This window comes from Pseudomonas sp. PS02288 (genome assembly GCF_029959715.1).
In the GTDB taxonomy this organism is placed as follows: Bacteria; Pseudomonadota; Gammaproteobacteria; order Pseudomonadales; family Pseudomonadaceae; genus Pseudomonas_O; species Pseudomonas_O kuykendallii.
Genome location: NZ_JASCPA010000011.1, coordinates 51,986 through 98,128 on the forward strand (window position 1 = coordinate 51,986; position 46,143 = coordinate 98,128).

Consider the following 46,143-nt stretch of genomic DNA (forward strand, 5'->3'; position numbering starts at 1 on the left):
AAAGCTCTCCCGCATGATGCGGATGGCTTCCCAGATGAATTGCCGCACCGCCTTGCCGCTCACCACGGCGCTGGTGCTGGTGACTTTGCGGAGCATCAATAGACCCTCCGAGCCGGCGCCTCACCCGTAAACCAGCCGCGCTGCCCCCAGATTGCGAGGTCTACGCGGTCGACCATCATGGCCTCAGCTTCGGACTTGACCTTGTAGAGGTTCACGGCTACGCGGCGCAGGCAGCCTTTGGTCGCCTTGCTCAGGTCGGCCAGAAGGTCGTCGCCGAACACGATGCCGGGATAGCTCTGCTCTGCCAGCTTGCGCACGTCGTCCAGTGTGGCGGGTTGGGCAGGCACCCATTCCAGCACGCGGTTGTGCAAGCGCTCCAGGCGTTGGAGGCTGGAGGGCACCCGTTCCTCACCGATCAGCACGATGGTGCCTTCGCTGGCGTTGTAGATATCGGTCAGGATGTTAGCCAGCGCTTTGTCGAGCAGGTATTGCACGTCGTCGACGATCAACGGACGCCCCGACGTAGAAAGCTGGACGGCGATCTGGTCGATCATTTCCGACATGGTGCGGGCCGGTAGGATGCTCAGCTCGCGAAGCACCGCCAGCAGGAAGGCCTTCTTGCTCCAGGTGTCTCGGCATTCCACGTAATAGGCGCGGTGCAAGTTGGCGGCAAAGGCGGCGGCGGCCGACTTGCCGTAGCCGCTCGGGCCGTACATGGCAATCAAACCGGGCAACCCAGCCGGGCGTGCTTGGGCGCGCCCTAGCGCACCAGCCAGCAGGCCTACGTTAGTCAGTGGAACAATCTTCGATACAGACATTGCGTTTCTCCTTGTTGGCCACTCCCCAGCAGCCGTGAACTCAAGCGCGGGCTTGTTCGCTCGCGCCTTCAAAAACCTGTTTCATCACCGCGTATTCCGGGCGACTCGGATAAAGCTCCCACCACGTTTTTTCATCCCCGCTCAGCGTCTCTCCGGCCTTGACGCGTGCACTGATCGAGTTCCAAAGCCGGTAGCGAGCCACGTCGTCCCCCGGCACCTGGAACACCTTCTCGTGCGTCATCAGGGCGGCGGCATATTGCTGGGCGGCGCTGAGCTGTTCCGGTGCCAGTACGGCCGAGGCGGCGGTGGTCGGCGCGATCATCTCGACGCGCTGCCCGGTAAGCGTTTCCAGCTTGTCCACCGCGCGCCTCATTTGGCCCTGCATGCGTTTTTCGCGGCCCATCTCCAGCATGGTTTTCGGCATGTAGTCGGTGCTGTTGCCATCGAGCAGCGCCTCGCCGATCAGCTCGCCGTCTAACGTGTGTGCCCAGACCCTCGCAGCATCTCTAACGTCGTACGCCAAGCGAATTTCTTGTCCATGAAAGTCGCGTAGGGCATCGAGGAAATAGGTGTTCCCAGCCCATGCAATTTCGCCCCGGCGGGTCTGGCGGACCACTTGCGGGCGCATCAGTGAATCGACCAGGGCGGCGGGCGCCGCAAGCGGTTCCCAGCCGGCACCAATAGCGGCCTGCCAGGCTTCGTTCGGCGTCATGTGCCGAAGGGCGCCTGTTGTGTCACGGGTTTTGCCGAGGGCACGATGCGGCGTGTTGTTGTAGTTCTCGATTTCCGCTTCGAGCCCGGCCATGAACTCGCCGAAGGTCGGGATCAGCTTGGTGGTGCCAGCCTCGCGCAGTTGCTTGCGGCTGATTCGATGCACCTTGGTGCCCGCGTGCTTGTCCATGTCGGCGCCGATGTAGCTGGGCAACTTCTTGGCGGCGCGCACCCAGATGGTCTGGTGGCTGCGCTCGGACAGGCCGCGCGCCTGGCTGTTGTAGGGCAGCGAATGGGTCATGCTGCCACCGAGCCGATCCACTACTTCGCGCACGGTGTCATTGGCGAAGCCCGAACCGTTGTCGACGTAGAAGATGGCGAACATGCACTTGCGCACCGCATCGCGCAGAGCGTCGAGCACGCCGATGGTGGACTCGGCTTCACCGACCGATACGCCCACCGCGCGGCGGGTGGCGACATCGAGCACGGTGGTGATCTCTGGCCGGTACGGCTTGCCGGTCAAGGGGTTGAGCACTTCCGCATCGAACTTGTGACCGTCCGCCGTGTACACGTCGCCGGGGTACAAATTTTTGGTCGAGCGGCGGCGGAACGGTTGCAGGGCTTTGAGTTCCTGCGGCGTCATCCGTCCCGTGTTCAGCGCCTCCGGCGACAGCTTCTTCAGGAAGCGCTGCACGGCGTGGATGCTGGGCAACGCGCCATCGTAACGGGCCGCGAATTCGGCATAACTGGCGGCGACGCTCGGTTTGGTCGGGCGCTGGAAGCAGCGCATGAATGCCGGCAACCAGGCAGGCACGTCCAGACTCGGACGCTGGCGAAGGGGCGCGAGGCCGGCTTCGCCTTCGGCGCGGAAGGCAGCGAGCCAGCGCTTGAGCGTGCGTTCTGACAGCGAGCGGTCGCCGCACTTACGGTCGTTCGCGCTCTCGACCCTTTCCATCAGGTAGGGGCTCAAGCCGTTATCGCGGGCCAACGCTACCAGCATGCTGATGGCGCGCTTCTGCGACCAAACGTTGCTCATGCGCTCGATCTCACGCACAAACGCCAGCCTTGCGGCCATGACCCGACGTTGCTTTTCATTGAGGCGTGACGCCGATTTGGCGTCACGCTCGCCCGAAAGCTGCGCCCCCACTGGCGCCGCTTCGGGCGCCGCAGCCACCGATACCGATTGAGCCAACAGCGCTGCCTGCGTCTCCTCCGGAAGCTCGGTTAATGGATACTCGGTGGCTTTGGAACCAGGGCGCTTGCGCCCATTCCAAGCAGCCTTACCGCGCATTTGAATGGCGCGCTCAGAACTCGGCATCCCAGGCAACCCGGCAAGCTCTTTAGCCGTAAACCAACCTTCGTTGTTCATCGATCTGAACCCGTTATGTGTTCTTGGTAATAAGCGTTAGACTTCTAGCCATTTTCCGAAGGGCTTTCGGTACGGCTTGGCCTTTGTCTATGCGGGGTGCCATTGGAGTCCCAGCGCTCGGGCCAGATATGGAACGGCTCAAGCTCAAGTGTCTTAGCTATCTCTAGCTCCATGCGTGGATACGGCAGGCGCTTCACGTTGTGCATAGCGTTGCGTTCAACCCCAAGTTTTCTGGCTAAGTCAGAGAGGGAAGAGCCATGGGCACGGAGTTGGAACTTGATCCATTCCCAACGTAGCGCTGGGTCCTTCGGAATTTCGTTACTTGCCTTCATTTTTTGACTTCCTGTTGCCACTTTCAGAGTGGTTTTTTAAGGGCTTCTAACGTTCCCTTGTGAATAGGCTAGTCATTTACCGAAGGACAGGCAACCGAAAACGGCAGGTTCTTTTGCTGATTTCTGGATTTGCCTTGCCGATTTCGGCTAAGTAGATGTTTTTTAAACAGATTTCTGGAAAGCGAAAATCCGTTCAGGCGATGAACGGCGCTTCGCTTTCCCAACTGCGGAAAACGAAATGGCCGAAAGCGAGAGCCTTGATAAATTTGCCCAAAGCCTGGGAGAGAGAATCCGCGAGTGCGCGGCGCTGGCAGGCAGCGGTGAAGAGCTGTCACGGCGAACTGGGATTCCCCGAAGCACTCTTGAGTCGTACCTCAATGGGGAAAGCGAACCGAAGGTGTCGCGTCTAGTGGCGATTGCTCACTCGGTCAATGCTGACCTGGAGTGGCTGGCGACTGGAGTGATGCGGGTCGCGCCGCCGCCCGAGGACTCGGACACCTACGCCTATATCCCGCTGTATGACGCTCGCGTGAGCGCTGGGCATGGCGCCTGGAATGAAAGCGCTCGGGTGCTTACCAAGCTGGCCTTCACGCGCTACAGCCTACGGAAGAAGGGCTTGGAGGTGGCGCAACTTGCGGCGTTCAGGGTAGATGGGGACTCCAACGAACCGATCCTCAGCGACGGCGATACCGTGATGGTCGACCTGCGTAGGAATGACATGAGGGGGGACGCGATGTACGTCATCAACCTGGGCGGTCACCTCTTCGCCAAGCGGCTCCAGTTGCAGTTCGAAGGCGGCCTGCAGGTGATTAGCGCAAACCCTGCGTACCCTCCGGTTCACGTACCGAAAGAACGCCTGAATGAGCTGATACTGATCGGCCGCGTGGTCTGGGCCGGCGGCTGGATGATTTAGGAAGCCCGAGTGCCAAAAAGCCCGCTATATGCGGGCTTTTTCGTATCTGCTGCCTATCACCGCGCCCTGCACCTGTTTGGCACCATTTGGCACCGGCATCGCCCAGCAAGCCCGCGTCGTTCCTGGCTTGTTCGGTTTCTTCCGGTTTCTTCCGCCTCGTTTTCCCTTAGTGCCAAAGAGAACACCCCCTCACACATCGGCCCATCGTCAGCCGAGAGGCATCGTGGCGCGCGCCTCCACTCGGGAATTCCCAATCACCCCACCGCACCCGTAGAATTGCGACACGTTCTTATTTGCGATCTTTTCCAGGAGGCGGGATGTCCACGGTATTTCCCGAACCGGCGTCCCATGCGCAGCTCGGTGCGCTCTATCAGGACCACCATGGCTGGCTGCAAGCCTGGTTGCGGCGGCGGCTGGGCGATCGCGAACGGGCGGCGGATATCGTCCAGGACACTTTCCTGCGCCTGCTGGTGACGCGGCGCCTGCCCGGCGTCGGCGAAGGCCGCAGCTACCTGGCGCAGATCGCGCGCAACCTGGTCATCGACCAGTGGCGGCGCCAGCGCATCGAACAGGCCTACCTGGAAAGCCTGGCGGCGCTGCCGGAGCCCGAAACGCCCAGCCTTGAAACACGTGCCATCGTCATCGAGACCCTGCTGCGCATCGACACCATGCTCGACGGCATGCCGCCCAGGGTTCGCGAGGCCTTCCTGCTCTCGCAGTTCGAGGGGCTGACCTACCCGCAGATCGCCGAACGCCTGCAGGTCAGCGTCAGCTCGGTGCAGAAGTACATGATCCGCGCGATCCAGGCCTGCTATCAGGTGCTCTACGCCGAATGAAACCCGCCACCGATCGTCCCATCGCTCCCGCCATCGTCGAGCAGGCCAGCCACTGGCTGATGGTGCATTGGGGCGGCGAACTGGATGGCGCCGCGCAGCGCCGTTTCGCCGCCTGGCAGGCCGCCGACCCCGAACACCAGCGCGCCTGGCAGCGCCTGCAGCGGCTACAGGGCACCCTGGCCGGCGTGCCCGCCGAGATGGCCTGCACGGTGCTGCGCGAGATGCCCGACGCGCGGCGCCGGCAAACCCTGAAGCTGCTCGGCATGCTGCTGGTGGCCGGCGGCAGCGGCTACTTCGCCCAGGCGCAGTTGCCGTGGCGCGAGACGCTAGCCGATCTGCGCAGCGGCACCGGCGAACGCCTGCATCGCGAGCTCTCCGACGGCAGCCGCCTGGACCTGAACAGCGGCAGCGCGGTGGACATCCTGTTCAGCGCGCGCGAGCGACGCATCCGCCTGCTGGCCGGCGAGATCCTCCTCAGCAGCGGCCATGAGGCCATCGCGCCGTATCGCCCGCTGATCGTGGAAACCCCCAGCGGCGACGTGCAGGCGCTGGGCACGCGCTTCTCGGTGCAGGAAGTCGACGGCGGCACGCGTGTCGGCCTCTACCAGGGCGAACTGGAAATCCGCCCACGCCACGGGGCGGTGCTGCGCCTGCAAGCTGGCCAGGCGCTGTGGTTTGGCGCCGATGGAGCGGGCGCGGTACAAGCCGCGGACCGCAACGCCATCGCCTGGAGCGAAGGCCGGCTGGTCGCCGAACGGATGCCGCTGGGCCGGTTCATCGCCGAACTCTCGCGTCACCGCCCCGGCGTGCTGCGCTGCGATCCGGCAATCGCCGGGCTGGAGCTGACCGGCGTTTTCCCGCTGGCCGACACCGAGCGCGTGCTCGCTGCGCTGCAACAGTCCCTGCCCGTGGAGGTGCACAGCCTGACGCGCTACTGGGTCACCGTCCGCCCCCGCGTCTGAGACGGGGCGACGGAGGTTGGCGCGGCGGCCTGTCACAAAAAATGTCCCGCCGATTGACGCTTTTCCCGGCTCGTTCGGGATACCTCTTGAATTCAATCAAGAAGCATTCTCAAGAGGATCAACAGGAATGCCGCATCGCCCCTTACAACGCTCGCAACTGAGCCGTTCGATCACCCCTGCCCTGTTCGCCAGCCTGCTGGCCGCCACCCCGCTGCTGGCATCGCCCAGCGCCCTGGCGCAATCCGCCGCCAGCGAACAGGCGCGCGGCTACGCCATTCCGGCCGGCAATCTGGACCAGGCGCTCAACCGCTTCGCCAGCGAAGCCGGCATCCTGCTCTCGGTGGACTCGCGCCTGACCGCCGGCAAGAGCAGCCCGGGACTCAGCGGCAGCTACACGGTGAACGACGGCCTCGCCCATTTGCTGGCCGGCACCGGTCTGCGGGCGACCCGCGCGCAGGGTAACTACGCGCTGGAGCTGGCGCCCGAAAGGAGCAGCGCGCTGGAGTTGGACGGGATCAACGTCAGCAGCAGCGGTCTCTCCGACACCACCGAAGGCAGCGGCTCCTACACCACCGGGCAGATGCAGACGGCGACCAAGCTGCCGCTGTCGCTGCGCGAGACGCCGCAATCGGTGACGGTGATCACCCGCCAGCGGATGGACGACGAAGGCATGACCACCATCGAAGACGCGGTGCGCAGCACGCCGGGACTGTTCGTCGATAACTCCGGCGGCGTCGCCAGGACGTCCTTCACGTCGCGTGGCTTCGCCGTCAGCACCCTCATGTACGACGGCTTCCCGACCAGTGTCCTGACCTACATGCCCAACGCGACGGCCAACCTGGCGATGTACGACAGGGTCGAGGTCGTGCGCGGAGCGACCGGCCTCACGCAGGGCGCGGGCAATCCCTCCGCGGCGATCAACCTGGTCTACAAGCGCCCCACCCCGGTGTTCCAGGGTACTGTCAGCGCCAGCGCCGGCAGTTGGGACGACTACGGCATCACCGCCGATGTCGGCGGACCGCTGAACGACGACGGTACCCTGCGGGGGCGCGTGGTCACCACCTATCAGGATGCCCAGAATTTCCGTGATGCCGTGGAGGAGGACCACAACCTGTTCTATGCCACTGGCGAGGCGGACCTGAGCGCGAACACCACGCTGACCCTGCGCGCCTATCGGCAGAAGAATCACACCAACTTCTTCTGGGGCGGCCTGCCCCTGGCCGCCGACGGCGGCCACCTGCACGTCCCGCGCGACACCTTCCTCGGTAACGACTGGGAGTACCTGGACGACCGCACCGTCGGCGTGTCCGGCAACCTAGAACACCGCTTCGACAACGGCTGGACGCTGCGCGTGGCGGCCCTGCATGCGGATACGGACGACGACGCGCTGGCCAGCTCGATCTGGAACTCGCGGCGCTATCTGTGGGCGCAGACCATGGAGCAGGAAGAAAACGGCCTGGACGTGTTCGCCAGCGGACCCTTCCAGCTGCTGGGGCGCGAGCACGAACTGGTGGTGGGCGCCAGCAAGCGCCGCCTCGAATACACCCTTGGCGACTTCGGCGGCGGTTACCTGCCGGGCACTGTCGACCCGTACAACTGGAATCCCCGCGGCAACCCGAAACCAGCGCTGGCCGTAAGCTCGGCCTCCAGTACCGATGTCACCACCCAGGACAGTGCCTACGTGACCACGCGCCTGAACCTGGCGGACCCGCTCAAACTGATCCTCGGCGGTCGCCTGGACTGGTACGACTACGACGAAGATGATGGCGACGCCGGCGACTACAAGGTGGTGCGCAATGTCACCCGGTATGCCGGGCTGATCTACGAACTGGACCAGCACCACTCCGTGTACGCCAGCTACACGGATATCTTCCAACCACAGACCGCCAAGGACATAAACCGGCAGGTGATCGAGCCCATCGTGGGCGAAAACTACGAGATCGGCCTGAAGGGCGAGTATTTCGACGGTGCCCTGAATGCCAGCATCGCACTGTTCCAGATCGACCAGACCAACCGCGCGGTCGCCCTGGACGACCAGTCGGGATGCCCCACCTACCCCTCGGAATCCTGCTCCGAGGCCTCCGGTCTGGTGCGCAGCAAAGGCATCGAACTCGAAGTGCAAGGAGCGCTCACGCCCAACTGGCAGATGGGCGCCGGCTACACCTTCGTCGATGCCACGTACAAGAAGGATGCCGACCCGACTGTGGAAGGCACGCGCTTCGACACCTATTCGCCCAAGCAGATGTTCAAGCTGTCGACCCTGTACACCTTGCCCGGCGAGCTCAACCGCTGGCGCGTCGGTGGCAACGTCTACCAGCAAAGTCGCATCTACAACGAGGCCAAGACCAACGAACAGCGCGCTTATGCCATCGCGGATCTGGTGCTGGGCTACCAGGCCACCCGCCAGCTCGACCTGCAGCTGAACGTCAACAACCTGTTCGACAAGACCTACTACCGCAGCATCGCCACCAGCACCTGGGGCCCGTACGACATCTACGGCGACCCACGAAACGTCAAGCTGACGGCCAGGTACTCGTTCTGACCGCGAAAGCGCTCGCCGGATCGGGCCGCCGCACCTCGTAGGGTGCGCCATGCGCACCTTCCGTGGCCCCAGGTCGTAGGGTGGGCTTCAGCCCACCATTGCCAACCCGCCTCGGCGGGCTGAAGCCCACCCTACGCTTGCTCCTGGCGAACTGGCCCCTGCAACTCCCCGCGCAACCACTCGGCGAGGCGTTCGGCGCGGCGGTCGTTGCGCCGGGTGGGCACCCAGAGCGCCAGCCGCGCCGGCGTTTCGACGAAGCCCCAGGGCGCGGCCAGGCGCCCGGCGGCGAGATCGTCGGCCACCAGTTGCTGCGGCGCGATGGCTACGCCGAGGCCGGCCACCGCCGCTTCCAGCAGGTAATAGAGATGCTCGAAACCCTGCCCCAGGCGCAATGACTGCTCGTCCAGCCCCTGCGCGCGCGCCCATTCCGGCCAGGCCTGCGGACGCGAGGCCGTGTGCAGCAACGGCTCGCCCAACAGGCGCCCCGCAGCAGCCGCCTGCAGGTCGGCGAAGCGCGCATAGCGCGGGCTGAGCACCGGGCCGATGCATTCGCGGGCCAGTTCGTGCACCTGCATGTCCGCCGGCCAGGGTGGCTCGGCGAACAACAGCGTGGCGTCGACGTTGGGGCTGCGCGGGTCCAGCTCACCCTGGCTGGTGGACAGCTGCAGCCGCAGCTCCGGCAGCTCGCGGTTGAGCCGGTCGAGGCGCGGAATGAACCAGCGCACCAGCAGGCTGCCCGGACAGCCGAGCACGAACGGCCGGTCCACCGCCGCCTGCCGCAGTTCGGTGCAGACACCGCGCAGGCGCTCGAAGGCGTCGGAGGCGGCATCGCGCAGACGAACGCCCGCTTCGGTGAGTTTTACGCCGCGCCCTTCACGCACGAACAGCGCCAGCTCCAGGTGTTCCTCGAGCGCGCGGATTTGCCGGCTGACCGCCCCATGGGTGACGTGCAGCTCTTCCGCTGCCTGGCTTACGCTCTCCAGGCGGCCAGCGGCCTCGAAGGCGCGCAGGGCATTCAGCGGCGGAAGGTCTCTGCTCATATTCGTGATTTTTCCTGACAGGTTGAGGCGATCTTATCGCTTTTCATCCTGGCTCACAGCGGTAGCATGTGAGTCACCCTCTCCCCCAGCCCCTTTCTCGCACGAGAGAGGGGCGCCAAACAGGAGCTCCCCATGACCTCATTCCGCAACGGCCCCGATGCCAAAGGCCTGTTCGGTTCGTTCGGCGGGCAGTACGTCGCCGAGACGCTGATGCCGCTGATCCACGACCTGGCCGCCGAATACGAGAAGGCCAAGCAGGACCCGGCCTTCGCCAAGGAGCTGGCCTACTTCCAGCGCGACTACGTGGGCCGGCCGAGCCCGCTGTATTTCGCCGAACGCCTGACCGAGCACTGCGGCGGCGCGAAGATCTACCTCAAGCGCGAGGAGCTGAACCACACCGGCGCGCACAAGATCAACAACTGCATCGGGCAGATCCTCCTGGCCCGGCGCATGGGCAAGAAACGCATCATCGCCGAGACCGGCGCCGGCATGCACGGCGTGGCCACCGCCACCGTGGCCGCGCGTTTCGGCCTGCAGTGCGTGATCTACATGGGCACCACCGACATCGATCGGCAGCAGGCCAACGTGTTCCGCATGAAGCTGCTGGGCGCCGAAGTGATCCCGGTCACTGCCGGCACCGGCACGCTGAAGGATGCGATGAACGAAGCCCTGCGCGACTGGGTGACCAACGTCGACTCCACCTTCTACCTGATCGGCACCGTGGCCGGTCCGCACCCGTATCCGGCGATGGTCCGCGACTTCCAGGCGGTGATCGGCAGCGAAACCCGTGACCAGATGCAGGCCCAGGAAGGCCGCCTGCCGGACTCGCTGGTCGCCTGCATCGGCGGCGGCTCCAACGCCATGGGCCTGTTCCACCCGTTCCTCGACGACCAATCGGTGCAGATCATCGGCGTCGAAGCGGCCGGCCACGGCATCGCGACCGGCCAGCACGCGGCCAGCCTGAACGGCGGCGTGCCCGGCGTGCTGCACGGCAACCGCACCTTCCTGCTGCAGAACGACGACGGCCAGATCATCGACGCGCACTCGATTTCCGCCGGCCTCGACTACCCCGGCATCGGCCCCGAGCACGCCTGGCTGCACGACATCGGGCGCGTCGAGTACACCTCGATCACCGACAAGGAAGCGCTCGCCGCCTTCCACAAGTGCTGCCGCCTGGAAGGCATCATCCCGGCCCTGGAAAGTGCCCACGCGCTGGCCGAAGTGTTCAAGCGCGCCCCCGGCCTGCCGAAGGACCATCTGATGGTGGTCAACCTCTCCGGCCGTGGCGACAAGGACATGCAAACCGTCATGCACCACTACGACGAACAGGAAGAACATATATGAGCCGCCTGCAGACGCGCTTCGCCGAGCTGAAGCAACAGAATCGCGCCGCCCTGGTCACCTTCGTCACCGCCGGCGACCCGGACTACGCCACCTCGCTGGCGATCCTCAAGGGGTTGCCCAAGGCCGGCGCCGACGTGATCGAGCTGGGCATGCCCTTCACCGACCCGATGGCCGACGGCCCGGCGATCCAGCTGGCCAACATCCGCGCCCTGGCAGCGAAGCAGGACCTGGCGAAGACGCTGCAGATGGTCCGCGAATTCCGCGTCGAGGACTCGACCACGCCGCTGGTGCTGATGGGCTACTTCAACCCGATCCACAAGATGGGCGTCGAGCGCTTTATCGGCGAGGCACTGGAAGCCGGCGTCGACGGCCTGATCGTCGTCGACCTGCCGCCGGAACATAACGAAGACCTCTGCGACCCTGCGCAGGCCGCGGGCATCGACTTCATCCGCCTTACCACCCCGACCACCGACGACAAGCGCCTGCCGACCGTGCTCAACGGCAGCTCCGGGTTCGTCTACTACGTCTCGGTGGCCGGCGTCACCGGTGCCGGCTCGGCGACCCTGGAACACGTCGAGCAGGCCGTCGCCCGCCTGCGCCGCCACACCGACCTGCCGATCAGTATTGGCTTCGGCATCCGCACCCCGGACCAGGCGGCGGCCATCGCCCGCCTGGCCGACGGCGTGGTGGTCGGCTCGGCGCTTATCGACCGGATCGCCAAGGCAGAAACCCCGCAACAGGCTGTGGACGGCGTGCTCGGCCTCTGCGCCGAACTGGCGCAAGGTGTGCGCGGCGCGCGGGACTGAAGTCATAGTGAATCAGCCGCTGGCGGAGCGATTCGCCAGCGGCTTTCTTGTGCCTGCGGACAGACAGGACGGGGTGCCGGGCGCATTTCCATCCAGGCCCGCAGAATGGAGCTCGGTGACACTGGGACCGCCAGGGAATCTCCCTCGACTGAAGGGGTCAGCCCTATAAGGCCCTTGATCCGGAGTCTCCCCATGCCTGATACGAAACTGGCACGCCTCTACCGCATGGTCATGCCCGAACACACCTGCCCGTTCGGCCTGAAGTCGCGCAGCCTGCTGCGGCGCAAAGGCTTCGAGGTGGACGATCATTGGCTGACCACCCGCGAGCAGACCGATGCCTTCAAGGCCGAACACGGCGTGGAGACCACCCCGCAGACCTTCATCGACGGCGAGCGTATTGGCGGTTACGACGAGTTGCGCCGGTATTTCGGTCAGCACGTGCCCGAGCCGGGCGAGACCAGCTACACGCCGGTGATCGCCACCTTCGCGATGACCGCGCTGATGGCGCTGGCGCTGAGCCAGGCGGTGTTCGGCACGCCCTTCACGCCGCGCGCGCTGCAATGGTTCATCGCCCTTTCCATGGGCGTGCTGGCGCTGCTCAAGCTACGTGACCTGGAGAGCTTCACCACCATGTTCCTCGGCTACGACCTGCTCGCTCGGCGCTCTGTGCCTTACGCCTATTTCTACCCGTTCGCCGAAGCCGGTGCAGCGGTGCTGATGCTCGCTGGCGCGCTGATCTGGCTCGCGGCGCCAGTGGCGGTGTTCATCGGTGCGGTGGGCGCCTGGTCGGTGTTCAAGGCGGTCTACCTGGACAAGCGTGAACTCAAGTGCGCCTGCATGGGGGGTGACAGCAACGTGCCGCTGGGCTTCGTCTCGCTCACCGAGAACCTGATGATGGTTCTGATGGGCCTGTGGATGCTGCTGGGCTAAGCGCCATTCAGACGTGCGGCAGCAGTTGCATCAGACGCTCGCTGAAGAACCCTGCTTGCTTGCGTAGGCTGAACAGCTTGGGGTCGGCCAGCCAGGTCTGGGTGATGCCCATCAGGGCGCTGTAGAGCAGCGCAGCGCAGTCCTCCGCCGGTTGTTCGCCGCCCAGTTCGCCGCGCTCGCGGGCGAGGCTGATGTGGCTGGCCAGGCAGTGGACGATGGCGCGCGTCAGCTTGCGCTCGCGGCGCATAGTGCCGGCGACTTCGGAGGTCAGCTCGGTCTTGTTCAGCAGGATCTCGAAGGACTGGCGGTGCCAGCGGTTCTCGATCAGCAGGCTGAACCAGTGGGCGATCAGGTAGCGGATGGCTTCCAGCGGCGTGTCGGCCAGCGCCGTGCTCTGCGCCACCAGGTGCTCCAGCGGTTCCTGGGAGTAGTGCAGGACGGCCTCGTAGAGTTCGTCCTTGTTCTTGAAATGCCAGTAGATGGGACCGCGGCTGAAGCCGGCGGCGTCGGCGATCATCGCCAGAGTGGTGCGCGAGTAGCCGGTCTTGCTGAACTGTTCGAGTGCCGCCTCGATGACCTTCAGGCGGGTTTTCTCGGCGTCTTCTTTGGTGCGGCGCATAGCGGATTCGTAGGTGGTGGAAGGCCCCGGAAAGGGGCCTCCTTGGTTCAGGCGTCAGGCCGTCCAGCCCCCCATGCGTGAGGCGGATGCGCCCTCGGAACCGGTCAACGGTCTGGCGCGCCGGAGGGCCGGTGCGCAGGTCGCAGACAGGTTCTCAGAGTTTGCCATCGGCGGCCATCTGCATGTAGGTGGTGTCGAAACGCAGCTTGGTGTTGCCGGCATCGCCGAGCAGCTTGCCGTTGGGCATGCTGATGCCGATGAAGTCGACGCTGGAGGCGCCCTCGCCCAGCAGGCCGTGGTCGAAGGAGAAGTGGCGCACGCTGTCCATCGCCTTGTAGGCCTCTTCGCTCTTGATGAAGCTCAGCGAGTCAGTCGGTTTCCAGAACATCTTCATGCCCTTGAGCTGCGACTCGTAGCCTGCCTGGTCGGTGCCCGAGGCCTTGCCGAGGAACGCGCGGGCATCGGCGCCTTCCTTGGTGTCGCTGGCGATGATGCCCATCACTTCGTACCAGGCACCGACCACGGCTTTGCCGAAGGCCGGGTTGTCCGCCAGGGTCTTGGTGTTCGCCAGAGTCAGGTCCTTGATGTGGCCGGGGATCTTGCTCGAGTCGAAGACCAGTTTGGCGCCGGGGGTTTTCTCGACCTCATCGAGCAGCGGGTTCCAGGTCACCACGTTGCGCACGTCCTTGCTGGCGAAGGCGCCGACGATGTCCGCGTCCGAGGTGTTGACCACCTGCACGTCGCGCTCGCTCATTCCGACGCTTTCCAGCGCATGGGCCAGCAGGTAATGCGAGACCGACAGTTCGACCAGGTTGACCTTCTGCCCCTTGATGCTCTTCAGGTCGCCGTCCTTCATGACCATGCCGTCGTTGCCGTTGGAGTAGTCGCCGACGATCAGCGCGGTGCTGTCGACGCCACCGGCGGCGGGAATCGACAGGGCGTCCATGCTGGTCAGCACCACGGCGTCGAACTGGCCGGCGGTGAACTGGTTGATCGATTCGACGTAGTCGTTGATCTGGGTGATCTTCACCTCGATCCCGTACTTGTCCGCCCATTTCTTCATTATCCCGGACTCTTCCGCGTACTTCCACGGCATCCAGCCGGCGTAGATGGTCCAGGCGAGGTTGAACTGTTGCTTCTGTTCGGCGTGCGCGGCCATCGGCAGCAGGCTGGCGCAGGCCAGGCCGGTGGCGCAGAGCAGGGTTTTCAGTGTCTTGAACGACATGTGCAGCTCCTTGTTCGGTCGAAGAGTGGTCAGAAGAATTTCAGGTAACGCTGGATTTCCCAGTCGGATACGTGGGTGTGATAGGCATTCCATTCGTCACGCTTGAAGTCGACGAAGGCTTGGAAAAGGCTGTCGCCGAAGACTTCACGGCTCAGCGGGTCCTTCTCGAAGGCATCGATGGCCTCGCTCAAGGTCCGCGGCAGGCACTCGATGTCCATCTCGGCGACCTGCTTCTCGGTGTAGTTGTACATGTTTTCGCGGTGCGGCAAACCCGGTTCGAGCTGTTCGCGAACACCTTCCAGGCCGGCGGCGAGGATCATCGCGGCGCCCAGGTACGGGTTGCACGAGATGTCCGCCGCGCGGCACTCGACGCGGCTGCCCTGCGAGGGGATACGCAGCATGTTGGTGCGGTTGTTGTTGCCGTAGCAGACGAACACCGGCGCCCAGGTGGAGCCGGACATGCTGCCCTTGCGCACCAGGCGCTTGTAGCTGTTCACGGTCGGCGCGATCACCGCGCAGATGGCCTGGGCATGCTTGAGCACGCCGGCGATGAAGTGGTAGCCGAGCTTGCTCACGCCGCAGTCGTGAAGGTCGTCGCCGTCGGGCTCGAACAGGTTGCGCCCGGTCTCGCGGTCGGCCAGCGACATGTTGTAGTGCGCGCCGCTGCCGGTGCGCTTGGCCGAGGGCTTGGGCATGAAGCTGGCGAAGGCGCCGTGCTTGCGCGCGATCTCGTTGGCGAGCATGCGGAAGAACACGAAACGGTCGGCCATGGTCATGGCGTCGGCGTACTTGAAGTCGGTCTCGAACTGGCCGTTGGCGTCTTCGTGGTCGAAGGAGTAGACGTCCATACCGATGTCGTTCAGCGCCTCGACCAACTCGCCGATGATGTGCATGTTGTCCATCAGCCCGCGCGGGTCGTAGCAGGGCTTGGCCAGGTCGTCGCGCACGCTGATCGGCTCGAAGCCGCCGTCAGCGCTGTCCTTGTAGATGAAGAATTCGGTCTCGATGCCCAGGTTGAAGGTGTAACCCATGGCCGCGGCGGCATCGGTCTGGCGCTTCAGCGCGCCGCGCGAGCAGGCGGCGAAGGGCTTGCCGTCCAGGTACAGGTCGCTGGCGAACCAGGCGAGATCCTTGTTCCAGGCGCACTGGATGGCGCTGGCCGGATCGGGCATCGCCGCCACTTCGTTGTCGCTGATGTCCTGTGGGACGCCATCCAGCGCGGCGCCGGTGTACAGCTCGGAACCGCCGAGCATCTGGCCGAGGTGGGACAGCGGGACGAACTTGCCCTTGATCACGCCGTGGATGTCCACGTAGCTGGCCATGGCGTACTTCACGCCCTTGGCTTGCAGGCTGCTCTTCAGGTTTTCCGCTTCGGGATGACGACTCATTGCAGTGCTCCAACAGGAAAAGGGTTCAGCGCCCGGCGGGCGGTGGCACGATTCCTTCATTCAACATACATGCCATCGTGTATATATAACGACGATAGCGGAGGCTCGCGAGCACCTCGCCCAGCCGCCGATTCGATCCGGGAGCGAACCGCAATTGACTGATATGAAAAGAGAAAAGTACTTCTTCGAGCTGGGTGAACTGGCCCTGGAAAGCGGCGCCGCGCTGCGTCAGGCGCGCCTTTGCTACCAGGTCGTCGGCCGGCCGAACGCCGCGCGCGACAACATCGTGCTGATTCCCAGCTACTACGGCGGCTCACATTGGGGCAGCCTGCCCTTGCTTGGCGCAGGCAGCCCGCTGAGCGGCGGCGACTACTGCGTGGTGCTGACCAACCTGCTCGGCTCGGGCTGGTCGACATCGCCGAGCAATGCCGCCGAGGGCCAGCGCGGCGCCGACTTTCCGCGCGTGTCGCTGGGCGACAACGTCGAGGCGCAGCGGCGCCTGCTCGATGCGCTGTTCGGCGACTGGCAGCTGGCACTGGTGTGCGGGTGGTCGATGGGCGGCATGCAGGCCTTCGCCTGGGCCATGCGTCACCCGGAAAAGGTCGAACGCATCCTGCCGTTCTGCGCCACCGCGCGCTGCTGGCCGCACAACCGGGTGTTCCTCGACGGCGTGGCGGCCGCGTTGCGTGCCGACTGCGCCTGGCAGGAGGGTCGCTACGAGGCGCCGCCGGAACGCGGCTTGCGCGCCTTCGGCCGGGTCTACGCCGGCTGGGCCTATTCGCAGGCTTTCTATAGAGAGGCGCTGTATCGCCAACTGGGCTTCGCCGACGTCGAGGCGCTACTGGCGTTCTGGGAAGAGGATCACCTGGAACAGGACGCCAACGATCTGCTCTGCGTGCTCGACAGCTGGCAAAGCAGCCAGCCCTCGGAGCCCGCGCTGGCGGCCATCCGCGCCCGCACGATCGTCATGCCGAGCAGCAGCGACCTGTACTTCACCGTGACCGATGCGCGGCACGAGACCAGCCTGATCCCCTGCGCCGAACTGCGCGTGCTGGAATCGGACTGGGGACATTGTGCCGGCGGGCCGGGCCGCGAGGTGCAGGCGATGCGGCAGGTGTTCGCCGCGATGGACGAGCTGCTGCGCCGTTGAACAGGAGAACCGGGGCTCGACGCCCCGGCAGGACCGCTACTTGGAGGCCTGCATCTTCGCTGCAGGCTGCGCGGCCTTCTCCCGCGCGGCGAGGTTCTTCTGCTGCTTGTAGCTCTTCGCCGCCAGCGGAATCGCGGTGACCTTGCCGGTTTCCAGCCAGTTGCGCAGGCGGGTGGCGTCGGCCATGTGGGTGTACTTGCCGAACGCATCGAGCACCACGAAGGCCACCGGCTTGCCGGCCATGGTGGTGCGCATCACCAGGCAGTGCCCCGCCTCGTCGGTGAAGCCGGTCTTGGTCAGCTGGATGTTCCAGTTGGCCTTGTAGATCAGGTGGTTGGTGTTGCGGAAACCCAGGGTGTAGTTGGGTTTGCGGAACGCCACGGTGCGCTCCTTGGTGGTGCTCATCTCGCCGAGCAGCGGGTACTGGCGGCTGGCCTTGAGCAGCAGCACCAGGTCACGGGCGGTGGAGACGTTGTCCAGCGACAGCCCGGTGGGCTCGACGTAACGCGTGTGGCTCATGCCCAGCGCGCGCGCCTTGGCGTTCATTGCCGCAATGAAGGCCTTCTGCCCGCCCGGATAGTGGTGCGCCAGGCTGGCCGCAGCACGGTTTTCCGAGGACATCAGCGCCAGCTGCAGCATCTCGCGGCGGCTGATTTGGCTGCCGATGCGCACGCGGGAGAACACGCCCTTCATTTCCTTGGTGTCGGCGATGTCGATCGGCAGCACCTCGTCCAGCGGCAGCTTGGCGTCGAGGGTGACCATCGCCGTCATCAGCTTGGTCACCGAGGCGATCGGCACGACCACGTCGGGGTTGCTGGAATAGAGCACCTTGTCGCTGTTCAGATCGACCAGCAGGGCGCTGCCGGAGGCGAGCTCCTGCACCGGCGGAAGGACCGCAGCGCCCTTGTCGGCCGCATGGAGGGAAGCACTGAGAGCACTGCCGCACAGCAGCAGGAGCAACGGGCGAAATATCTTCACGGGGCACGTCATGGGCAGGTGGACTGAGGCCTGGCGGGAGCCTGGCCGCGGCAGTATAAGAAAATTTCGGCACGGCGCGAGGGGCTTTCGGCACGACACCCTACCCACCTCGCCGCCAGCGAAGCGGCGATCGCTGGCAAAACGCAGTGCACCTCTGCGCGAAGCGGCGGTCCAACGCAGCACATTCCCCAGAAGGAGCATTCGCCATGAGCCTCTTTTCCCGCACTCCGACCACCAAAGAGCAGATCCAGGACGAAATCGACAACCTGATGAACGCCCTGCACGACCTGCAACAGAGCGCCAGCCGCGACTCGCGGCGCAGCATCCACGACCTCAGCGACCGTGCCGAACGCCTGTGGCATGCCTCCCGCGAAACCTTTGGCGACACCTACGGCGACCTCTCGCGCAAGACCCTCAAGGCCAGCCGCGCCGCCGGCGAATGCGCACGCCAGCATCCGCTGTCCACTGCCCTGGTGGGCGTTGGCGCCCTGGCGCTGATCGGCTGGCTGATCTCGCGCCGCTAACGCCATGCGCAATGCCGAAACGCCGGTCCTGAAGTTCGCCCTGTACGGCGCGCACTCGAGCCTCGGCAGCGCGCTGCTCAGCGAACTGCTGAGCCGCCAGCATGAAACGGTGGCGGTGGTCGGCGACCTCAACGCCGTCGACGTACACCCCGGCCTGCGCGCCAAGCTGGGCGATCTGTACGATGCCACGAGCGTTGGCGAAAGCGTCGCCGGGATGGACTCGGTGATCGTGTTCGCCAGTGCACCGCGCTTGCCCGTGGGGGCCGACGATCTGCCGCCGGGCCGGCAGGGCGACCTGCTGGAGGCGCTGGGCGCGCTGGACGCCGGCATGCCAAAAGCGAAGGTGCAGCGGCTTCTGTTGATCGTCGACCCGGCCTGGCTGGACGACGCCTGCAGCGCGCTGCTGCTGGACGGCACGCTGGACTGGACGCTGGTAGCCGCGCCGGAAATCACCGGCGACTTCGTCCTCGACGACTTTCGCCGCGCGGATGAGAACGACGGCAATGCCCCGCTGCAGTCGCTGCGCCGAATCGCCGCGGGCCTGGTGGACGAACTGGAAAATCCGCAGCATCGCCGCGAGATGATGAACTTCGTGCTCTAAGCCGGCGCTCTTCGCAGCGCCATACCGCCCGTCCAATCACGCCCCCCACGCCAGGGAGCGACCCGCAGGCCGCTCCGGCGTCTCCTGCCTCAGCTCTCCAGCGTGGCGCTCAGGCTGATCTTCGCATTCAGCACTTTCGATACCGGGCAGCCTTCCTTCGCCTTGTTGGCGATTTCTTGGAAGGTGGCGTCGTCGGCGCCCGGGATGCGCGCCTTCAGGGTCAAGGCGATGGCGGTGATCTCGAAGCCCTCGCCGACCTTGTCCAGGGTCACTTCGGCGGTGGTGTCGGTCCGCTCGGGCGTCAGTCCTGACTGACCGAGCATCATCGACAGCGCCATCGAGAAACAGCCCGCGTGCGCGGCGCCGATCAACTCTTCGGGGTTGGTCCCCGGCGCGCCTTCGAAGCGGGTGTTGAAGCCGTACGGGTTTTCCTTCAGCGCGCCGCTTTGGGTGCTGATGGTGCCTTTGCCTTCCTTGAGGTTGCCCTGCCAGACGGCGGATGCGGTCTTCTTCATGACGAATACTCCGATGGATGAGTCTTCATCAGAGGCGGTGGGCGGGAAACAGTTCGTTCGAGCGTACTGATCGGCCCCGGGCGGAGCGAGAAGCGGACCGCCGCCCCACCCAGCCGCGATCTCGTAGGGGGGCCTCAGCCCACCAAGTCCACCGTCAGCCCCATCGCCTCAGGGCAGCTTCAGCCCGCCAGCCTGCTGGTGCAACGCGCGCAGGTGCTCGCCGACCTGCTTCAGGTTCGCCTCGCTGTCCTCCAGTTCGCGCCGCCGCTCGGGCAGCAGCAGCTCGCGCAGGTCCTTGTCGAGGTCGTCGCTGAGGTTGCGCAGGGTCTGCTGGCGATCGGCGGTCTGGTGTTCCAGGCGCGCCCACTCGCTCGGCTGCGGCAGGCCATAACCGCCCTCGAGCAGCTCGGCGGGACGACTGAGGAATCCGCTGTTGAGCAGCATCCGGCCGATGGTATCGCCGGCCTTGTTCAGCGTCGGGTCGCTGGCGGCGTTGGCGCCCATGTAGCGTTGCTTGAGCTCATCCTGGGCCAGCAGCAGCTGCTGGCGGAACGCGGCCTGCTCGAGCAACAGCAGCGCGGCACTGGCCTGCAGGTCGGCGCGCTGCAACCACGGCCGGCGTTGCGCGGCCGGCTGTCTCAGCCAGTCATCCACCTTCGCCTGCGGCACCGCCAGGCGCTGCTTGATCACCGCGAACATCGCCTGATAGCGGTCGCGGAACGAGTCGAAGCGATAACCCAGGCGCAGCGCTTCCTTCGGATCGGCCAGCACGCGGCGGTCGGCCAGGCCGCGCCCGGCCAGCGAGTCGAGCAGCCCGTTGGGCATGATGCTGTCGAGGCCTTCCAACTCGGCGCGCCCGGTTCCGCTGCGCAGCAGCTTGAGGGTTTCCACCGCGCAGTTGTTGGAGAGGAAGTAGTAGTTGCCGTCGTAGCTCCAGTGCAGTTCGGCGGCGCGGCGCACCAGCGCGTCCTGCTGTTCGCGCGGCAGGCGCAATGGGATCGAGGCCAGGCTGCGCAGCTCGACCTTGGTGTATTCGTCGATCACCTGCGCCAGCGGCAGGATGAAAAGCCGCGACGGATACACACCGGTCAGGCCGTCCCAGCTGGACAGCTGGATGTCGCCGACGAAGGCGCGGAAGGACAGCACCAGGTGCTGGTCCAGGTCCAGCCGGCAGGCCGGACCGCGCGGCCGACCGGGCGCGCAGACCACCAGGCGCAGCATGCTGTGGCCCCAGCGGCTGACCCAGTTGTCGTTGGCTTCGGCGAATAGGTAGTCGACCTCGTAGACGCGCGCAGGATCAAGCTTGCCCAGCGGCGCCTTCTGGTAGTCGCTGCTGGCGTTGAGGTAGGCGAACTCGGCCGGGCAGGCGCGGGCGCGCGCCGGCGCCCAGCCGAAATGCTCGCTGAAATAGCGCTGCAGCGAGGGACGTCGGCAGGCGTATTCCGGATCGAGCAGGAAGTACTCCATGTTCACCGCGACGAACTCGCGCGGATTGCTCAGCTCGTAGCCGTCCGCGCTGCGCGCGACCATGCCGTTGCGCCCTTCACGTGCGCCGCGCTGGCCGACCGCCTGCTGCCAGCCGGCCAGGTCGAGCAGGCGCGGATCATCGGAAAGGGTGAAGCGGCGCTGCACGTCGCCGCGGCAGGCATCGCGCTGGCCGACCAGGCCCTGGCTCTGCGCTTCGCGCCGGCAGCGCTGCAAGCGCGAGCGCTCCGCGGGCGACCACAGGCGGGCACGATCGTAGAGGTGGGTGAGTTCGTGGAGCACGGTGGCAAGCAGCTCGGCGCGCACGGTGCCGTGGGGCCGCCCGGTCTGCTCGCGGGCGGCGCTGCCGTCCACCAGGCCGTGCAGCAGCCGGGCGTTCAGCGACAGCGCGTCGAGGCGGGTGATGCGCCCGTAACCGTTATCCGGCAGGTCGTGCGACCAGTGCACGGTGACCTGCCGGTCGAGCGCCTGAATAAAGCGCGGCGGCAGCTTGGCGAAGGCCTCGTCGATCAGGGCCTGGCTGGCTTGAATCTGCGCCGCATCCAGGCCCTTCTCGTCCAGTCGCAGCCGCAGGTCGGCATGACTGGCACAGGCGAACAGCAGCAGGAAAGCGCCGAGCAGTCGCGGAAACATCGGTTGGGCGGCCCTCGGCGCGTGCGGTCAGAGCGCCAGGATGGCGCTGGCCAGTTCCTGGTCGTCGGCGGCAGCGGCCTGCGGATAACGGGCGCGCAGGGCTCCGAAGGCGGCTTCCAGCCGGGCGCCACGAATCTCGCCCTGACTGGCGACGAAGCTCGCCGCGTCGTCGCGGGCCTGGACCACGACCTTCATGTCGCGCACCGAGGTGGTGGTGTCGGAGGTGAAATCGATGCTGCGCCCCAGGGCGCGGACGACGATGTTGCTGGTGGCTTCCAGGGTGTGGGCCTGAGCGGCGTCGACGGTGAACAGCAGGATCGCCGAGGCGGCGAGCAACGAGGTACGCATGGTGGGTCTCCCTGAATGAGTCGCCATTGGACGGGCAACAGGCTCGCCAGTTCAACGAAGCGGCGAGAGGTCGAACGACGGCTGTGTGGGCGAAGGCGCCAGCCGCGCTGCAAGCCGGTGGCGCCGGGCGCGGCAAGGCTAACGGATGCGTCGCGGCAGTGCCAGTGTGGGCTCAGCGCGCGAGGATCGCCTCGGCCAGCTGCATGTCGCTGGCGCCGGGCTGCACCCCTTCTTCACGCAGGTAACGCAGCGCCGCTTCCAGCCGCGCGCCGCGGATTTCGCCCTGGCTGGCGACGAAACTGGCCGCATCCGAGCGCGCCGGCACCAGCTTGGAATCGGTGACGGAGGAGATGAGATCGCTGGTGCCATCGACGGTGGCGGACAACGCATCGCCGATCTGGTCGAGGGTCGCGACGAAGCTGGAGGCGAAGGTCGGCGTGGTGATGAGCAGCGAGCAAAGGAGGATGAGGCGGCGCATGGCGATGTCTCGGAAAGCGGCGATGCGAAGGATCGCCCGGCAGCTTCAGACTAGCGCAAACGAGGCGGGTTCCGGCGCGGAGTGGCGCGGGTTGCGTTTCAGGGCATTGCGCGGTTCAGCAGGAACTCGCCCTGGATTTCGACTGCGCAGATACAAAAAACCCGTCGGCATTGTCGGCGACGGGTTTTCTGTTCGGCACGCTTTCGCGTGTCACGCGCTTACGCGGCATCCACTCAGCGCCAGAACGGCTTGTTCAGCTCGGAGAAACGCTGTGCTTCGCTGATACCGGCGTCGGCGAGCAGGCGGGAATCCAGACGCGCCAGCTGATGACGGCTGGCTATGCGGCGCTGCCATTGCAGGAGGTTGGCCAGCAGGCGAAGCGGCATTGCCGATTTCGAGGAGACTTGTTGAGTGTTCAGTTCGGAACTCAGGGTGCGTTCCATGATGACTTCCTTCCGCATTCGGCGGGTTTGGTTAATTTCTGAGGTAAATGATGCGCCCTGGTAAGAGATCCCTGTAGTCACAGTTACCCGAAATTGTGCTGGTTTTAACGGTTTCACCCCGAAACTGTTATGTTACCGAATGCCGCAACTGTTCCGGTAATGCTCTCTGTTGGTGCGATATTTCTACCCAAATGACTCGCTTCGCACGCTTAAGTGACATGCGACCAGTACAGTTTCATCGATCTTTTAGAGCACAGTTCTGAATGAAGCTCTTTTGCCAGAGTTTTCTATTGCCTTAATCGAAAAGGCCAGTGGTATACCCTAAAAAACAGAGAATAGTGTTTCTAGTGCCTGGAGCCGGCACAGTACAGCCGGTATTTCTCCCGCCGACGCACCTGCCATCCATAGCGATCACTACGACGCTAAGCCCTCCAATGACCTGTTCCTCCGACCGAACGAAAAACGCCCCGCGGGCGCGAGCCGGCGGGGCGTCTGGTAACGCGGGGGTTTAGTCCACCGCTTTGACCATGTCCTCGATGACCTTCTTGGCGTCGCCGAAGACCATCATGGTCTTGTCCAGGTAGAACAGTTCGTTATCCAGGCCGGCATAACCGCTGGCCATGGAGCGCTTGTTGACGATGATCGTCTTGGCCTTGAAGGCTTCGAGGATCGGCATCCCGGCGATCGGCGATTTCGGATCGTTCTTCGCCGCCGGGTTGACCACGTCGTTGGCGCCGAGCACCAGCACCACGTCGGTCTGCCCGAACTCGGCGTTGATGTCCTCCATCTCGAAGACCTGCTCGTAGGGCACCTCGGCCTCCGCCAGCAGCACGTTCATGTGACCGGGCATGCGCCCGGCCACCGGGTGGATCGCGTACTTCACGGTGACGCCGTTGTGGGTCAGCTTCTCCACAAGCTCCATCAGCGCGTGCTGCGCGCGGGCCACCGCCAGGCCGTAGCCAGGGACGATGATCACGCTGTCGGCATTCGACAGCAGGAACGCGGCATCGTCGGCCGAGCCGGATTTCACCGGGCGCTGCTCGCTGCTGCCCGCGGCCGGACCGGCGTCGGCCGAGGAGCCGAAGCCGCCGAGGATGACATTGAAGAACGAGCGGTTCATCGCCCGGCACATGATGTAGGAGAGGATCGCGCCGCTCGAGCCCACCAGCGAACCGGCGATGATCAGCATCGAGTTGTTCAGCGAAAAGCCGATACCCGCGGCCGCCCAACCGGAATAGCTGTTGAGCATCGACACCACCACCGGCATGTCCGCGCCACCGATGGGGATGATGATCAGCACGCCGATGACGAAGGCGAAGATCAGCATCAGGCTGAACGCCACCAGGTTGCCGGTGAACATGTAGGTCACGCCGAGCACCAGGATGGCAATGCCGATCACCAGGTTGATCATGTGCTGACCGGGGAATTGCACCGGCGCCCCCTGGAACAGGCGGAACTTGTACTTGCCCGAAAGCTTGCCGAAGGCGATCACCGAACCGGAGAAGGTGATCGCACCGATGGCAGCGCCGAGGAACAGCTCCAGGCGGTTGCCGACCGGAATCGGGTCGCTGATGCTGGCGACGATGCCCAGCGACTGCGGCTCGACCACGGCGGCGACGGCGATGAACACCGCGGCCAGGCCGATCATGCTGTGCATGAAGGCGACCAGCTCGGGCATCTTGGTCATTTCGACGCGCTTGGCCATGATCGAGCCGGCGCTACCGCCGACCAGCAGGCCGACGATGACGTAGCCGATGCCGGCAGTCGCCAGCTCGGCACCGAGCTTGTAGATCAGCGCCACGGTGGTGAGTACCGCCAGGCCCATGCCGAGCATGCCGAAAAGGTTGCCGCGCCGCGACGTGGTCGGGTGCGAAAGGCCCTTGAGGGCCTGGATGAAGCAGATCGAAGCGATCAGGTAGAGAACGGTGATCAGGTTCATGCTCATGGTTCAGTGCTTCCCTGCTTCGGCTTTCGGGGCCTTTTTCTTGAACATTTCCAGCATCCGCCGGGTGACCAGGAAGCCACCGAAGACGTTGACCGCGGCCAGGGCCACGGCCAGGGTGCCCATCGTCTTGCCCAGCGGCGTGACGGTCAGCGCGGCGGCGAGCATGGCGCCGACGATGACGATGGCGGAAATCGCGTTGGTCACCGCCATCAGCGGAGTGTGCAGCGCGGGAGTGACGTTCCAGACCACGTGGTAGCCGACATAGATCGCCAGCACGAAGATGATCAGGTTGTAGATGCCGTCGGAAATCAGGTCCATCGGGGTGATCCTTTTCTGAGTGGGCTCGTTCCCTCTCCGCGGAGAGGGGCCAGGGGCGAGGGTTCGGCGCAGCGCCGTCCGCAACCGCCCTTCGGGCTCCCTCTCCCGCAGGAGAGGGCCGTCTTCATTTGTTGACGCGCACCGCTTCGCCGCCCTTGCACATGAGGCAGGCCGCGACGATGTCGTCTTCCAGGTTGATGTGGAACTGGCCGTCCTTGTCGAGGACCAGCTTGAGGAAGTCGAGCAGGTTGCGCGAATACAGCGCAGAGGCGTCCGCCGGCACCTGGGTCGCCAGGTTGGCGTAGCCGATCAGCGTCACGCCGTGCTTGACCACCACCTGATCGAGCTCGGTCAGCGGGCAGTTGCCGCCTTGCGAGGCCGCCAGGTCGATGATCACCGAGCCGGGCTTCATCTCCTGCACGGTGGCTTCCTGCAGCAGCGTCGGCGCCTGGCGGCCGGGAATCAGCGCGGTGGTGATGATGATGTCGGCCTGCTTGGCGCGTTCGTGCACGGCCTGCGCCTGACGCTGCATCCACGAGGCCGGCATCGGCCGCGCGTAGCCGCCGACACCCTGGGCGCACTCGCGCTCCTCGTCGGTCTCGAAGGGCACGTCGACGAACTTGGCGCCGAGGGACTCGATCTGCTCCTTCACCGCCGGACGCACGTCCGAGGCCTCGATCACCGCACCCAGGCGGCGCGCGGTAGCGATCGCCTGCAGGCCGGCGACACCGGCGCCGAGGATCAGCACGCGCGCGGCCTTCACCGTACCGGCGGCGGTCATCAGCATCGGCATGAAGCGCGGGTAATGGTTGGCGCCGAGCATCACCGCCTTGTAGCCGGCGATGTTGGCCTGCGACGACAGCACGTCGAGGCTCTGCGCGCGCGAGGTACGCGGCGCGGCTTCCAGGGCGAAGGCGGTCAGCCCGCGCGCTGCCATCTTGCCGATGGTCTCGTTGCTGAACGGATTGAGCATGCCGATCACCACGCCGTTGGCGGCGAACATCGGCAGCTCGTCGTCGCTGGGTGCCAGCACCTTGAGCACGATGTCCGCGGCGAAGGCTTCGGCGGCGGTGCCAATGCTTGCACCCACCGCCTCGTAGGCGGCGTCCGGCAGGCTGGCGGCGACGCCCGCGCCGCTCTGGATAGTCACCCGATGGCCCTGGCCGATCAGCTTCTTGACGGTTTCCGGAGTCGCCGCGACGCGGGTTTCTCCAGCATGGGTTTCGAGGGGAACACCGATATGCACTGACCAATCTCCTGCGATCATTGTTATGACAGGCGCTGTTTACCGCCGAATCGCACCGGCAGCACATCCCGTGCCGCAAGCGAAACGGCGGGGCGCGGCATTTTGCAACTGAACCGCGACACCCATCAAGAAGTTATGAAGGGCTGTCGCGGCAATAACTACAAGTCACGGTTTGACCCGGCATTTCCCTTTCAGGCCACAGCCCACGGGCCATGCAGCCTGTAGCGTCTAAACGGTTTCGTCGGCGGGAGCGGCCCATGGGCGAATCGAATGCTCTGCCATCAGTCGGTTTTTCGTCTGAACCGCCACGAGGTCCGCCGCACCTGCGACACAGCGTCGCCGGGAAGATGTAGCAAACACGACAGAACGCTACATGGTCAGCTGTTCCATACCAGACACACCTGCTCGAGTGCCGGGCGCGCAACTTGCTACCCTTGCCGGACGCTACGACGGAAACCCCGACGATGATCCGCCCTGCCCCTTCGACACGTGATACGGAACGCTCGCAGGCCCTGGTCCGCCTGGTGCTGTCCAGCATCGCGACGCTCTACGTGATGCTGCTTTACCTCACTGGCTATCTGGTCGAGGCGCAGCTGCGCAGCATCCTGATCTACAACGCCGCCTTTCTCGTGGCGTCCTTCGCCCTGATCGCCTGGATCGTGCGCAAGCCGGGCGTCAAACCGGTGCGACGGCTGCTGGCGATGGTTCACGACTACGCCGCGATCACCTTCGCGATGATCATCGGCGGCGAGGCGATGCTGCCGGTCTACGGTGCGCTGCTCTGGGTCACGGTGGGCAACGGCATGCGCTACGGCACGCGCTACCTGACACTAGCGACGGGCCTGGCGCTGCTGTCGATCGGCGTGATGGCGCTGCTGTCGCCGTACCTCTGGCAAAACCCCTTCGTGCCGCTGACGCTGCTGGTGACCACCTTCATGGTCCCGGCCTACGCGCACGTCCTGCTGACCCGCACGCGCCAGGCGTCGGAGCAGGCGCAGACGGCGAGCCTGGCCAAATCGCGCCTGCTCGCCCAGGCCAGTCACGACCTGCGCCAGCCGATCCACTCCATCAGCCTGTTCACCGCCTGCCTGCGCGACGCCCGGCTGGGCGACGAGGAGCGTCGCATGGTGGACAACATCGACCGCTCGCTGCTGAGCGTGGAACAGCTGTTCCGCTCGATCCTCGACGTCTACACCCTGGACAACGGCCAGGTGGTGCCGAGCGCCGAGGTGCTGGCGATGGACGAGGTGCTCGCCGGGCTGGTCCGGCAGAACACCGAGGCCGCGCGCTGGGCCGGTGTAACGATCAAGGTCCGCCCGAGCCGCTGCCACGTGCGCTGCGACCCCGCGCTGCTCGGCACGCTGCTGCAGAACGTGCTCTCCAACGCGCTGAAGTACGCGCCGGGCAAGGCGCTGCTGATTGGCTGCCGGCGCCGCGACGGCGGCCTCGCCATAGAAATCCACGACCGCGGTCCGGGCATCGATGCGCAGGACCTGCCGCACCTGTTCGACGAGTTCTACCGCGTCCGCCGCTCGCGCGACCATGACGTGGAGGGCGTCGGCCTCGGCCTCTCGATCGTCAATCGCATCGCCGACATGCTCGGCCTCGGCGTGCGTATCCGCTCGCGCCCCGGACATGGCACCAGCGTCGCCATCGAGGGCCTGCCGCTGAGCCGTGCGGACCAGTACCGACCCGCGCAGAACGAGGGCTCCAACCGGCGCCTGCTCACCGGCCTGCGCGTGCTGCTGATCGAAGACGACCGCGACGTGCTGCTGGCCACCGCCACGCTGCTGCAGAAATGGGGGTGCGAGGTACACAGCGCCACCTCGGCGCTGGACATCACGGCGGACTTCGATCTGGTGATCACCGATTTCGATCTCGGCCGCAGCATGTCCGGCGCCGACTGCATCAACTACCTCAACCGCCTGCACGGTCGCCGCGTGCCGGCGATCGTGATCACCGGGCACGACGTGCGAAAGGCGCAGCAGGCGTTGAACGACAGCCAGGTGCCGGTGCTGGCGAAGCCGGTACGGCCGGCGGAGCTGCGTTCGATGCTGTTGGCGCTGAAACTCGACCTGCAGGCGCAGTCGGCCTGATCAGCGCCGCACGAGCAGCCCGGCACTGGCGCCGAGCGCCGCGGCGGCGCTACGGCTGGCGACGCCGAGCGACTGCAGCAACGAGGAGACGTGCAGGCGCGCGGTGAAGGGCGATATGTCCAGCTCGCGGGCGATTTCCTTGTTCGACAGGCCGGCGGTGAGCAGCCGCAGCACCTCCTGCTGGCGCGGCGTCAGGCCTTGCACACGCGCCCGCTCCGGGCTCTGCCCGAGAATCCCGCCGCGGACGTAGCGAACCACGAACTCCCCCGCGCGGATCGCCAGGATCGCGTCGCCGATCTCGTCCGGTGGCAGCGACTTGCCGACGAAGCCGTCGGCACCGGCCGCCATCACCTGATCGATCTGCGCCTCATCGTCGATCATGGAAACGATGATGATCGAGGAGCGATTGAATTCCTGACGCAGCGAGCGGATCGACGCCGGCACGCTCAGGCCGGGAAACATCAGGTCGAGGATCAGCACTTCCGGCGGCGCCTGGCGGGCCAGCGCCAGCACGGCGTCCAGGTTGGCGGCCTCCTCGATGTGCGCCGCGGGCATCATCCGGCGGACGATGCGCGACAGCCCTTCGCGGAAAATCGGATGGTCGTCGGCGACGATGATGCGTTCCATGCGACGGGTTCCTGCTGGAAATCGGCGCGCCCCGCTGGGCCCGGTGCGGCCATGGTAGCCGCGTCGCGGCCGCGCCGGACAGCGGCGCGACGCGTGGCCGGCGGTCAGTAATCGAAGCGCGAGACAACGCCCTTACGCAGGTAGATGGTCAGCAGAGAGGCCTGCGGCGCAGGCGCGGCGGCGCCGTTATTGGCGACCGCATTGACCAGGCCGTTACCCTGGCCGCTGAGCATCGAGTCGGCCATGCCGAGCACGTCGGAACCGTATTCGCTCTTCGCCGCGGTGTTGTTCAGGCGGCGCTTGAGACTCGCCGGCAGCGAATCCATCAGGCTGTTGGAGGTGCCGGCGCTGGCCTGCCGGCGGTAGGTCCAGCGTTCTTCGCCGGTACCCGACACGCTGCGCGAATCCGGGGCGCCGAAGCGGTTGATCACGTCGCTGGAGCTGGTCTTGCCGGAAACCAGGTTCTGATTGATGTAGGTGACGTCGAATTTCTGCGAAGCCTGGGTGGCCTGTTGCTGGCCGGGCGCAGCGCAGCCGGTCAGTGCGAGACCTAGGGCGACGAGAGCGAAGGCTTTCATGTTCTCCTCCTGGGGACGGACGATTGTCGTTATGAGCCCACCTGAGGCGCCGGCCGCTCTGAGGCGGCAGACGTTCGGGCTGGGTGGAACGCTAGTTCCGGGGAGGGGATGAACCAATAGTACGGATGTACAGGCGGCCTTTGGCCATCAGCGCGACGGCGTCTCGCGGTAATCGCGGGCCTGCTCCAGCAGCCAGTCGCGGAAGGCGATCAGCGCGGCGGACTCCACCTTGCGCTCGGGAATCATCAGGTAATAGGCCTTGTCGCTGAGGCAGGCGTGTTCCTTAGCGATCACCAGGCGGCCCTCGGCCAGCTCACGCTGGATCAGGAACGGCGGGATCAAAGCCACACCCATCGCATGCTCGGCGGCCTGGGCGAGCATGGAAAACAACTCGTAGCGCGGCCCGCCGAGGTCCCCCGCGACGTTCATGCCCAGCGACCCGAACCACTGGCGCCAGGCGTAGGGCCGGGTGGTCTGCTGCAGCAGCGGCAGGCGGGCGATCTGCGCCGCGCTCAGTTCGCCACGGCCTTCGAGCAGTTCCGGGCTGCACACCGGCAGCGAGTTCTCCGGCATGAGGTAATGCGACTGGGTGCCCGACCAGTTGGCGTCGCCGAAGTAGATCGCCGCGTCGAAGGCGGTGTCGGCGAAGAGGAACGGCCGCGTGCGGTTGGTCAGGTGCACGGTGACTTCCGGGTGCAGGCGCTGGAAGGCCTTCAGCCGCGGCAGCAGCCACTGCGTGCCGAAGGTCGGCACCAGCGCCAGTTCCACGGCCTGGTTGCCCTGCTGGCCCATCACCGCCAGGGTGTCGCGCTCCACCGCATCGAGCTGCGCCGCCACCCGCCGGGAATAGGCGAGCCCGGCCTCGGTGAGCCTGACCCCGCGTCGCGAGCGGCGAAACAGCGCGACCCCGAGGAACTGTTCCAGCGTGCCGATCTGCCTGCAGACCGCGCCCTGGGTCAGCGACAGTTCCTCGGCGGCGCGGGTGAAACTCTCGTGGCGGGCCGAGGCCTCGAAGGCGATCAACGCCGCGGTGCTGGGAATCTTCCGGCGCATCTATGCGAAGCCCTCACTGATCAGCCACTTATTGACCGGTTGAAACTATCCCGGAGTGAGGTATTCGCACAATGGCCTGCGAAATCCTCGTTTGTCAGTCCGCTCTGGGCTGCCTAGGCTAGAACCCATGACGGCCTGCGTGGGCGGTGGCTGAAGCCCTCCGCGCGCAGGCCCCCTTCACTCCCGCACGAGGACGTTTTCATGGCCGGCAAGGCAAGCTTCAACTGGATCGACCCGCTGCTGCTCGATCAGCAACTCAGCGAAGAAGAACGCATGGTCCGCGACAGCGCCCAGCAGTTCGCCCAGGACAAACTGGCGCCGCGCGTGCTGGAAGCCTTCCGCCACGAAAAGACCGACCCGGCGATCTTCCGTGAGATGGGTGATACCGGCCTGCTCGGCGCCACCATCCCCGAAGCCTACGGCGGCAGCGGGCTGAACTACGTGTGCTACGGGCTGATCGCCCGCGAGGTGGAGCGCATCGACTCGGGCTACCGCTCGATGATGAGCGTGCAGTCCTCGCTGGTGATGGTGCCGATCTTCGAATTCGGCAACGAGGCGACCCGGCAGAAATACCTGCCCAAGCTGGCCAGCGGCGAGTACATCGGCTGCTTCGGCCTGACCGAGCCGAACCACGGCTCCGACCCAGGCTCGATGATCACCCGGGCGAAGAAGGTCGACGGCGGCTATCGCCTGACCGGTAGCAAGATGTGGATCACCAACAGCCCAATCGCCGACGTGTTCGTGGTCTGGGCCAAGGACGACGCCGGCGAGATCCGCGGCTTCGTGCTGGAAAAGGGCTGGGACGGCCTGAGCACACCGGCGATCCACGGCAAGGTCGGCCTGCGCGCCTCGATCACCGGCGAGATCGTGATGGACAACGTGTTCTGCCCGGAAGAGAACGCCTTCCCCGACGTGCGCGGCCTGAAAGGCCCGTTCACCTGCCTCAATTCCGCGCGCTACGGCATCAGCTGGGGCGCACTGGGCGCCGCCGAGTTCTGCTGGCATACCGCGCGCCAGTACACCCTTGACCGCCAGCAGTTCGGTCGCCCGCTGGCGGCCAATCAGCTGATCCAGAAGAAGCTGGCCGACATGCAGACCGAAATCACCCTGGCGCTGCAAGGCTGCCTGCGCCTGGGGCGGATGAAGGACGAAGGCACCGCGGCGGTGGAGATCACCTCGATCATGAAGCGCAACAGCTGCGGCAAGGCGCTGGACGTCGCCCGCCTGGCCCGCGACATGCTCGGCGGCAACGGCATCTCCGACGAGTTCGGCATCGCCCGGCACCTGGTCAACCTCGAGGTGGTGAACACCTACGAAGGCACCCACGACGTGCATGCGCTGATCCTCGGCCGCGCGCAGACCGGTATCCAGGCGTTCTTCTAGGCCACCCCGCGCACGTGTAGGAGCGAGCTTGCTGGCGATCCGTGCCCGCCGATCGTTTCTCACCCACCAGCCTGCATCCCTTGGTGGATGGATAAAGCGCCATCCACCCTACGAGGAGCTTCATCATGCCCGGCGCGTTGTCCCACATCCGTGTACTCGACCTGTCCCGCGTGCTCGCCGGGCCCTGGGCCGGGCAGATCCTCGCCGACCTCGGCGCCGAGGTGGTCAAGGTCGAGCGCCCCGGCGTCGGCGACGACACCCGTCACTGGGGCCCGCCGTTCCTGCGCGATGAGGCCGGCGAGAACACCGCCGAGGCCGCCTACTATCTCTCGGCGAACCGCAACAAGCAGTCGCTGACCCTGGACTTCACCCAGCCCGAAGGCCAGCGCATCGTCCGCGAGCTGGCGGCCAAGGCCGACGTGGTACTGGAGAACTTCAAGGTCGGCGGGTTGGCCGCCTACGGGCTGGACTATGCGACGCTGAAAACGCTGAACCCGCGGCTGATCTACTGCTCGATCACCGGCTTCGGCCAGACCGGCCCCTACGCCAAACGCGCCGGCTACGACTTCATGATCCAGGGCCTCGGCGGGCTGATGAGCCTGACCGGGCGCAGCGACGACGAAACCGGCGCCGGCCCGGTGAAAGTCGGGGTGGCCCTGACCGACATCCTCACCGGGCTCTACTCGGCGGTCGCGGTGCTCGCCGCGCTGAACCAGCGCGAGCGCAGCGGCCTGGGCCAGCACATAGACATGGCGCTGCTCGACGTGCAGGTCGCCTGCCTGGGCAACCAGGCGCTGAACTACCTGACCACCGGCGTCGCGCCGAAACGCCTGGGCAACGCGCACCCGAACATCGTGCCCTACCAGGATTTCCCCACCGCCGATGGCGACTTCATCCTCACCGTTGGCAACGACGGCCAGTTCCGCAAATTCTGCGAAGTCGCCGGACACCCCGAGTGGGCGGACGATCCGCGCTTCGCCAGCAACCGGGCGCGGGTCGCCCACCGTGGAGAACTGATCCCGCTGATCCGCCAGGCCACGGTGTTCAGGACCACTGCCGAATGGGTCGCCGCGCTGGAGCAGGCCGGCGTGCCTTGCGGGCCGATCAACGACTTGGCTCAGGTGTTCGCCGATCCGCAGGTGATCGCCCGTGGCCTGCGCGTCGAGCTGCCGCATCCGCTGGCCGGCAGCGTGCCGCAGGTGGCCAGCCCGATCCGCCTCTCGGAAACCCCGGTGGAATACCGCAACGCCCCGCCGTTGCTCGGCGAGCACAGCGAACAGGTGCTGCGCGAATGGCTGGGGATGGCGGCGAGCGAAGTGTCGGCGCTGCGCGAGCGCGGTGTGCTCTAGCGGTCTGGTTTGCCCGACGTAGCCTGGTATCGGTGCGCATGGCGCACCCTACGTCTTGCCAGCGGCCCCCGTAGGGTGCGCCGCGCGCACCGTTAACCGACGAAAACCCAAAACACCCAACAGCGTTTGCGCCACGAGGCGTCGTGCGGCCGTGGAGCCGAGCCGTCGCAGGGCGCGCCGCGCGCACCGTTACGCGATGGAGACGAAAACGCCCGGCGGATGCCGGGCGTTTTGCCTGCAACGGGTGACGTCAGTTGGCGCTGGCCACCGGCACCAGCGGCGCGGTGCGTTCCTGCCAACCGCCACCGAGGGCCTTGTACAGGTTCACTTCGCTGGTCAGCTGGGCGAGACGGTCACCGATCATGTTCTGCTGCACGCTGAACAGCTGGCGCTGTGCATCGAGCAGGATCAGGTAGCTGTCCACGCCACCGCGGTAACGGCGATCGGCGAGTTTGTAGTAGTCCTCGGTGCTGGCCACCAGTTGACGCTGGGCCTCGAGCTGCTCGCGGTAGGTCTGCCGCGCGACGAGACCGTCGGAGACTTCCTGGAACGCGGTCTGGATGGTTTTCTCGTAGTCCGCCACTTCGATGTTCTTGGCGATCTCGATGGCATCCAGGCTGGCGCTCAGGCTACCGGCGGTGAAGATCGGCAGGTTGATCTGCGGCTCGAACAGCCAGGTCCCCGAGCCGCCGTCGAACAGGCCGGACAGCTGGCTGCTCGCCGTACCGGCGTTGGCCGTCAGCGTGATGCTCGGGAAGAACGCCGCGCGGGCGGCGCCGATCACCGCGTTGGCGGCCTTCAGGTTGTGCTCGGCGGCAAGGATGTCCGGGCGCCGCTGCAGCAGTTCGGAAGGCAGGCCGGCCGGGACTTCCGCCAGCTGCACGGCGTACAGGTCGTCGTCCGGCTGCAGGTTCTGCGGCAGCGGACCGCCGAGCAGCAGGGCCAGCGCGTTGCGGTCCTGGGCGACCTGGCGGCGGTACTGCGCGACGCTGACGCGCGCGCTGTCCACCGAAGTGCGCGCCTGGCGCAGGTCCAGCGCCGAGCTGGCGCCGACGTCGAAGGTGCGCTGGCTCAGCTCGTAGGTGCGCTGGTAGGTGCCCAGCGTGTCGTTGGCGAGCTTGAGCAGCGCCTGGTCCGCCTGCAGGGTGAACCAGGCGTTGGCGACGCTCGCCACCAGGCTGATCTGCGTGCTGCGCTGCGCTTCGGCGGTGGCGAAGTACTGCTCCAGCGCCTGTTCGTTGAGGCTGCGCAGGCGCCCGAAGAGGTCCAGCTCCCAGGCACTGATGCCGACGGTGGCGCTGTACTGGCTGCTGATGGACGCCCCGTCCGAGCGCGACAGGTCGGCCGGCAGGCGCTGGCGTGTGGCGCCGCCGCCGACGCTGACCTGCGGATACAGCTCGGCACGCTGGATGCGGTACTGCGCGCGGTAGGCATCGACGTTCAGCGCGGCGACGCGCAGGTCGCGGTTGTTCTGCAGGGCGCTGCTGATCAGCAGTTGCAGGTCGGCGTCCTGGAAGAACTCGCGCCAGCCCAGCTCGGCGGCGGGCGTGCCGCCGGCGGTGTTGGACTCCGGATAGACGTCGCCGGCCGGGTAGGCCGCGTCCACCGGTGCCGCGGGGCGCTGGTAGTCGGGGATCAGCGAGCAACCCGTCAGGGCGCTGAGCAGCGCCAGGCTCAAGAGAGACTTTTTCATTGCTCGGCCTCCTCGCTCGTGGCCTTCGGACGTTTGTCCTTGGCTATCGAGCTGACCATTACGTAGAACAGCGGCACCCAGAAGATCGCCAGGACGGTGGCCGACAGCATGCCGCCGATCACCCCGGTACCGATCGCGTGCTGGCTGCCCGATCCGGCGCCGTTGGAGATCGCCAGCGGCACCACGCCGAGGATGAACGCCAGCGAGGTCATGATGATCGGCCGCAGACGCAGGCGGCAGGCCTCGATCGCCGCCTCGGTCAGGGATTTGCCCTGCTCGTGCAGCTCCTTGGCGAACTCGACGATGAGGATCGCGTTCTTCGCCGCCAGACCGATGGTGGTCAGCAGCCCGACCTGGAAGAACACGTCGTTGGACAGGCCGCGCCAGCTGGTGAACAACAGCGCCCCGATGATCCCCAGCGGCACCACCAGCATCACCGAGAACGGAATCGACCAGCTCTCGTAGAGCGCCGCCAGGCAGAGGAATACCACCAGCAGCGACAGCGCGTAGAGCGCCGGAGCCTGCGAGCCGGACAGCCGTTCCTCGTAGGACAGGCCGGTCCAGGAATAACCGATACCGTCAGGCATCTCCTTCATGATCTCCTCGACCGCCGCCATCGCCGCGCCGGTGCTCTGGCCGGGGGCAGGCTCGCCGAGGATCTCGATCGCCGACACGCCGTTGTAGCGTGACAGCTTCGGCGAACCGTAGATCCAGCGGCCGCTGGAGAAGGCGCTGAAGGGCACCATCTGCCCGTCGGCGTTGCGCACGTACCACTTGTTCAGGTCGTCAGGAGACATCCGTGCATTGGGCTGTCCCTGCAGATAGACCTTCTTCACCCGACCGCGGTCGATGAAGTCGTTCACGTAGCTGGACCCCCAGGCAATGCTCACCGTGTCATTGATATCCGCCAGGCTGACGCCATGGGCACGCGCCTTCTCGTCGTCGATCTCGAGCTGGTATTGCGGCTCGTCGGCGACGCCGTTGATGCGGGTGCGAGCGAGCGCCGGATTCTTCGACGCGAGCGCCATGAACTTGCCGGCGGCCTGATTGAGGGCCTCGTGACCGACACCCGCCTGATCCTGCAAGTAGAAGTCGAAGCCTGTGGCGTTGCCCAGTTCCAGCACCGCCGGCGGGGCGAAAGCGAACACCATGGCATCGCGGAAGGCGAAGAAATGCGCCTGCGCGCGCCCGGCGAGGGAGAACACGTCGTTGCCCTTGTCGGTGCGGTCCGCCCAGGGCTTGAGCATGATGAAGGCCATGCCCGAACTCTGCCCGCGGCCGGCGAAGTTGAAGCCCGTCACGGTGAACACCGAACTGACCGTGCTCGATTCATCCTTGAGCAGGTACTCGCGCATCTGGTCCACCACCGCCTGGGTGCGCTCCGCGGTCGAACCGACCGGCGTCTGTACCTGGGCGAACAGCACGCCCTGGTCTTCCTCGGGAAGGAACGCGGTGGGAATACGGGTGAACATCCAGACCATGATGCCGACGATCACCAGGTACATCAGCAGGTAGGGCGCCTTGTGCCTGAGGATGGACCCCACGCTGCGTTCGTAGCGGTGCACGCCGCGCTCGAAGGAGCGATTGAACCAGCCGAAGAAGCCGCGCTTGCCTTCGCCGTGGTCACCCTTTTTCACCGGCTTGAGCAAGGTCGCGCAGAGCGCCGGAGTGAATACCAGGGCAACCAGCACCGAGAGCGCCATGGCCGACACGATGGTGATCGAGAACTGCCGGTAGATCACCCCGGTGGAACCGCCAAAGAACGCCATCGGCAGGAACACCGCGGAAAGCACCAGAGCGATGCCGACCAGCGCACCCTGGATCTGCCCCATGGATTTGCGAGTGGCCTCCAGCGGCGACAGGCCTTCCTCGGTCATCACCCGCTCGACGTTCTCCACCACCACGATCGCATCGTCCACCAGCAGGCCGATGGCCAGGACCATGGCGAACATGGTCAGCGTGTTGATGGTGAAGCCGCAGGCGGCGAGAACGCCGAAGGTTCCCAGCAGCACCACCGGCACCGCCAGGGTCGGGATCAGCGTGGCACGGAAGTTCTGCAGGAACAGGAACATCACCAGGAAGACCAGCACGATGGCTTCGCCCAGCGTGTGCACCACACCTTCGATGGAAGCGGACACCACCGGCGTGGTGTCGTAGGGAAACACCGCCTCGACGCCGGCCGGGAAGAACGGCTTCAGCCGATCGACGGTGGCGCGGATCGCCTTGGCGGTTTCCAGCGCGTTGGCGCCAGTGGCCAGCTTGATCGCCAGGCCCGACGCGGGGTTACCGTTGTACTGCGCGCTGATCGCGTAGTTCTCGCCGCCCAGTTCGACCTTGGCCACATCGCCGAGACGCACCTGGGAGCCGTCCGGGTTGACCTTGAGCAGGATCGCGCTGAACTGCTCGGCGGTCTGCAGGCGGGTCTTGCCGACGATGGTGGCGTTAAGCTGCTGGCCCGGTACGGCAGGCAGGCCGCCGAGCTGGCCGGAGGACACCTGAACGTTCTGCGCCTGGATCGCGGTGCGCACGTCCACCGGGGTCAGCTGGAAGTTGTTCAGCTTGGCCGGATCGAGCCAGATGCGCATGGCGTACTGCGCACCGAAGACCTGGAAGTCACCGACACCCTTGGTCCGCGAAATCGGGTCCTGGATGTTGGAGACGATGTAGTTCGCCAGGTCGTTCCTGTTCATGCTGCCGTCGGTCGAGACCAGGCCGATCACCATGAGGAAGTTCTTCACCGCCTTGGTCACCCGGATGCCCTGTTGCTGGACCTCCTGCGGCAACAGCGGGGTGGCGAGTTGCAGCTTGTTCTGTACCTGGACCTGGGCGATGTCGGGGTTGGTGCCCTGCTCGAAGGTCACGGTGATGGTCATGCTGCCGTCGGAGTTGCTCTCCGAGCTGATGTAACGCAGACCGTCGATGCCGTTCATCTGCTGCTCGATCACCTGCACCACCGTGTCCTGCACGGTCTGCGCCGAGGCGCCGGGATAGGTGACCTGGATGCCGACAGCCGGCGGCGCGATGCTCGGGTACTGGTTGATCGGCAGCTTGAGGATGGACAGGGCACCGGCGAGCATGATCACCAGCGCGATAACCCAAGCGAAGATCGGTCGATCGATAAAGAATCTGGACATATGGGGGCGAGCCTCTGCGCCTTACTGCTGACCCTGGTCGCCGTTGGCCGGCGCGGGTTTGGCGGAATTGCCCTGAACGTTGCTTGCCGGACCGGCCTTCACTTCGGCGCCGGCTTGAACATACTGCAGGCCTTCGGTAATGACCCGGTCGCCGGCCTTGAGGCCTTCGCTGACCAGCCACTGGTTACCGACGGCGCGGTCAGCCTTGAGTACACGGGTTTCGACCTTGTTCTCGGCGTTCACTACCATCGCGACCGCCTCACCTTTCGGATTGCGCGTCACGCCCTGCTGAGGCACCAGAATGGCCTCGCTGCGCACGCCGCCCACCAGCTCGGCATGCACGAACATTCCCGGCAGCAGCATGTGGTCTGGGTTGGGGAAGACCGCGCGCAGGGTCACTGAGCCGGTGCCCTCGTCGACGCTGACTTCGGAGAACTCGAGCGTGCCCTCGTGGGCGTAGGTGCTGCCGTCCTCCAAGGTCAGAGTAACCTTGGCGGCGTTTTCCCCGGCCTTCTGCAGCTGGCCGCTGTCGAGATCACGACGCAGCTGGAGCATCTGCTTGGACGCCTGGGTGACATCGACGTAGATCGGATCGAGCTGCTGGATGATCGCCATCGCATCGGCCTGGCCGGTGTTGACCAGCGCGCCCTCGGTCACCATCGAACGACCGATGCGGCCGCTGATCGGCGCCAGGACCTTGGTGTAGCGCACGTTGATACGCGCCTGCTCCAGCGCCGCTTCGGCCTCCAGCGTGGCGGCGCGCGCCTCGTCGTAGTCCTGGCGGCTGACGGCCTGATCGGCGACCAGCGCCTTGTAGCGGTCGGAACGCGAACGCGCCGATGCGAGCGTCGCCTCGGCGCTCTTGAGGGTCGCCTGGTAGGTGGCCGGATCGATCTGATAGAGCTGATCGTTGACCTTGACCTCGCTGCCTTCCTTGAACAGGCGCTTGAGGATGATGCCGCTCACCTGCGGACGCACTTCGGCGATGCGGAAGGCCGAGGTGCGGCCCGGCAGCTCGAAGGTGCTCGCGTAAGGCTGCGCCTGCAGCGTGACCACACCGACCTGAGGTGCGCTCGGTGCCTGCTTTGGAGCTTCCTGCTTGCCACAGCCGACGAGCACGAGGGCTGCTGCCAGGGCCGGAACCAGCGCACGCATGGCGTAGGGTGATCGCATGACTTTTCCTCACAAAATTGAGTAAACGACCGAACACGCCCGGGGCGGCTCGGCTGGGAAAACCTGGCTAAAGAGGGTGCGAGACCCCGGAAAGGGGGCGACGTCATTATTGATATCGGGTAACTTTAATTGCAGATAGTTGACATGATCAACTATATTTTCTCATCCCTTACTTTCCGGCCCGACGAATGTCCGAACCCGACCTGTCCCGCGCGCTGCGCTGGGTCTTCCTGAAGCTTCGGCGAAACATCCTGTCGAAATTCCAGGAAGCCGGCGTACCGCTGAACCCGCCCGATGCGCACATGCTGGAGATGCTCGAGATAGAGCCCGGCCTGAGTCCGCAGGACCTGGCGCGGCTGAGTGGCATCGACAAGGCCTACATCACCCGCCGCGTCCGCGAACTGGAAACCCACGGGTTGATCTGCCGCTGCCGCGACGAACAGGACCAGCGACGTTTTCGCCTGTACCTCAATCCCGACGGGTTGCAGACGATGAATCGCGCCCAGGAATTGATCCATCAGTGCGAGGAAGAGATGTTCGCGCCGCTGGACCCGGCGGACCGGCAGACGCTCACCACGCTGCTGGCCAAGTGCCTGAAGAAGGACGACGACACGCCGTCTCAGTAGGTTCCCCGCCGCGCCGGACGGCGCAGCGTGGTCAGGCCGCGCAGGCCCCCAGATACGCCTCGACATCCACTTCGTCCATCTGCTCGGCGTGCAGGTAGCGCGCGCCGTAGCGCAGGTGCAGGCCGGCGCGCAGGAACAGCGCGAACAGGTCCGCATCGATATGGCCCTTGTCGCGCAGGTTGGCGAGGATGCGGATCGACTCGGAGAGCGTCTTGGCTTTCTTGTACGGCCGGTCCGATGCCGTCAGCGCCTCGAAGATGTCGGCGATCGCCATGATCCGCGCCGGAATCGACAGGCTGTTGCGGTCCAGCTGCCGCGGGTAGCCGGTGCCCAGCAGCGTCTCGTGATGGGTGCCGGCGTACTCCGGCACGCGCTTGAGGTTGGCCGGCAGCGCCAGGTTCTCGAGCATCACGATGGTCTGGATGATGTGCTCGTTGACCTTGAAGCGCTCCTCCTCGGTCAGGGTGCCGCGGCTGATGCTCAGGTTGTAGAGCTCGCCATGGTTGTACAGGTGCTCGGGGACGTTGATCTTGAAGCCGTATTTCGGGTCCAGCGCCTTGCCCGGCGGGCGCGGCAGCAGGTGCGCCGGCTTGTCCGCGAGCAACTGTTCGACCGCCGGCAGCGGCTGCACCGGAACAGCCTGCAGGCGCTCGAGCTCGCCGTGCGAGAGCCCCAGGCGGTCGTCGAAGTGGCGGACCCAGCGGCGCTCGGAGAGGCTACGCAGCGCCTCGATGCGTTCCTCGGCCATCAGCTCGCCACCGATGTTGCATTCGGCGACGAGGGCGAAATCCGCGTGCAGCCGGGCGACCTCGTCCCGATGTCGCGCCTCCACCCGCGCCTCGTCCTCTCCCCCGCGCAGCGCTTCCAGGCGGGCGATGTCGGCATCGCGCAGCAGCACCTCGAAGCGCATGCGCACCTCGTGGATGCGGTTGTAGACGGTTTCCAGCTTGGTCGCCTTGTCCACCACGTGCTCGGGCGTGGTGATCTTGCCGCAGTCGTGCAGCCAGGCACCGATGCGGAACTCGCGCCACTCGTCGGCGCTGGCGAAGTTGAAATCGGCCAGCGGCCCTTCGCTGACCTTGCAGGCCTCTTCGGCGAGCATGATCGCCAGGTCCGGCACGCGCTCGCAGTGTCCGCCGGTGTAGGGGCTCTTGGCATCGATGGCGCCGGCGAGAATCTCGATCATCGAATCGATCAGAACCTTCTGCGCATCGATCAGGTTGTGGTTCTCCAGCGCCATCGCCGACTGCGAGGCGAGCGCCTCGACGAAGCTCAGGACCTGACGTGGAAAGGCGATCACATCGCCGCTCTGTGGGTCGATGGCGTTCATGAACTGCAGCACGCCGATCACCTCGCCCTGCCGCGGCGCCAGGGGCACCGTAAGCATCGACACGGTGTGGTAGCCGGACTCGCTGTCGTAGTGACGCGTGCCGCTGAGGTCGAAACGGGTCTCGCTGTAGACGTCGTCGATCAGCACCGCCTCGTTGTGCAGCGCCACGTAGGTGGACACGTGCTTTTCGTTGGGCGCGCCGCTGAGCGGGTCGTGCAGCGGAATCTCGAAGGACGGAAGCGCATCGTCCATCGAACGCAGCGCGAAGCGCAGGCTGTCGTGCTCGGTCTTCAGGTACATGGTCGCGGCATCGGCGTTACAGATGCGCTTGCCTTCGAGCAGGATGTGCCGCAGCAGCGCGGTGCGGTCGCGTTCGGACGAGAGCAGCAGGCCGTTCTCCACCAGGCTGGAAAGCTTGTGCTGGGTTTCCTGCAGGGTCCGGGTCTGACGCTGCAATGCGGCTTTCATCTCGGCATGGTTGCGGCTCAGGCTGTCCACCTCGAAGAACACCGACTCCTGCGGCAGCCTTCCGGAAAAGTCGAGATCGCGGATCAGCCGGGTGTCTTCGGCCAGGGTATCGATGGTGCGGTTCATGCTGCGGAAGCCGAACAGCACGGTGGGCAGCGTCACCAGCACGCAGAGGAACGAAAGCAGCAGCGCCTGCTTCGGATCGACGCCCAGATTCAGCGCCAGGATCGGCAGCATCTGCAGGACGAAGAATCCCGCCAGCAAGACCGTCCAGCTCTGGAATCTGAACTTGAATATCCATGATGTCATACTGCAATCTGCTCCTCATCGACGGCCCGTATTCTCTGGCCTGCAGCCTGGTGCTGCGGCGCGTTCGAGTTACGGGCCGTACTGCCGATGTCCGTCGTCGCGGACTCTGACCCACTCACTGGAGGTTATATGCTTTTCAATAAAAAGACCTCACCCCGCGCGCTCGCCGGCCTGTTCCTCGTCGCCTGCGTCGCCCACGCGGAACCCGGCGACAAGCCCATCGGCTACGTGATGAAAGTCAGCGGAGAAGCCTTCGTGGTGACCGACGGCGTCGCCCGGCCGGCGAGCGTCGGCATGCCGCTGCAGGTCGGCTCCAGCCTGCGTACCGGGCCAGCCGGCACGCTCGGCGTGACCTTCGAGGACAGTACGCTGATGTCCTTCGGCCCGAACAGCGAACTGAAGGTCGACGAATACCTCTACGAGCCAGCCAAGGGCGATCTCAAGCTCAACGCCAACATCAGCCGCGGGACGCTCAACTACATCTCCGGGGTGATCGCCAAGCTCAAGCCGGAAGCGGTCGAGGTGCATACGCCGACCGGCACCATCGGCGTGCGCGGCACGCACTTCCTGGTCAAGGTCGAGGAGGCAGGCCAATGATGACTCGCCTGTTCGGCCTGCTGCTGTTCGGCCTGCTCGCCAGCGGCTGCGCCAGCAAGCCTGCGTCCTACGTGGTGCTTATGGAAAGCCCGGATGGCAGCACCGGGGCGATCACCGTCAGTACCGCCCAGGGCACCACGCTGGTCAACCAGAAGCAGCAGGGCGTGATGCTCGACGGCAAGGCTGCCCAGACCGCCGTGCCGGTGGAGCCGCAGCGCATCGCGGCGGACTTCACCCCCGCGCTGAACGCGCAGCCGGCGCTGCCGGTGAGCTACCTGCTGTACTTCAAGTCCGGCGGCGCGGTGCTCACCGACGAATCCAAGCTGGCGCTGCAGGAAGTGCTGAAGACGATCATCTCCCGAGGGCCGTCAGCGGTGTCGGTGATCGGCCACACCGACACCGAAAGCGGCGCGGCGTGGAACGAGAAGATCGGCCAGAAACGCGCGGAAACCATCGCCAAGCTGTTGCGCGACAACGGCGTGCAGGTGCTGGAACTGGTGGTCACCTCCCACGGCGAACGCAACCTGCTGGTGAAGACGCCCGACGACACCGCGGAGCCGAAGAACCGCCGCGTCGAAGTGCTGGTCCGCTGACGCCCTACTTGCGCGTCATCGCCCACTGCGTGCCGCGTTCGCCGGCGCGCAGTCGGTGCACATGGAAAGCCACCAGACCGTCGCCCGGTCGCGTGGCATGCAGCGCCTCGAAGGCTTCCAGGGCGCCGGCCGGATCTTGCTCCAGCAGGGCGAAGGCCGCGTCGTACTGTTCATCTGCCGCCTCGCCGCGCAGCGGTTCGAACACCGCAACCGGCTCGTTCTTGCCTTTCAACACCACGCTTCCGACCGCCCGCATGGGTGCCCATGGGCAGTGCTCGCGGATCGCCACGGACACGCACAGCGTGGTGCCGATGTGCTGGTTCAGGCTTTCCAGGCGCGAGGCGGTGTTCACCGGGTCGCCCAGCGCGCGGTAGTCGAAGATCGCCGAGCCACCGAAATTGCCGACCACCACTTCGCCGCTGTGCACACCGATGCGCGTCAGCCCGAACGGCGTGCCGCGGGCTTGCAGGGCGGCCGCGTAGTCCTCGGTGAAGCGCTGGATGGTCTGGCCGCAAGCCAGCGCGCGGGCCGGGTGATCGGCCTGCTGCACGGGCGCGGAAAACATGATCGCCACGGCGTCGCCGACGATCCGGTCGAGGGTGCCGTCATGCGCGAAGGCGATGCGGATGATGCCCTCCAGGTAATCGTTGAGCAGGCCCACCGCCTCTTCCGCCGGCTGGCTCTCCATCAGCCGGGTGTAGCCGGTCAAATCGGTGAAGACGAAGCTGCACTGCTGCCGCTGGCCGCCCAGTTGCAACTGCCCGGGGTTCTTCATCAGGTGCGCCACCAGGTTCGGCGACACGTAGCGGGAGAACGCCTCGCGCACCCAGCGCTGCTCGCGCTCGGCGGCCATGTGCCGGACGATGCTGGCAACGATGAACACCACGCCCAGCCCGAGCGAGGGTACGAACAGGTCGAGCAGCAGCTGGTAGCGGGCGAACGCCAGCCATCCGGCGGCGCTCAACGCGAGCAGGATCGCGCCGCCGACCAGTGTCGACACCAGCGCGCGGCTGCGCAGGGCGAGCAGGCTGAGAAGTATCCCGCCGAGCAGCACCAGCACGGTTTCCACCGCCATCGCCCAATCGGGACGGGTCAGGTAGTCGCCGCCGAGCACCTGTTCCAGCGCCTGGGCATGCACCTCGACGCCCGGAATGATTCCGCCCAGCGGACTGAAGCGCAGGTCCTGCAGGCCCTGCGCCGAGGTGCCGATCAGCACGATGGCGCCGGCCAGCGCCGAGGCCGGAGCCTCGCCGGCCAGCACCTGCCAGGCCGGCAGGCTGCGCGACGGTCGATGCGCGGTGAAATGCACCCACATCTCGCCGCTGGCTGTGGTCGGAATGCGAGCGGCGCCGACCCCGACCTGCTCGATCCCGCTGTCCTCGTCGACCCGCAGCCGGTAGCTGCGCGCGCCCTGGCCGACCCGCAGCGCTTCCGCCACCAGCGACGGCAGCAGCGTGTCGCCAACCCGCAGGAACAACGGCACCCGGCGCACCACACCGTCGGCGTCGGGAAGAAAGGTCATGCTGCCGTTGCCGGCCGCCGCCCGTTGCAGCGCGGGCAGGGCCGAAACGGTGCCGCCGAACGCCGGCAGCCAGGGCAACGGCGAAGCCCCCTGCAGCACGCTGCCGAAGCGACTTGCCGGCAACTCGCCACGGGATTCGCCGCGCTCGGCGGCAAAGCCCAGCACCACGCCGCCGTTGCGCAGCGCGCCGGCGAGCACCTCATCGTTGTCCGGCAGTCGCGCCAGCTCGGCGCTCACGGCGGGAGGAAGAGGCGTGTCGCGCAGGAGTGCGGACGGCGAGGTGCGGTCGCGCTCGGCGAACAGCACGTCGAACACGATCGCCGCCGCGCCGGCCTGCTGCAGACGCTCCACCAGCTCCGCCACCCGCGTGCGCGGCCAGGGCCACTGGCCGATCCGCGCCAGGCTCTGCTCGTCGAGATCGACGATGCGCACCGGCGCGTCGCGGTAGACCCGCGGCTGCCAGCGCTGGTACTGGTCGAACACCGCATTGCGCACCGCCAGCAGGGGCAAGGGCTGGCTCAGGTACAGCGCGAGAACCGCGGCGATCGCCAGGAACGGCAACCACGGCAGCACGCGGTTGGGTTGGAAAGACGGCACCTGCGCTCACTCCCTGCGTTGAAGGCGTCCCTGTGTCCGGTTCAGCCGCAGGAGGCGCGGGTGATCAGGTCGGCGTCGTCGGTATCCAGGTTCAGCCGCTGGGAGTCGTATTCGAGCGTCACCGCGGTTCCCGGCCTGAGCACCCGAGCGCGCTGCGCGCCGGCTTGCAGGCGGGCCTGCTCGAGAACGGCGGGATTGACCGGATGCCCGATCAGCGACTGCACCGCGCTAGCCGTGCAGGTCTCGGCAGGAGGCGTGGCCGCGGGCTGCAACGCGGCGGACGGCGCCTCGTCATGGCTGGCACAACCGGCGAGCAGGGCGACAGGCAGCAGCCAGGCGCAATGGGTTTTCTTCGAAAGCATGCGGGTTCTCCGATGGACTGGAGGCCGAACCATACCAGCTCGGGGCGTCGGCGACAGCGTGGTCCGACCTGGCGCAATCGCCCGCGCGGAAACGACAAAGCCCCCGCAAGGCGGGCTTTTTCGTGGAACGGTGCAGGTCAGCGCGAGGCGGATG

General features: G+C 65.9%; 41 protein-coding genes (1 of these 41 running past the window's edge). 16 read left to right on the forward strand and 25 right to left on the reverse strand.

Going from position 1 to position 46,143, the window contains the following annotated elements; all coding sequences use genetic code 11:
• The 3 genes in view from QMX85_RS07065 to QMX85_RS07075 are tightly spaced (at most 40 nt apart) and all read right to left on the reverse strand, a layout consistent with a single transcriptional unit that may run on beyond the window.
• Nucleotides 1–96 carry the beginning of a hypothetical protein gene (locus QMX85_RS07065; protein ID WP_282339423.1) on the reverse strand. It extends 681 nt beyond the left edge of the window, so 96 of the gene's 777 nt are visible here — the first part of the coding sequence; the start codon lies at nt 94–96; its stop codon lies beyond the left edge, outside the window.
• The gene (locus tag QMX85_RS07070) at nt 96–818 is read right to left on the reverse strand and encodes an ATP-binding protein (protein ID WP_282339424.1); all 723 of its coding nucleotides are present in this window, start codon (nt 816–818) and stop codon (nt 96–98) included. The genes QMX85_RS07065 and QMX85_RS07070 overlap by 1 nt, the downstream gene beginning before the upstream one ends.
• Before the next feature lie 40 nt (nt 819–858).
• A complete protein-coding gene (locus tag QMX85_RS07075; protein ID WP_282339425.1) occupies nt 859–2,898 on the reverse strand; it encodes a Mu transposase C-terminal domain-containing protein in 2,040 nt (679 codons plus the stop codon).
• Nucleotides 2,899–3,468: 570 nt separating this feature from the next.
• Between QMX85_RS07075 and QMX85_RS07080 the strand changes: the two genes are divergently transcribed.
• From QMX85_RS07080 to QMX85_RS07095, 4 genes are all read left to right on the forward strand, one after another.
• Nucleotides 3,469–4,143 (forward strand): S24 family peptidase, encoded by a 675-nt coding sequence (locus QMX85_RS07080; protein ID WP_282339426.1) that lies wholly within the window; start codon nt 3,469–3,471, stop codon nt 4,141–4,143.
• 317 nt (nt 4,144–4,460) lie between these two features.
• Nucleotides 4,461–4,979 (forward strand): sigma-70 family RNA polymerase sigma factor, encoded by a 519-nt coding sequence (locus QMX85_RS07085; protein ID WP_282339427.1) that lies wholly within the window; start codon nt 4,461–4,463, stop codon nt 4,977–4,979.
• The gene (locus QMX85_RS07090) at nt 4,976–5,941 is read left to right on the forward strand and encodes a FecR domain-containing protein (protein ID WP_282339428.1); all 966 of its coding nucleotides are present in this window, start codon (nt 4,976–4,978) and stop codon (nt 5,939–5,941) included. Before QMX85_RS07085 ends, QMX85_RS07090 begins: the two co-directional genes overlap by 4 nt.
• 127 nt (nt 5,942–6,068) lie before the next feature.
• The gene (locus QMX85_RS07095) at nt 6,069–8,483 is read left to right on the forward strand and encodes a TonB-dependent receptor (protein ID WP_282339429.1); all 2,415 of its coding nucleotides are present in this window, start codon (nt 6,069–6,071) and stop codon (nt 8,481–8,483) included.
• Between the two features lie 131 nt (nt 8,484–8,614).
• Here QMX85_RS07095 and QMX85_RS07100 read toward each other — a convergent pair whose 3' ends face one another.
• On the reverse strand, nt 8,615–9,523 hold the full coding sequence (locus QMX85_RS07100) for a LysR family transcriptional regulator (RefSeq protein ID WP_282339430.1): 909 nt from the start codon (nt 9,521–9,523) through the stop codon (nt 8,615–8,617).
• Between the two features lie 132 nt (nt 9,524–9,655).
• Between QMX85_RS07100 and trpB the strand changes: the two genes are divergently transcribed.
• The 3 genes from trpB to QMX85_RS07115 all read left to right on the forward strand — a co-directional run bounded on the left by trpB (nt 9,656) and on the right by QMX85_RS07115 (nt 12,603).
• Complete coding sequence (gene trpB, locus QMX85_RS07105) at nt 9,656–10,867, forward strand: tryptophan synthase subunit beta (protein ID WP_090224577.1); 1,212 nt, start codon at nt 9,656–9,658, stop codon at nt 10,865–10,867.
• Entirely contained in the window at nt 10,864–11,673 is an 810-nt protein-coding gene (trpA, locus tag QMX85_RS07110) for a tryptophan synthase subunit alpha (protein WP_282339431.1), read from the forward strand. Before trpB ends, trpA begins: the two co-directional genes overlap by 4 nt.
• 192 nt (nt 11,674–11,865) lie before the next feature.
• A complete protein-coding gene (locus QMX85_RS07115) occupies nt 11,866–12,603 on the forward strand; it encodes a glutaredoxin (RefSeq protein ID WP_282339432.1) in 738 nt (245 codons plus the stop codon).
• Between the two features lie 7 nt (nt 12,604–12,610).
• Here QMX85_RS07115 and QMX85_RS07120 read toward each other — a convergent pair whose 3' ends face one another.
• From QMX85_RS07120 to glnT, 3 genes are all read right to left on the reverse strand, one after another.
• Complete coding sequence (locus tag QMX85_RS07120; RefSeq protein WP_282339433.1) at nt 12,611–13,222, reverse strand: TetR family transcriptional regulator; 612 nt, start codon at nt 13,220–13,222, stop codon at nt 12,611–12,613.
• A 154-nt stretch (nt 13,223–13,376) separates the two neighbouring features.
• A complete protein-coding gene (locus tag QMX85_RS07125) occupies nt 13,377–14,447 on the reverse strand; it encodes a putative urea ABC transporter substrate-binding protein (protein WP_282339434.1) in 1,071 nt (356 codons plus the stop codon).
• A 29-nt stretch (nt 14,448–14,476) separates the two neighbouring features.
• Nucleotides 14,477–15,835, reverse strand: coding sequence for a type III glutamate--ammonia ligase (gene glnT, locus QMX85_RS07130; RefSeq protein WP_282339435.1), 1,359 nt, complete (start codon nt 15,833–15,835; stop codon nt 14,477–14,479).
• A 154-nt stretch (nt 15,836–15,989) separates the two neighbouring features.
• On the opposite strand from glnT, the gene QMX85_RS07135 reads away from it, so the two are divergent.
• A complete protein-coding gene (locus QMX85_RS07135; protein WP_282339436.1) occupies nt 15,990–16,985 on the forward strand; it encodes an alpha/beta fold hydrolase in 996 nt (331 codons plus the stop codon).
• Between the two features lie 36 nt (nt 16,986–17,021).
• On the opposite strand, the gene pbpG is transcribed toward QMX85_RS07135, so the two are convergent.
• Nucleotides 17,022–17,963, reverse strand: coding sequence for a D-alanyl-D-alanine endopeptidase (gene pbpG, locus QMX85_RS07140; protein ID WP_282339437.1), 942 nt, complete (start codon nt 17,961–17,963; stop codon nt 17,022–17,024).
• A 206-nt stretch (nt 17,964–18,169) separates the two neighbouring features.
• Between pbpG and QMX85_RS07145 the strand changes: the two genes are divergently transcribed.
• Both QMX85_RS07145 and QMX85_RS07150 read left to right on the forward strand, forming a co-directional pair.
• On the forward strand, nt 18,170–18,487 hold the full coding sequence (locus QMX85_RS07145; RefSeq protein ID WP_282339438.1) for a DUF883 domain-containing protein: 318 nt from the start codon (nt 18,170–18,172) through the stop codon (nt 18,485–18,487).
• A gap of 4 nt (nt 18,488–18,491) precedes the next feature.
• Nucleotides 18,492–19,088, forward strand: coding sequence for an NAD(P)H-binding protein (locus tag QMX85_RS07150; RefSeq protein WP_282339439.1), 597 nt, complete (start codon nt 18,492–18,494; stop codon nt 19,086–19,088).
• An 89-nt stretch (nt 19,089–19,177) separates the two neighbouring features.
• Here the strand turns inward: QMX85_RS07150 and QMX85_RS07155 are convergent, their stop codons facing one another.
• From QMX85_RS07155 to QMX85_RS07190, 8 genes are all read right to left on the reverse strand, one after another.
• Complete coding sequence (locus tag QMX85_RS07155; RefSeq protein ID WP_282339440.1) at nt 19,178–19,603, reverse strand: OsmC family protein; 426 nt, start codon at nt 19,601–19,603, stop codon at nt 19,178–19,180.
• 168 nt (nt 19,604–19,771) lie between these two features.
• Complete coding sequence (locus QMX85_RS07160) at nt 19,772–21,721, reverse strand: DUF4105 domain-containing protein (protein WP_282339441.1); 1,950 nt, start codon at nt 21,719–21,721, stop codon at nt 19,772–19,774.
• 27 nt (nt 21,722–21,748) lie between these two features.
• Nucleotides 21,749–22,069, reverse strand: a complete 321-nt coding sequence (locus QMX85_RS07165; RefSeq protein ID WP_282339442.1) for a DUF2388 domain-containing protein — start codon at nt 22,067–22,069, stop codon at nt 21,749–21,751.
• A gap of 172 nt (nt 22,070–22,241) precedes the next feature.
• Nucleotides 22,242–22,547, reverse strand: a complete 306-nt coding sequence (locus tag QMX85_RS07170; RefSeq protein WP_090224599.1) for a DUF2388 domain-containing protein — start codon at nt 22,545–22,547, stop codon at nt 22,242–22,244.
• A 233-nt stretch (nt 22,548–22,780) separates the two neighbouring features.
• The gene (locus QMX85_RS07175; RefSeq protein WP_282339443.1) at nt 22,781–22,990 is read right to left on the reverse strand and encodes a DUF1127 domain-containing protein; all 210 of its coding nucleotides are present in this window, start codon (nt 22,988–22,990) and stop codon (nt 22,781–22,783) included.
• A gap of 508 nt (nt 22,991–23,498) precedes the next feature.
• Entirely contained in the window at nt 23,499–24,935 is a 1,437-nt protein-coding gene (locus QMX85_RS07180) for an NAD(P)(+) transhydrogenase (Re/Si-specific) subunit beta (RefSeq protein ID WP_273230894.1), read from the reverse strand.
• A 3-nt stretch (nt 24,936–24,938) separates the two neighbouring features.
• Nucleotides 24,939–25,253, reverse strand: a complete 315-nt coding sequence (locus tag QMX85_RS07185) for an NAD(P) transhydrogenase subunit alpha (RefSeq protein ID WP_090224605.1) — start codon at nt 25,251–25,253, stop codon at nt 24,939–24,941.
• 124 nt (nt 25,254–25,377) lie between these two features.
• On the reverse strand, nt 25,378–26,499 hold the full coding sequence (locus QMX85_RS07190; protein WP_282339444.1) for a Re/Si-specific NAD(P)(+) transhydrogenase subunit alpha: 1,122 nt from the start codon (nt 26,497–26,499) through the stop codon (nt 25,378–25,380).
• Between the two features lie 464 nt (nt 26,500–26,963).
• Between QMX85_RS07190 and QMX85_RS07195 the strand changes: the two genes are divergently transcribed.
• A complete protein-coding gene (locus tag QMX85_RS07195; RefSeq protein WP_282339445.1) occupies nt 26,964–28,595 on the forward strand; it encodes a hybrid sensor histidine kinase/response regulator in 1,632 nt (543 codons plus the stop codon).
• On the opposite strand, the gene QMX85_RS07200 is transcribed toward QMX85_RS07195, so the two are convergent.
• From QMX85_RS07200 to QMX85_RS07210, 3 genes are all read right to left on the reverse strand, one after another.
• The gene (locus QMX85_RS07200) at nt 28,596–29,222 is read right to left on the reverse strand and encodes a response regulator transcription factor (protein ID WP_282339446.1); all 627 of its coding nucleotides are present in this window, start codon (nt 29,220–29,222) and stop codon (nt 28,596–28,598) included. It lies immediately after the preceding gene.
• Nucleotides 29,223–29,326: 104 nt separating this feature from the next.
• The gene (locus QMX85_RS07205; RefSeq protein ID WP_282339447.1) at nt 29,327–29,800 is read right to left on the reverse strand and encodes a hypothetical protein; all 474 of its coding nucleotides are present in this window, start codon (nt 29,798–29,800) and stop codon (nt 29,327–29,329) included.
• A gap of 147 nt (nt 29,801–29,947) precedes the next feature.
• The gene (locus tag QMX85_RS07210; protein WP_282339448.1) at nt 29,948–30,853 is read right to left on the reverse strand and encodes a LysR family transcriptional regulator; all 906 of its coding nucleotides are present in this window, start codon (nt 30,851–30,853) and stop codon (nt 29,948–29,950) included.
• Between the two features lie 201 nt (nt 30,854–31,054).
• Between QMX85_RS07210 and QMX85_RS07215 the strand changes: the two genes are divergently transcribed.
• Nucleotides 31,055–32,236 carry an acyl-CoA dehydrogenase gene (locus QMX85_RS07215; RefSeq protein WP_090224614.1) on the forward strand — a complete coding sequence of 394 codons (1,182 nt, stop codon included), beginning with the start codon at nt 31,055–31,057 and terminating at the stop codon, nt 32,234–32,236.
• A gap of 125 nt (nt 32,237–32,361) precedes the next feature.
• Complete coding sequence (locus QMX85_RS07220; RefSeq protein ID WP_282339449.1) at nt 32,362–33,585, forward strand: CaiB/BaiF CoA-transferase family protein; 1,224 nt, start codon at nt 32,362–32,364, stop codon at nt 33,583–33,585.
• A 250-nt stretch (nt 33,586–33,835) separates the two neighbouring features.
• Here the strand turns inward: QMX85_RS07220 and adeC are convergent, their stop codons facing one another.
• From adeC to QMX85_RS07235, 3 genes are read right to left on the reverse strand one after another with little or no spacing between them, the layout of a single operon-like run.
• Nucleotides 33,836–35,278 (reverse strand): AdeC/AdeK/OprM family multidrug efflux complex outer membrane factor, encoded by a 1,443-nt coding sequence (gene adeC / locus QMX85_RS07225; RefSeq protein WP_282339450.1) that lies wholly within the window; start codon nt 35,276–35,278, stop codon nt 33,836–33,838.
• Nucleotides 35,275–38,412, reverse strand: a complete 3,138-nt coding sequence (locus QMX85_RS07230) for an efflux RND transporter permease subunit (RefSeq protein ID WP_282339451.1) — start codon at nt 38,410–38,412, stop codon at nt 35,275–35,277. The genes adeC and QMX85_RS07230 overlap by 4 nt, the downstream gene beginning before the upstream one ends.
• Nucleotides 38,413–38,433: 21 nt before the next feature.
• The gene (locus QMX85_RS07235) at nt 38,434–39,585 is read right to left on the reverse strand and encodes an efflux RND transporter periplasmic adaptor subunit (RefSeq protein WP_282339452.1); all 1,152 of its coding nucleotides are present in this window, start codon (nt 39,583–39,585) and stop codon (nt 38,434–38,436) included.
• A 188-nt stretch (nt 39,586–39,773) separates the two neighbouring features.
• On the opposite strand from QMX85_RS07235, the gene QMX85_RS07240 reads away from it, so the two are divergent.
• Nucleotides 39,774–40,211: a MarR family transcriptional regulator gene (locus QMX85_RS07240; protein WP_090224622.1), complete on the forward strand. Its 438-nt coding sequence runs from the start codon at nt 39,774–39,776 to the stop codon at nt 40,209–40,211.
• Between the two features lie 31 nt (nt 40,212–40,242).
• Here the strand turns inward: QMX85_RS07240 and QMX85_RS07245 are convergent, their stop codons facing one another.
• A complete protein-coding gene (locus QMX85_RS07245; protein ID WP_282339453.1) occupies nt 40,243–42,318 on the reverse strand; it encodes an HD family phosphohydrolase in 2,076 nt (691 codons plus the stop codon).
• A gap of 129 nt (nt 42,319–42,447) precedes the next feature.
• Here QMX85_RS07245 and QMX85_RS07250 point away from each other — a divergent pair, with 129 nt between their 5' ends.
• Together QMX85_RS07250 and QMX85_RS07255 are read left to right on the forward strand one after the other, a co-directional pair.
• On the forward strand, nt 42,448–42,915 hold the full coding sequence (locus QMX85_RS07250) for a FecR domain-containing protein (RefSeq protein WP_282339454.1): 468 nt from the start codon (nt 42,448–42,450) through the stop codon (nt 42,913–42,915).
• A complete protein-coding gene (locus QMX85_RS07255; protein WP_282339455.1) occupies nt 42,912–43,508 on the forward strand; it encodes an OmpA family protein in 597 nt (198 codons plus the stop codon). Before QMX85_RS07250 ends, QMX85_RS07255 begins: the two co-directional genes overlap by 4 nt.
• A gap of 4 nt (nt 43,509–43,512) precedes the next feature.
• On the opposite strand, the gene QMX85_RS07260 is transcribed toward QMX85_RS07255, so the two are convergent.
• Both QMX85_RS07260 and QMX85_RS07265 read right to left on the reverse strand, forming a co-directional pair.
• A complete protein-coding gene (locus QMX85_RS07260; RefSeq protein WP_282339456.1) occupies nt 43,513–45,627 on the reverse strand; it encodes an adenylate/guanylate cyclase domain-containing protein in 2,115 nt (704 codons plus the stop codon).
• 41 nt (nt 45,628–45,668) lie between these two features.
• Entirely contained in the window at nt 45,669–45,989 is a 321-nt protein-coding gene (locus QMX85_RS07265) for an I78 family peptidase inhibitor (protein ID WP_273230865.1), read from the reverse strand.
• Between the last annotated feature and the right edge of the window lie 154 nt (nt 45,990–46,143).

Excerpts from the sequence above, each read along its gene's own strand:
- trpB (WP_090224577.1), top strand. The coding sequence starts at position 9,656 with ATGACCTCATTCCGCAACGGCCCCGATGCCAAAGGCCTGTTCGGTTCG.
- QMX85_RS07240 (WP_090224622.1), top strand. The coding sequence starts at position 39,774 with ATGTCCGAACCCGACCTGTCCCGCGCGCTGCGCTGGGTCTTCCTGAAG.
- QMX85_RS07170 (WP_090224599.1), bottom strand. The coding sequence starts at position 22,547 with ATGCGCCGCCTCATCCTCCTTTGCTCGCTGCTCATCACCACGCCGACC.
- QMX85_RS07220 (WP_282339449.1), top strand. The coding sequence starts at position 32,362 with ATGCCCGGCGCGTTGTCCCACATCCGTGTACTCGACCTGTCCCGCGTG.
- QMX85_RS07175 (WP_282339443.1), bottom strand. The coding sequence starts at position 22,990 with ATGGAACGCACCCTGAGTTCCGAACTGAACACTCAACAAGTCTCCTCG.
- QMX85_RS07195 (WP_282339445.1), top strand. The coding sequence starts at position 26,964 with ATGATCCGCCCTGCCCCTTCGACACGTGATACGGAACGCTCGCAGGCC.
- adeC (WP_282339450.1), bottom strand. The coding sequence starts at position 35,278 with ATGAAAAAGTCTCTCTTGAGCCTGGCGCTGCTCAGCGCCCTGACGGGT.
- QMX85_RS07235 (WP_282339452.1), bottom strand. The coding sequence starts at position 39,585 with ATGCGATCACCCTACGCCATGCGTGCGCTGGTTCCGGCCCTGGCAGCA.
- QMX85_RS07160 (WP_282339441.1), bottom strand. The coding sequence starts at position 21,721 with ATGTTTCCGCGACTGCTCGGCGCTTTCCTGCTGCTGTTCGCCTGTGCC.
- QMX85_RS07215 (WP_090224614.1), top strand. The coding sequence starts at position 31,055 with ATGGCCGGCAAGGCAAGCTTCAACTGGATCGACCCGCTGCTGCTCGAT.
- QMX85_RS07075 (WP_282339425.1), bottom strand. The coding sequence starts at position 2,898 with ATGAACAACGAAGGTTGGTTTACGGCTAAAGAGCTTGCCGGGTTGCCT.
- QMX85_RS07085 (WP_282339427.1), top strand. The coding sequence starts at position 4,461 with ATGTCCACGGTATTTCCCGAACCGGCGTCCCATGCGCAGCTCGGTGCG.
- QMX85_RS07245 (WP_282339453.1), bottom strand. The coding sequence starts at position 42,318 with ATGACATCATGGATATTCAAGTTCAGATTCCAGAGCTGGACGGTCTTG.
- glnT (WP_282339435.1), bottom strand. The coding sequence starts at position 15,835 with ATGAGTCGTCATCCCGAAGCGGAAAACCTGAAGAGCAGCCTGCAAGCC.
- QMX85_RS07185 (WP_090224605.1), bottom strand. The coding sequence starts at position 25,253 with ATGGACCTGATTTCCGACGGCATCTACAACCTGATCATCTTCGTGCTG.
- QMX85_RS07200 (WP_282339446.1), bottom strand. The coding sequence starts at position 29,222 with ATGGAACGCATCATCGTCGCCGACGACCATCCGATTTTCCGCGAAGGG.
- QMX85_RS07210 (WP_282339448.1), bottom strand. The coding sequence starts at position 30,853 with ATGCGCCGGAAGATTCCCAGCACCGCGGCGTTGATCGCCTTCGAGGCC.
- QMX85_RS07115 (WP_282339432.1), top strand. The coding sequence starts at position 11,866 with ATGCCTGATACGAAACTGGCACGCCTCTACCGCATGGTCATGCCCGAA.
- QMX85_RS07080 (WP_282339426.1), top strand. The coding sequence starts at position 3,469 with ATGGCCGAAAGCGAGAGCCTTGATAAATTTGCCCAAAGCCTGGGAGAG.
- QMX85_RS07230 (WP_282339451.1), bottom strand. The coding sequence starts at position 38,412 with ATGTCCAGATTCTTTATCGATCGACCGATCTTCGCTTGGGTTATCGCG.
- QMX85_RS07165 (WP_282339442.1), bottom strand. The coding sequence starts at position 22,069 with ATGCGTACCTCGTTGCTCGCCGCCTCGGCGATCCTGCTGTTCACCGTC.
- QMX85_RS07100 (WP_282339430.1), bottom strand. The coding sequence starts at position 9,523 with ATGAGCAGAGACCTTCCGCCGCTGAATGCCCTGCGCGCCTTCGAGGCC.
- QMX85_RS07265 (WP_273230865.1), bottom strand. The coding sequence starts at position 45,989 with ATGCTTTCGAAGAAAACCCATTGCGCCTGGCTGCTGCCTGTCGCCCTG.
- QMX85_RS07250 (WP_282339454.1), top strand. The coding sequence starts at position 42,448 with ATGCTTTTCAATAAAAAGACCTCACCCCGCGCGCTCGCCGGCCTGTTC.
- QMX85_RS07150 (WP_282339439.1), top strand. The coding sequence starts at position 18,492 with ATGCGCAATGCCGAAACGCCGGTCCTGAAGTTCGCCCTGTACGGCGCG.
- QMX85_RS07090 (WP_282339428.1), top strand. The coding sequence starts at position 4,976 with ATGAAACCCGCCACCGATCGTCCCATCGCTCCCGCCATCGTCGAGCAG.
- QMX85_RS07095 (WP_282339429.1), top strand. The coding sequence starts at position 6,069 with ATGCCGCATCGCCCCTTACAACGCTCGCAACTGAGCCGTTCGATCACC.
- QMX85_RS07120 (WP_282339433.1), bottom strand. The coding sequence starts at position 13,222 with ATGCGCCGCACCAAAGAAGACGCCGAGAAAACCCGCCTGAAGGTCATC.
- QMX85_RS07205 (WP_282339447.1), bottom strand. The coding sequence starts at position 29,800 with ATGAAAGCCTTCGCTCTCGTCGCCCTAGGTCTCGCACTGACCGGCTGC.
- trpA (WP_282339431.1), top strand. The coding sequence starts at position 10,864 with ATGAGCCGCCTGCAGACGCGCTTCGCCGAGCTGAAGCAACAGAATCGC.
- QMX85_RS07125 (WP_282339434.1), bottom strand. The coding sequence starts at position 14,447 with ATGTCGTTCAAGACACTGAAAACCCTGCTCTGCGCCACCGGCCTGGCC.
- QMX85_RS07145 (WP_282339438.1), top strand. The coding sequence starts at position 18,170 with ATGAGCCTCTTTTCCCGCACTCCGACCACCAAAGAGCAGATCCAGGAC.
- QMX85_RS07155 (WP_282339440.1), bottom strand. The coding sequence starts at position 19,603 with ATGAAGAAGACCGCATCCGCCGTCTGGCAGGGCAACCTCAAGGAAGGC.
- QMX85_RS07255 (WP_282339455.1), top strand. The coding sequence starts at position 42,912 with ATGATGACTCGCCTGTTCGGCCTGCTGCTGTTCGGCCTGCTCGCCAGC.
- QMX85_RS07070 (WP_282339424.1), bottom strand. The coding sequence starts at position 818 with ATGTCTGTATCGAAGATTGTTCCACTGACTAACGTAGGCCTGCTGGCT.
- QMX85_RS07180 (WP_273230894.1), bottom strand. The coding sequence starts at position 24,935 with ATGAGCATGAACCTGATCACCGTTCTCTACCTGATCGCTTCGATCTGC.